The organism is bacterium, assembly GCA_037147175.1.
GTDB lineage: Bacteria > Cyanobacteriota > Vampirovibrionia > Gastranaerophilales > UBA9971 > UBA9971.
This window is the reverse complement of the sequence record JBAWVS010000008.1, coordinates 1-57,671: the sequence shown is the minus strand read 5'-3', so window position 1 is coordinate 57,671 and position 57,671 is coordinate 1. Positions and strand designations below refer to the sequence as shown.

General features: G+C 33.1%; 56 protein-coding genes (1 of these 56 running past the window's edge). 25 read left to right on the top strand and 31 right to left on the bottom strand.

Annotation, left to right across the window (positions count from 1 at the left end; genetic code table 11):
• The 3 genes from sdaAA to aroF all read right to left on the bottom strand — a co-directional run.
• Nucleotides 1–6, bottom strand: partial view of an L-serine ammonia-lyase, iron-sulfur-dependent, subunit alpha gene (gene sdaAA / locus WCG23_03475; GenBank protein ID MEI8388928.1) — the beginning only. The gene continues 885 nt to the left of window position 1, outside the view; the window shows 6 of its 891 coding nt (coding positions 1–6); it begins with the start codon at nt 4–6; its stop codon lies off the left edge, out of view.
• A 75-nt stretch (nt 7–81) separates the two neighbouring features.
• The gene (gene sdaAB / locus WCG23_03470; protein ID MEI8388927.1) at nt 82–750 is read right to left on the bottom strand and encodes an L-serine ammonia-lyase, iron-sulfur-dependent subunit beta; all 669 of its coding nucleotides are present in this window, start codon (nt 748–750) and stop codon (nt 82–84) included.
• 4 nt (nt 751–754) lie between these two features.
• Nucleotides 755–1,789, bottom strand: coding sequence for a 3-deoxy-7-phosphoheptulonate synthase (aroF, locus tag WCG23_03465; GenBank protein ID MEI8388926.1), 1,035 nt, complete (start codon nt 1,787–1,789; stop codon nt 755–757).
• A gap of 148 nt (nt 1,790–1,937) precedes the next feature.
• On the opposite strand from aroF, the gene WCG23_03460 reads away from it, so the two are divergent.
• The 3 genes from WCG23_03460 (at nt 1,938) to WCG23_03450 (ending at nt 6,258) form a co-directional block, all read left to right on the top strand.
• The gene (locus tag WCG23_03460; protein MEI8388925.1) at nt 1,938–2,618 is read left to right on the top strand and encodes a hypothetical protein; all 681 of its coding nucleotides are present in this window, start codon (nt 1,938–1,940) and stop codon (nt 2,616–2,618) included.
• Between the two features lie 59 nt (nt 2,619–2,677).
• On the top strand, nt 2,678–4,363 hold the full coding sequence (locus WCG23_03455; GenBank protein MEI8388924.1) for a diphosphate--fructose-6-phosphate 1-phosphotransferase: 1,686 nt from the start codon (nt 2,678–2,680) through the stop codon (nt 4,361–4,363).
• A gap of 344 nt (nt 4,364–4,707) precedes the next feature.
• The gene (locus WCG23_03450) at nt 4,708–6,258 is read left to right on the top strand and encodes an aminotransferase class I/II-fold pyridoxal phosphate-dependent enzyme (GenBank protein ID MEI8388923.1); all 1,551 of its coding nucleotides are present in this window, start codon (nt 4,708–4,710) and stop codon (nt 6,256–6,258) included.
• A gap of 85 nt (nt 6,259–6,343) precedes the next feature.
• Here the strand turns inward: WCG23_03450 and WCG23_03445 are convergent, their stop codons facing one another.
• Together WCG23_03445 and WCG23_03440 are read right to left on the bottom strand one after the other, a co-directional pair.
• A complete protein-coding gene (locus WCG23_03445) occupies nt 6,344–7,579 on the bottom strand; it encodes an NAD(P)/FAD-dependent oxidoreductase (GenBank protein MEI8388922.1) in 1,236 nt (411 codons plus the stop codon).
• A gap of 5 nt (nt 7,580–7,584) precedes the next feature.
• Nucleotides 7,585–9,789, bottom strand: coding sequence for a penicillin-binding protein 1A (locus WCG23_03440; protein ID MEI8388921.1), 2,205 nt, complete (start codon nt 9,787–9,789; stop codon nt 7,585–7,587).
• 270 nt (nt 9,790–10,059) lie between these two features.
• On the opposite strand from WCG23_03440, the gene WCG23_03435 reads away from it, so the two are divergent.
• Entirely contained in the window at nt 10,060–10,926 is an 867-nt protein-coding gene (locus tag WCG23_03435) for a DNA methyltransferase (GenBank protein ID MEI8388920.1), read from the top strand.
• A gap of 70 nt (nt 10,927–10,996) precedes the next feature.
• Here WCG23_03435 and WCG23_03430 read toward each other — a convergent pair whose 3' ends face one another.
• A complete protein-coding gene (locus WCG23_03430; GenBank protein ID MEI8388919.1) occupies nt 10,997–11,563 on the bottom strand; it encodes a hypothetical protein in 567 nt (188 codons plus the stop codon).
• 333 nt (nt 11,564–11,896) lie between these two features.
• Here WCG23_03430 and WCG23_03425 point away from each other — a divergent pair, with 333 nt between their 5' ends.
• Both WCG23_03425 and WCG23_03420 read left to right on the top strand, forming a co-directional pair.
• Nucleotides 11,897–12,595, top strand: a complete 699-nt coding sequence (locus WCG23_03425; protein MEI8388918.1) for a L,D-transpeptidase — start codon at nt 11,897–11,899, stop codon at nt 12,593–12,595.
• 165 nt (nt 12,596–12,760) lie between these two features.
• Nucleotides 12,761–13,174: a DUF2267 domain-containing protein gene (locus WCG23_03420; protein MEI8388917.1), complete on the top strand. Its 414-nt coding sequence runs from the start codon at nt 12,761–12,763 to the stop codon at nt 13,172–13,174.
• A 74-nt stretch (nt 13,175–13,248) separates the two neighbouring features.
• On the opposite strand, the gene WCG23_03415 is transcribed toward WCG23_03420, so the two are convergent.
• Nucleotides 13,249–14,124, bottom strand: a complete 876-nt coding sequence (locus WCG23_03415) for a hypothetical protein (protein ID MEI8388916.1) — start codon at nt 14,122–14,124, stop codon at nt 13,249–13,251.
• A gap of 459 nt (nt 14,125–14,583) precedes the next feature.
• Between WCG23_03415 and WCG23_03410 the strand changes: the two genes are divergently transcribed.
• Together WCG23_03410 and WCG23_03405 are read left to right on the top strand one after the other, a co-directional pair.
• The gene (locus WCG23_03410) at nt 14,584–15,933 is read left to right on the top strand and encodes a pitrilysin family protein (protein ID MEI8388915.1); all 1,350 of its coding nucleotides are present in this window, start codon (nt 14,584–14,586) and stop codon (nt 15,931–15,933) included.
• Between the two features lie 2 nt (nt 15,934–15,935).
• Entirely contained in the window at nt 15,936–17,192 is a 1,257-nt protein-coding gene (locus tag WCG23_03405; GenBank protein MEI8388914.1) for a pitrilysin family protein, read from the top strand.
• A gap of 99 nt (nt 17,193–17,291) precedes the next feature.
• Here the strand turns inward: WCG23_03405 and WCG23_03400 are convergent, their stop codons facing one another.
• The 7 genes from WCG23_03400 to tilS all read right to left on the bottom strand — a co-directional run bounded on the left by WCG23_03400 (nt 17,292) and on the right by tilS (nt 27,180).
• Nucleotides 17,292–19,217 carry a methyl-accepting chemotaxis protein gene (locus WCG23_03400; protein ID MEI8388913.1) on the bottom strand — a complete coding sequence of 642 codons (1,926 nt, stop codon included), beginning with the start codon at nt 19,215–19,217 and terminating at the stop codon, nt 17,292–17,294.
• Nucleotides 19,218–19,726: 509 nt separating this feature from the next.
• Nucleotides 19,727–21,265: a 2,3-bisphosphoglycerate-independent phosphoglycerate mutase gene (gene gpmI, locus WCG23_03395; GenBank protein MEI8388912.1), complete on the bottom strand. Its 1,539-nt coding sequence runs from the start codon at nt 21,263–21,265 to the stop codon at nt 19,727–19,729.
• Nucleotides 21,266–21,387: 122 nt separating this feature from the next.
• Complete coding sequence (priA, locus tag WCG23_03390) at nt 21,388–23,862, bottom strand: primosomal protein N' (protein MEI8388911.1); 2,475 nt, start codon at nt 23,860–23,862, stop codon at nt 21,388–21,390.
• Nucleotide 23,863: 1 nt separating this feature from the next.
• The gene (locus WCG23_03385) at nt 23,864–24,088 is read right to left on the bottom strand and encodes a transcriptional coactivator p15/PC4 family protein (GenBank protein ID MEI8388910.1); all 225 of its coding nucleotides are present in this window, start codon (nt 24,086–24,088) and stop codon (nt 23,864–23,866) included.
• 78 nt (nt 24,089–24,166) lie between these two features.
• Nucleotides 24,167–25,198: a DUF3326 domain-containing protein gene (locus WCG23_03380; GenBank protein ID MEI8388909.1), complete on the bottom strand. Its 1,032-nt coding sequence runs from the start codon at nt 25,196–25,198 to the stop codon at nt 24,167–24,169.
• A 6-nt stretch (nt 25,199–25,204) separates the two neighbouring features.
• On the bottom strand, nt 25,205–25,753 hold the full coding sequence (gene hpt, locus WCG23_03375; GenBank protein ID MEI8388908.1) for a hypoxanthine phosphoribosyltransferase: 549 nt from the start codon (nt 25,751–25,753) through the stop codon (nt 25,205–25,207).
• 47 nt (nt 25,754–25,800) lie between these two features.
• Nucleotides 25,801–27,180, bottom strand: a complete 1,380-nt coding sequence (tilS, locus tag WCG23_03370) for a tRNA lysidine(34) synthetase TilS (protein MEI8388907.1) — start codon at nt 27,178–27,180, stop codon at nt 25,801–25,803.
• Between the two features lie 301 nt (nt 27,181–27,481).
• Between tilS and WCG23_03365 the strand changes: the two genes are divergently transcribed.
• Nucleotides 27,482–27,802 carry a hypothetical protein gene (locus WCG23_03365; protein MEI8388906.1) on the top strand — a complete coding sequence of 107 codons (321 nt, stop codon included), beginning with the start codon at nt 27,482–27,484 and terminating at the stop codon, nt 27,800–27,802.
• A gap of 482 nt (nt 27,803–28,284) precedes the next feature.
• Nucleotides 28,285–28,455, top strand: a complete 171-nt coding sequence (locus WCG23_03360; GenBank protein ID MEI8388905.1) for a hypothetical protein — start codon at nt 28,285–28,287, stop codon at nt 28,453–28,455.
• A gap of 56 nt (nt 28,456–28,511) precedes the next feature.
• On the opposite strand, the gene trpD is transcribed toward WCG23_03360, so the two are convergent.
• Genes trpD through coaE form a run of 3 tightly spaced genes read right to left on the bottom strand, consistent with a single transcriptional unit; the run spans nt 28,512 to nt 30,739 of the window.
• Nucleotides 28,512–29,531, bottom strand: a complete 1,020-nt coding sequence (trpD, locus tag WCG23_03355) for an anthranilate phosphoribosyltransferase (GenBank protein ID MEI8388904.1) — start codon at nt 29,529–29,531, stop codon at nt 28,512–28,514.
• 4 nt (nt 29,532–29,535) lie between these two features.
• Nucleotides 29,536–30,114 (bottom strand): aminodeoxychorismate/anthranilate synthase component II, encoded by a 579-nt coding sequence (locus WCG23_03350; GenBank protein MEI8388903.1) that lies wholly within the window; start codon nt 30,112–30,114, stop codon nt 29,536–29,538.
• Between the two features lie 31 nt (nt 30,115–30,145).
• Nucleotides 30,146–30,739: a dephospho-CoA kinase gene (gene coaE / locus WCG23_03345; GenBank protein ID MEI8388902.1), complete on the bottom strand. Its 594-nt coding sequence runs from the start codon at nt 30,737–30,739 to the stop codon at nt 30,146–30,148.
• A gap of 64 nt (nt 30,740–30,803) precedes the next feature.
• Here coaE and ribD point away from each other — a divergent pair, with 64 nt between their 5' ends.
• From ribD to WCG23_03330, 3 genes are read left to right on the top strand one after another with little or no spacing between them, the layout of a single operon-like run.
• Nucleotides 30,804–31,904 (top strand): bifunctional diaminohydroxyphosphoribosylaminopyrimidine deaminase/5-amino-6-(5-phosphoribosylamino)uracil reductase RibD, encoded by a 1,101-nt coding sequence (ribD, locus tag WCG23_03340; protein MEI8388901.1) that lies wholly within the window; start codon nt 30,804–30,806, stop codon nt 31,902–31,904.
• Entirely contained in the window at nt 31,901–32,530 is a 630-nt protein-coding gene (locus WCG23_03335; protein MEI8388900.1) for a hypothetical protein, read from the top strand. Before ribD ends, WCG23_03335 begins: the two co-directional genes overlap by 4 nt.
• Nucleotides 32,531–32,554: 24 nt before the next feature.
• Nucleotides 32,555–33,838 carry an adenylate/guanylate cyclase domain-containing protein gene (locus WCG23_03330; GenBank protein ID MEI8388899.1) on the top strand — a complete coding sequence of 428 codons (1,284 nt, stop codon included), beginning with the start codon at nt 32,555–32,557 and terminating at the stop codon, nt 33,836–33,838.
• Nucleotides 33,839–33,869: 31 nt separating this feature from the next.
• Here WCG23_03330 and WCG23_03325 read toward each other — a convergent pair whose 3' ends face one another.
• A complete protein-coding gene (locus WCG23_03325) occupies nt 33,870–34,556 on the bottom strand; it encodes a trypsin-like peptidase domain-containing protein (GenBank protein MEI8388898.1) in 687 nt (228 codons plus the stop codon).
• 222 nt (nt 34,557–34,778) lie between these two features.
• On the opposite strand from WCG23_03325, the gene WCG23_03320 reads away from it, so the two are divergent.
• The 4 genes from WCG23_03320 to WCG23_03305 are packed head-to-tail and all read left to right on the top strand — an operon-like array spanning nt 34,779 to nt 38,430.
• Entirely contained in the window at nt 34,779–35,474 is a 696-nt protein-coding gene (locus WCG23_03320; GenBank protein ID MEI8388897.1) for a PilZ domain-containing protein, read from the top strand.
• Nucleotides 35,475–35,533: 59 nt separating this feature from the next.
• Entirely contained in the window at nt 35,534–35,722 is a 189-nt protein-coding gene (locus tag WCG23_03315; protein MEI8388896.1) for a hypothetical protein, read from the top strand.
• 47 nt (nt 35,723–35,769) lie between these two features.
• Entirely contained in the window at nt 35,770–37,422 is a 1,653-nt protein-coding gene (locus WCG23_03310; GenBank protein ID MEI8388895.1) for an ATP-binding protein, read from the top strand.
• Nucleotides 37,423–37,425: 3 nt separating this feature from the next.
• Entirely contained in the window at nt 37,426–38,430 is a 1,005-nt protein-coding gene (locus WCG23_03305) for an HD domain-containing phosphohydrolase (GenBank protein MEI8388894.1), read from the top strand.
• Nucleotides 38,431–38,440: 10 nt separating this feature from the next.
• Here the strand turns inward: WCG23_03305 and WCG23_03300 are convergent, their stop codons facing one another.
• Nucleotides 38,441–40,102 (bottom strand): tetratricopeptide repeat protein, encoded by a 1,662-nt coding sequence (locus WCG23_03300; GenBank protein MEI8388893.1) that lies wholly within the window; start codon nt 40,100–40,102, stop codon nt 38,441–38,443.
• 383 nt (nt 40,103–40,485) lie between these two features.
• Here WCG23_03300 and WCG23_03295 point away from each other — a divergent pair, with 383 nt between their 5' ends.
• On the top strand, nt 40,486–41,469 hold the full coding sequence (locus WCG23_03295; GenBank protein ID MEI8388892.1) for a KpsF/GutQ family sugar-phosphate isomerase: 984 nt from the start codon (nt 40,486–40,488) through the stop codon (nt 41,467–41,469).
• 2 nt (nt 41,470–41,471) lie between these two features.
• Entirely contained in the window at nt 41,472–41,996 is a 525-nt protein-coding gene (locus tag WCG23_03290; GenBank protein MEI8388891.1) for an HAD-IIIA family hydrolase, read from the top strand.
• A 7-nt stretch (nt 41,997–42,003) separates the two neighbouring features.
• On the opposite strand, the gene WCG23_03285 is transcribed toward WCG23_03290, so the two are convergent.
• The 8 genes from WCG23_03285 to WCG23_03250 all read right to left on the bottom strand — a co-directional run bounded on the left by WCG23_03285 (nt 42,004) and on the right by WCG23_03250 (nt 48,812).
• On the bottom strand, nt 42,004–42,924 hold the full coding sequence (locus WCG23_03285; GenBank protein ID MEI8388890.1) for a glycosyltransferase family 2 protein: 921 nt from the start codon (nt 42,922–42,924) through the stop codon (nt 42,004–42,006).
• A 66-nt stretch (nt 42,925–42,990) separates the two neighbouring features.
• Complete coding sequence (locus WCG23_03280; GenBank protein MEI8388889.1) at nt 42,991–43,587, bottom strand: FkbM family methyltransferase; 597 nt, start codon at nt 43,585–43,587, stop codon at nt 42,991–42,993.
• An 18-nt stretch (nt 43,588–43,605) separates the two neighbouring features.
• Nucleotides 43,606–44,160 carry a hypothetical protein gene (locus WCG23_03275; GenBank protein ID MEI8388888.1) on the bottom strand — a complete coding sequence of 185 codons (555 nt, stop codon included), beginning with the start codon at nt 44,158–44,160 and terminating at the stop codon, nt 43,606–43,608.
• 74 nt (nt 44,161–44,234) lie between these two features.
• On the bottom strand, nt 44,235–45,386 hold the full coding sequence (locus tag WCG23_03270; GenBank protein ID MEI8388887.1) for a class I SAM-dependent methyltransferase: 1,152 nt from the start codon (nt 45,384–45,386) through the stop codon (nt 44,235–44,237).
• 128 nt (nt 45,387–45,514) lie between these two features.
• Entirely contained in the window at nt 45,515–46,642 is a 1,128-nt protein-coding gene (locus WCG23_03265) for a DegT/DnrJ/EryC1/StrS aminotransferase family protein (protein MEI8388886.1), read from the bottom strand.
• Nucleotides 46,639–47,190, bottom strand: coding sequence for a dTDP-4-dehydrorhamnose 3,5-epimerase (gene rfbC, locus WCG23_03260; protein MEI8388885.1), 552 nt, complete (start codon nt 47,188–47,190; stop codon nt 46,639–46,641). The genes WCG23_03265 and rfbC overlap by 4 nt, the downstream gene beginning before the upstream one ends.
• A gap of 11 nt (nt 47,191–47,201) precedes the next feature.
• Complete coding sequence (rfbF, locus tag WCG23_03255; protein MEI8388884.1) at nt 47,202–47,978, bottom strand: glucose-1-phosphate cytidylyltransferase; 777 nt, start codon at nt 47,976–47,978, stop codon at nt 47,202–47,204.
• 39 nt (nt 47,979–48,017) lie between these two features.
• On the bottom strand, nt 48,018–48,812 hold the full coding sequence (locus tag WCG23_03250) for a glycosyltransferase family A protein (protein ID MEI8388883.1): 795 nt from the start codon (nt 48,810–48,812) through the stop codon (nt 48,018–48,020).
• Nucleotides 48,813–48,947: 135 nt separating this feature from the next.
• Here WCG23_03250 and recQ point away from each other — a divergent pair, with 135 nt between their 5' ends.
• Entirely contained in the window at nt 48,948–50,762 is a 1,815-nt protein-coding gene (gene recQ, locus WCG23_03245) for a DNA helicase RecQ (GenBank protein ID MEI8388882.1), read from the top strand.
• Nucleotides 50,763–50,846: 84 nt separating this feature from the next.
• On the opposite strand, the gene WCG23_03240 is transcribed toward recQ, so the two are convergent.
• On the bottom strand, nt 50,847–51,179 hold the full coding sequence (locus WCG23_03240) for a CxxC-x17-CxxC domain-containing protein (GenBank protein ID MEI8388881.1): 333 nt from the start codon (nt 51,177–51,179) through the stop codon (nt 50,847–50,849).
• 336 nt (nt 51,180–51,515) lie between these two features.
• On the opposite strand from WCG23_03240, the gene WCG23_03235 reads away from it, so the two are divergent.
• On the top strand, nt 51,516–51,971 hold the full coding sequence (locus WCG23_03235; GenBank protein MEI8388880.1) for a YaiI/YqxD family protein: 456 nt from the start codon (nt 51,516–51,518) through the stop codon (nt 51,969–51,971).
• Nucleotides 51,972–52,050: 79 nt separating this feature from the next.
• On the opposite strand, the gene WCG23_03230 is transcribed toward WCG23_03235, so the two are convergent.
• Both WCG23_03230 and WCG23_03225 read right to left on the bottom strand, forming a co-directional pair.
• Nucleotides 52,051–52,401, bottom strand: coding sequence for a NifB/NifX family molybdenum-iron cluster-binding protein (locus WCG23_03230; GenBank protein ID MEI8388879.1), 351 nt, complete (start codon nt 52,399–52,401; stop codon nt 52,051–52,053).
• Nucleotides 52,402–52,422: 21 nt separating this feature from the next.
• Nucleotides 52,423–52,659 (bottom strand): hypothetical protein, encoded by a 237-nt coding sequence (locus WCG23_03225; GenBank protein MEI8388878.1) that lies wholly within the window; start codon nt 52,657–52,659, stop codon nt 52,423–52,425.
• A gap of 144 nt (nt 52,660–52,803) precedes the next feature.
• Between WCG23_03225 and WCG23_03220 the strand changes: the two genes are divergently transcribed.
• Nucleotides 52,804–53,193, top strand: coding sequence for a MerR family transcriptional regulator (locus tag WCG23_03220; GenBank protein ID MEI8388877.1), 390 nt, complete (start codon nt 52,804–52,806; stop codon nt 53,191–53,193).
• Nucleotides 53,194–53,704: 511 nt separating this feature from the next.
• Nucleotides 53,705–55,024: an outer membrane protein transport protein gene (locus WCG23_03215; GenBank protein MEI8388876.1), complete on the top strand. Its 1,320-nt coding sequence runs from the start codon at nt 53,705–53,707 to the stop codon at nt 55,022–55,024.
• Nucleotides 55,025–55,252: 228 nt separating this feature from the next.
• Here the strand turns inward: WCG23_03215 and WCG23_03210 are convergent, their stop codons facing one another.
• On the bottom strand, nt 55,253–55,432 hold the full coding sequence (locus WCG23_03210) for a hypothetical protein (protein ID MEI8388875.1): 180 nt from the start codon (nt 55,430–55,432) through the stop codon (nt 55,253–55,255).
• A gap of 943 nt (nt 55,433–56,375) precedes the next feature.
• Here WCG23_03210 and WCG23_03205 point away from each other — a divergent pair.
• Together WCG23_03205 and WCG23_03200 are read left to right on the top strand one after the other, a co-directional pair.
• Nucleotides 56,376–57,215 carry a Bro-N domain-containing protein gene (locus tag WCG23_03205; protein ID MEI8388874.1) on the top strand — a complete coding sequence of 280 codons (840 nt, stop codon included), beginning with the start codon at nt 56,376–56,378 and terminating at the stop codon, nt 57,213–57,215.
• 211 nt (nt 57,216–57,426) lie between these two features.
• Nucleotides 57,427–57,671, top strand: a 245-nt coding sequence (locus WCG23_03200) for a hypothetical protein (protein MEI8388873.1), incomplete at its 3' end; no start/stop codon positions are given.

Here is a 57,671-nt window from a genome sequence, read left to right as displayed (position 1 = left end):
TTTCATTATTTTCCTTATTTTTCAAAATCTTGTTATTCTTTCACCTGCCTTGCAGATTCAGAATTATGGGCTGACCTGTTACTATTTTTCGATTACATTTATGCTTCTGACTATGTAAACACCTTCTATGTTTTCGATTTCTTTTATTGTTTCCTTTAAAGGCATTGAATCAAGACATATAGTCATTGCTGCTTCTTTTCCTTTTTCATTTCTTTCGCAGTGAAGCGTGGCAATATTAACATTTGCTTCTTGCAAAAACTCTGTGACTTTTGACAACATACCCGGTTTATCTTTATGGATTATAAATAAAGTCGGTAAATCTCCTCTAATATTTGCCTTAAATCCTTTTATATTATCAATTTCAACCTCCCCTGCACCGAGAGACTTGCCTGAAACGAACATATTGGTTTCGTTATAAAAAGTAAAATCCACAGAATTAGGGTGTCTGTCAGGATCATTTTTTGTTTCAAATTCAATGAGAATTGATTCTTCTTTGGCAAATTCATAGGAATTCTTTATTTTAGGATCATCCACTTTGAACCCCAAAATTCCTGCAATTAAGGCTTTGTCAGTTCCATGACCTTTTCCTGTTTTTGCAAAAGAATTATACAAAGTAAATTTAACCCATCCGGGCTTTTTACCGTAAATATTTCTGGCAAGAAGCGCCAACCTAATCGCTCCTGCGGTGTGAGAACTCGAAGGACCAATCATTGTGGGACCGATTATGTCTAAAATAGATATATATTTCATAATTTTATTTTATACTCTGCGTTTTATAAATGACGTTTTCAAGTTCTTTAAGTTCCTGCATCATACCGGCAAACTGCTCTAGCGTTAAGCTCTGCGCTCCGTCCGAGTAAGCATTATCAGGATCATGATGGACTTCTATCATCAAACCGTTTGTGCCTATAACAAGAGCGGCTTTTGAAGCGGGGGAAATCAAATATCTTCTGCCTGTTCCATGACTCGGATCAATTATTACTGGGAGATGCGAATATTTTTTGATAACCGGAACTGCTAAAAGATCAAGAGTATTTCTTGTAAAATGCGTATCCACACCCATTATACCTCTTTCACAAAGAATGACGTCAGGGTTTCCGTGGTACATTATATGCTCAGCTGCGAGTAAAAACTCTCTTACTGTTGCAGAAGAGCCTCTTTTAAGAATTACCGGCTTTGTTATCTTTCCTACAGCTTTTAAAAGCTTAAAGTTTTGCATATTTCTTGCGCCAATTTGAACAATATCGGCATAATCTGCAACTAATTCCACATCCTGACTGTCCATAACTTCTGTTGCGACAAGTAAACCTGTTTTTTCTCTGGCTTCTGCAAGGTATTTAAGACCCAATTCTTCCAGACCCTGAAAATCATAAGGACTTGTTCTGGGTTTAAAAGCTCCGCCTCTTAACACTTTTGCTCCGGCTGCTTTTACAGAATGAGCTGTTTTCAGAAGCCCTTCTTTGTTGTCTTCCACGCTGCACGGACCAGCCATAATAACAGGGGGATTATTTCCGCCTATTCTTACCCCAAACCCTAAATCGATTACAGTATCTGCCCTCTGGCTTTCTCTGCTGGCAAGTTTAAACGGCTCTTGAATAAGTTTAACTTCTCTTACTGATTCCATAGATGCTATAGTAGCAGGATCTATAAGCCTTTTATCTCCTATAGCGGCAACAACTGTCATTACTTCGCCTCTATTCAAGATTATTTTAAAATCAAGGCTTTCCATTTTCTTTACTACGCGCTGTATATCTTCTTCTGTAGCTATCGGCTCCATTACGATTATCATCTTTATATTCCTTCATAAATTTATTTATGTGCTAAATTTTAGCATAAAATCTCAAAGTTTATTAATATTATCATACGGAAAAACAAGTTAAGCATGACAATACAGGCGTAAAATCGTACAATATTTTAAGTTAAAAGAAGAAAAAACCATGCGTTATTTAAAATATATTTACGGAATTCAACTACTTATCGGCTCAATCTGGTGTTTTTATTATTCAATTTATTGGGCAGGTTTTTTGCTGTTAATTTTGGTTTTAATCCTGCTTATTCCGTTAATCTACAAACTTCTTAAAAACAAACTCGGCGGATTTAAATCGGGTTGTCTTATTTTTACAACGCTTTCTGTAGGAATAAGCTGGTTTTGTATTTCATATTTATGCTTGTTATTAGCCCCTGTAGATAATACTATTAACCCTAAAAAAGAAGATAATATTTCTTTTTATGTTATTGAACAAAGTTTGATTGAAAAAACCAGGCCCTGTTTTGATGCTTATGACAAGGCTTTTTCTAAGACAATCAAGTATAAAGAAGATCAATGCAAACTTATTTATGATGCTCAACAGGCTTGCAATTCTGCCCAGAAAGATATTGACAATATTAAAATTACAAATACAAACAATACTGAAATAATTGACCTGCTTATAGATGCAAAGTCAGATGCAACAAACAGTCTTCAGGGATGGAAAAGTTTTTTCGGCGCTTATTCTTCTCAATGTACTTCCGGCAGTACCTCTATGAATCCTACAGAGATTAAACTTCAACTAATTTCCGCAATAAAAAACATGTATCTGATGAATATGAAAATTAAAAAAGCAAAATCAATGAGTTGAGTATAAAAAAGCCTCATGGTATAAATATGCTAAGTAAAAAGCTATGAGGTAAATCAAAAATGAAAAAATACATTTCTGCTCTTGAAAAAGTAAGAAGCGAGTATAAACCGAAACTTCCTGCATCTTTAAAACAGGGAATTAACAGCCTGAGTCGTCAAAATGGTGCTCTAACTACAGCGGAAGCTGATATGGAAGACATTAAGGAGATTTTTCCCAACCTTTACGGCAATCCTGTCGTAACTTTTAAAGCAGGTCAGAGTAACTTAGAGAATAAAACAATTAATGCGGGAGTAATTTTATCGGGAGGTCAGGCACCTGGCGGTCATAATGTTATCGCAGGGCTTTTTGATGCGCTTAAAGAATCTGATTCAAGCAATAAACTTTACGGATTTTTAGGCGGTCCTTCAGGAATTATGGAAGGGAAATACATAGAATTCACTTTTGATTATATTGATGAATACAGAAATACCGGTGGTTTTGATATTATCGGCTCAGGAAGAACCAAGTTGGAAAGCGAAGAACATTTCATGAAGACATGGGAAACCTGCAAAAAACTGGGCATTTCGGCTGTTGTAGTAATAGGAGGCGATGACTCAAATACAAACGCAGCAATGCTTGGCGAATTTTTCAAAAAGCAAAATGCAGGCATTCAAGTAATCGGTGTCCCTAAAACCATTGACGGCGACCTTAAAAACGAAGCTATCGAAACATCTTTCGGTTTTGATACAGCAACAAAAGTTTATTCCGAATTAATTGGAAACATCCAACGAGATGCTAATTCCGCTAAAAAATACTGGCATTTTATTAAATTAATGGGCAGAAGCGCTTCTCATATAGCTCTTGAATGCGCTCTCAAAACCCAGCCGAACATTACTATAATTTCTGAAGAAATTGAACAAAATAAAACTTCTTTAAGCGAAATTGTTGATGATATCTGTGATATTGTTGCAAAAAGAGCAGAAAACGGCATGAACTTTGGCGTTACGCTTATCCCTGAAGGCTTAATTGAATTTGTACCCGAAATGAAATCATTAATTTCCAACCTCAATGATGCCCTTGCTCATATTGAAAAAGATGAAGTTTATACAACGCTTAACGGGTGGGATCAAAAAATAGCATTTGTAAAAGGAAGGCTGGAAGAAGAAAACAGCGAAGTTTTCTCTACTCTTCCGACAGATATACAGATTCAGCTTTTACTTGACAGAGATCCTCACGGTAACGTTCAGGTTTCAAGAATTGAGACTGAAAAACTTTTAATAGAAATGGTTGAAATAAAACTGGCTAAAATGAAAAAAGCCGGAACTTATAAAGGAAAATTCTCAACACAGGCTCATTTCTTCGGTTATGAAGGAAGATGCGCAGCCCCTTCCAATTTTGATGCTGATTATTGTTATTCACTCGGATACAACGCTTTTGCTCTTGTTAAATTTGATTTAAGCGGATATATCTCGTCAGTGAAAAATCTTACGGCTCCTGCCGAACAATGGATTGCAGGCGGTATCCCTTTAACTTCCATGATGAATATGGAAAAACGTCATGGCAAATTCAAGCCGGTAATTAAAAAAGCGCTTGTTGAATTAAACGGAATACCGTTTAAAAAACTTCAGACAAACAGGCAAGCATGGGCGATTGAAGATTGTTATTTATACCCGGGACCTGTCCAATACTTTGGACCTAGCGAGGTTGCCGATATTACAACAGAAACTATTCAGCTTGAACAATCAAAAATCAAAAGCAACGTCTAAAATATCATAAGAAAAACTTAGTTAATATCGTTGGATTATTAAAAAATAATCCAACGATATTTTTATGTCTTTTAAATCTCATTTATTTTCAGGGTGTTTATTATTTTTGCAGCTAATTTTAAGTTTCATTAATAAAGAGTTTTGTCCAAGTCTGACTTATATTGGCAACTTTCTAAATAACATAAAAAATAATAGAAAAAATATATTGCAATATAATAGTTAATAAAGTATAAATAATAACTAAGATTCTATGTAGTATAATGTCTATGTAGCTAATTTAATGTTAATAACATGTAGGTCCCAACAAGATAAAGGTTTTTTATGCGATTAAAAGGAGCAAATAGTTGGCAAAAAAGAGTTCCGATGAGATTAAGCTCTCATCTCAAGTTCATAAAGGACACTTAGCGTCTCAAATTAACACTGAATTTAAACAGCAGGACGCTGAATTTATAAATAGCATTACTTTGGCTGAAAAAGCCAGAGCTCGAGATTTGAAAAGCATTGAAACTCCTATTTTGGATGCATTAGAAAACGTAATCAAAAATCCGACTATTCCTTTGCATATTCCTGGACACGCCAGAGGTGAAGGCGTTTTCCCGAAATTTAAAGATCTTTTGGGTCAAAAAATAATAGATTTGGATACAACCGATGAATTTAACGGTTTAGGCAAATTACATCCTGCTGAAGGCCCTATTGCAAAAGCTCAAATACTTACAGCAGAAGCTTTTGGATCAGAAAGAGCATTTTTTCTTATAAACGGTTCCACTATTGGAAATATTGCACTTGCTCTTACGGTAGCTAAAGAAAATAAAAAGATTATTATAGGCAGAAACTGTCATAGATCAGTTATAAGCGGTTTAACTCTGGCAGGTGCAGATCCGGTTTGGGCAATCCCTGATAAACTCGAAAATTGGGGTATCTGGGGAGCAGTAACTGCTGAAAACATTGACTCTTTGCTTGACAAAAACCCTGACGCAGGTGTTGTATGGATTAATAATCCGACTTACGAAGGCATTGTAAGCGATGTTGAGTCTATTTCTAAAGTTTGTAAACAAAGAAACGTAATGCTTCTTGTCGATGAAGCTCACGGTTGTCTTTGGAAATTCAACGATAAATTCCCGAAACCTGCTCTTGAATGCGGAGCTGATGCTGTTGTCCATTCTTTGCATAAAACAGGCGGAAGTTTTTCCCAAAGTTCAATCCTTCATATTGGCAAAAACAGCAAAATAAATATTGAAGAAATTGAAGCAAATCTTAGCATGCTTCAATCCACAAGTCCTTCTTATATGCTTTTAGCAAGTCTTGATGCTGCAAGAGCTTTTTTGTCTTCTAAATACGGACAGGAAAAAATCGATAAAGCCGTTAAAAATGCTGAAGAAGCAAGAAAAATACTTACTTGCATACCGGGAGTAAAATGTCTTTCGTCAGAAGATGCTTACCAAGTAGATCCGACAAAAATTTACATCAAGATTGACGGATTAAGCGGAAAAAGGCTGGAAAGTCTTCTTGAAATGGACTACAACATAACTATAGAAGCTGCCACAGATGAAGGAATTCTGGCTCTTTCAAACATCGGAAACACGTCAGAAGAGCTGTATTCATTCTGTGACGCCATTAAAAAGATTGTAAAAATAAATTATTCGGATATAACTTATCTTGAGCATATAAAATATATGCCGCTTAATGTCCCTGAAATTGTCTGCACTCCAAGAAAAGCTTATATCAGCCCGAAAGAAAAGATTTTGCCGGAAGAAAGCATTGGCAGAGTTTCTGCGGAAGTTATAGCTATTTGTCCTCCCGGAATACCTGTTCTTGTCCCCGGAGAAAGAATTACCGAAGAGCATCTGCCATTTCTTGCAAAAACTCGTTCAATTCAGGTAATGAAAGAAGTTTAACATCCCACTATGCTAACATGGTTAATAAAGCTGAAAGTATTGATTTGTTGTGTTTTCGGCAATATTAGGATTTCAAAAAACACTTTTAAAATTCAATAACGCTAATTCCTGCGATAAAGCCTGTAGTCCAACACCCCTGAAGATTAAATCCTCCCGTAAGCCCGTCTATGTCCATAACTTCTCCGCAGAAATAAAGACCTTTAATAAATTTTGATTCCATAGTCTTAGGATTAATTTCTTTAAGACAAACTCCTCCAGCTGTAACTATTTCGCCCTCAGGCTCGGTAGATATTACGGTTAATTCTGTTTCTGTGAGAATTTTAAGGATTTTTTTCCTGTCTTCTTTTGTAATTTGACTGCCTTTTTTATTTTTATCAAGGTTTGATTCTTCCAAAAGCGCATCTATCAATGACTTCGGAAGATATTTTTTTAACAGGTTATCTAAACTTTTATGGGGATTTGAGTTGAGTTCCGATAAAAGCTCTTTTTCAAGATTGTCTTTGACCAAATCAGGTAAAAAGTTTATTTTTATCAATAACGGATTAATTTTTGAATAATCAAAATAGGCACAATACGCCGAAGTTTTAAAAATCAACGGACCGGAAATGCCTTTATGCGTAAAGACAAAATCACCTTTAAATTTTGTAACCTGTTTATTATTGAAAAAAGAGGAAATTTCAGCATTTTTGACAGAAACTCCTGCCAGTTTCTGCACAAAATTTTCTTTTGTTCGCAAGGCTGTAAGCGATGGTCTTAGCTCAGTTATACTGTGTCCAAGGCTTTTAGCCAAATTATAACCGCTGTTTTGGAAGTCTTTAGAACTTCCACCTGTTGCGATTATTACACTGTCATATTCTTTAGTAAAATTTTCCATCTGAACAATAAATTTATTTTCTTTTTTTATTATTTTTTTTGTCGATGTTTGGGAAAAGATATTTATTGAAAGATTTTCGGCTTTTTCTATAAACATATCTCTTACAGTAGAAGCCTTATCACTCCTCGGGAAAATTCTTTTGTCTTCCTGAACATAAGTTTCCACACCATGCCTGTTAAGCCAGTCAAGCGTGTCTTTTACTCCGAACCTACTAAAGGCTGAATATAAAAATTTTTCTCCTCTCGGATAATTTGAAGCAAGTTCTTTATAGTCATAGATTTCATTAGAAAGATTGCATCTTCCGTTTCCTGTACAGAGAATTGTTTTTAAGGGAATAATTTTTTCAAAAACATCAATATGCAGATCATTCGAAGAATTTTCAAATGCTGTTAGCGCAGCCATAAAACCGGCCGGACCACCGCCAATTATTGCAACATTCTTAGTCATAAGATTTAATAGCCTGTATTTCCAACAGATTTTTGTGCAGGTAAAGGGGTCTCATCTGATTTTTTTATTCTGACCTGAGTAATCGGAACAGGCGCAGGGGTAAAATTCTTTATAGAATTATTATTTCTTGGAACCGGTGCGGATTCTTCCTGATCTGAATTGTCAGGAGACTCATTATTCAGATTTGTCTTTTTAACCTTTGTATCTTCAAAATCCAAATTATCAACGTTTACGTTTGATTTCTCAAATTTTACTTTACTGTCTGAAGGGGCATTTTGAAGGTCCTGCGTTCCCTCTGTATTATCAGTAGTCTCTTTTACAACTTCACCTGTGGTATTGTCCTTAATTTTATCAACAAGTATCTCAGGATACATGAAATCTATAACAGGTTTATCTTTTGTCGCTGCTTTCATATAATTACGCCAAATAATCGCAGGAACTGTACCACCTGTAAGATTGCGGTTTGTTGTGTTGTTATCGTTACCAACCCATACCCCCGTAACTATATCAGGAGTAAATCCCATAAACCATGCATCCCTGTAGCTATCAGTAGTTCCTGTTTTTCCTGCTGACGGCCTGCCTATTGCAGAAGCCTTCCCTGTTCCTTGTTTAACAACTTGTTTAAGCATTTCAACCATATAAGCAACTGTTTTTACATCAATAATTCTTCTGTAATTATTATTTGACTGGTATATGATGTTTCCTGTGTTTGTTTCAACCCTTTCAACAGCATAAGGGTCAACCTTTACACCGCCATTGGCAAATACCCCATAAGCGGTAGCCATATCTATAAGTTTAACAGCACTTGAACCTAGTGCAATAGTTGGATCATGAGCTATTGGAGTCGTTATACCAAGTCTGTTTGCCATTCTTATAACATCTTCTACACCAACATCCTGAATTAATCTGACGGCAACCGCATTTGAAGAATAAGCAAGCGCTTTGTACAAAGGTATTTCTCCTCTGTATTTTTTGCCGTAGTTTTGAGGAGACCAATTCCCTATGGTTATAGGTTTATCAGGGTACTTCACAAATGGAGTTAATCCTTTTTCCATTGCTGTTGCATAAACAAACGGTTTAAAAGATGATCCGGGTTGTCTTATTGCTTGAGAAACCCTGTCAAATTGACTCTCTGAATAATCCTTTCCGCCTACATACGCTAAAATTTGTCCTGAGCTTGTATCATAAGAAATTAAAGCTGCCTGATTGTAAGGTTTGTTTAATCCCCATTCTTTCATGCCGTTAACCAGACTTTTTTCAGCTTCTTTTTGCATGTCATAGTTTAAGGTTGTATAAATTTTATAACCGCCCTGAATTACTTCATCTTCTGTTAACCCTGCTTTTTCTTTTAATTCTCTCATTACAAAATCATTAAAATAAGGCGCTTTTTTGAGAGCTGTCCGACGAACTTCTTCACTAAGAATTATTTGTACGTTATTAGCTTCTCCTGCTTGTTCTGCCGTTATAAAACCTTCTTCTGTCATTCTTTTTAACACTTTTGCTCTTCTTTTCAAAGCAAGTCTCATGCTCTGATAAGGAGAGTATACTGACGGTGCCTGAGGAAGCCCTGCGATTAAAGCACATTCTGCGAGATTAAGATCTTCAACTTTTTTATTAAAATAAACTTCTGCTGCTGCCTCAACGCCATAAGCACCTTCACCGAGATAAACATTGTTTAAATACATTTCAAGTATCTGGTTTTTCGGAATACTTTTTTCTAACCTGTAAGCAATAATTAATTCTTTAAATTTTCTGTCAAAAGTTTTTTCCTGATTAAGAAAAAGTATTCTTGCAAGCTGCTGAGTTATTGTACTTGCGCCTGAAACCACATGCCCTGCCACAATATTTGACACTGTTGATCTTACAAGCGCTAAAGGATCAAAACCTTTGTGGTAATAAAAGTTTTTGTCCTCAACAGCCACTATTGCTTTTTTTAAATTATCAGGCATTTGATTTATTGAAACTTTTTCGGATTTGAAAGAGCCAAAAGTTTTAAGTACAACATTATCAGCGGAAACTACCTGAGAAGTTAAAGTTGGTTCATATTCCGAAAGTTGGGCAATAGAGGGCAAACTGTTAAAATAAAGCATGAGTGCCATACCTGCAGCCAGCACCGAAGCAAAAAATATTACGAAAAAATATTTAAAACCTTCTGACTGCTTTTGTTTTTTATATTTTTTTCTTTTATATGAAAAATATGGATCTGACATTATAAATACTTTCTTTTTTTATTAAAACTCAGATGTATAAAAAATACTTATTCTTTAATATCACCTTATTTTAATTATATTACCTAAAAAGAAAAAGAAGCAAAAATTTAACATAAAAGTACGACTACTTTATATAGAAATCATTAATACAAAATACTCCATTATAATGATTCAATTTACCCTACAATCAACTATAGTAATTCTATATTTTTATTAAAGAAAAACTGTATCTAGGGGCAATAAACAGCATATTAGTGGGGAGAGAGAACTTTGGCAGTACAAAGAAATAAAAAGTCCGCTGTGGATTTAACGGTTATTAGCGGAAATACGGTAAAAAAAACAAAGTCCTACAACGACATTGATTTGAACAATTGGAGGGCTTATGACCATGTGGACACAGGTACGCTGTGGATGTTCCCTTCAAGAGCAAAGGGAAACGGTCATAAATTCAACTACCATGGAAATTATATTCCTCAAATTGCCGAACAGCTTTACAGCAGATATACAAAGCCTGATGACGTAGTTTTAGACTTATTTTTGGGTTCAGGCACTTCCGCAATAGAAGCTATAAACATGGGAAGAAAATGTATCGGCGTAGAACTAAAACCTGAGCTTGCCACACAGGTTGAAGAAGTCATTAAAAGTCTTGGCGGTAAAAACCTCGTAGATGTTATAAGTGCTGATAGTACTTCTTTAGAAGCCAGACAAGGAATTGATAAATCTCTTCAATCTTTCGGAAAGGAAAAAGCGCAATTTTTAGTGCTTCATCCTCCGTACGCAGATATTATCAAGTTTAGCGATAAAACAGAAGACCTTTCAAATTGTGAAACCACGGAAGAATTTCTGGAAATGTTCAAAGGTGTTGCAAAAAATGGTTTTGATTGCCTTGAAAGCGGAAGATACGCAGCTTTAATCATAGGTGATAAGTACTCAAAAGGTGAATTAATTCCGTTAGGTTTCCTTTGTATGCAAAAAATGAACGAACTCGGCTTTAAAACAAAGTCAGTTATAGTCAAAAATATAGAAGGAAACGAAATAGGAAAAGGACGCACAGGTAATCTATGGCGTTATAGAGCACTTGCAGGCGGTTTTAACATCTTTAAACATGAATATATTATGATTTTTCAGAAAAAATAAAGTATTTTTTTACATAAAAAAGAGAACCGGAAAATTTTCCGGTTCTCTTTTTTTTATGAATTAATATTATTTATTTAGAATTGGCGTAATCTGTAAAGCCTTGAGCAAAGCCTTTAAGCCCGTCAGCACATACTTTGAAAAACTCACCGAAGTTGCCTAACGCTGCTCCTGTGCCACCAGCTCCTGCTTTAACAGCTTTTGTTGTCCCTTCCACTGCTGCATCTTTAACAGCTACAACTTCTCTTGCTGCTGAATTATAAGTATCGCTGGCATCTTTTGCTAATTGCTCTCTTTGTTTTTCTCCTCTTTCGACTGCTTCTTTTCTAAGCTGACTCTCTTTATTTGTTAAAGATTTTAGCATTCCTGCAGGTGTTTGAGCTTCTAATTCTTTAATTTGCTGTCTCATTGCTTTAAGTTCAGCTGCAACGTCTGATGAACCTTTCTGATCTGAACCTTTCTGATCTGAAACTTTTGAGGCTGTGAAACTATTTCCTTTTCTTTGTTTATACAATTCAACCAGCCCTTTTGATCCCCATAACGGAATATCGGCATTAACTCCAAATTCTTTTGAAAGCTCTTGTTTGTGAGACAAAACGTAATGTCCTAAGGTTGGGCAGTTTTTTACATCGTTAACCATAATCCTTTTTCTCCTCTTTCTTTCTCTTTCTACTTACCTAAAACGAATAATCTTTCCGTATTAATATAAAAACAATTACATTAAAATAATTGCCAAAAAAATTGTAAACTTTTGTTAATTATAATTACTAAATCGCCAAAATCGTCATTGCAAGCATAACGAAGCAATCTAAAAAAATAAAATGTATTGCCTCATCGAGTCTAAAGCCTCTCCTCTCAATGACGCATAAATTTCATAACAATATAGCAATTTTATTTATTAAGTTGTTTTTATATTAATAAAGGAATACTTATTAAGGATTAAACGGAAATACAGGGGCAAAGAGGTAATTGTATGGGATTAGGATTAATTTCTTTTACAAATAGCGATTCAAGTGCAGTTATTAGAAAATCTCCGCCAGAAGCATTTGATAAACTCGATACAGCTTCAATTTACGACATTAATAACCTGAAAAATGACACGGCTAAAATTAAAACTTTTAATCAACAGCATCCAAACGGTAATTATATTATTCTTGACAAGAAAACCAGTACTGCAACTATTTTCACTCCGCAAGGGCAAAAAGTGCAAAGCTTTGAAGTCGGAACAGGTGAAGAAAAAGGAGACAATTTATCTGACGGGTTTGGAATGTCAGGAAAAGTTCACAAAACCACTCCTCCCGGAGAATATACCTTTTTAAAAGAAAATAATGCCGATGATGAACCGGAATATAATAATAATATATTTTATCTCGGTACTAACGGCAATCTTTCAAATAAACAAGATTCTCAATTAGCAATTCACCAGATACCTACAGATTTAATAAAAGAAAGAGTTCATAAATTCAACGATGGTAATCTTGCTAACAACAGAATGTCTTTGGGTTGCATAAACTTGCTTCAAAAATCTTTTGAAAAACTTGTAACTCTTGTAAAAGGTCAAGGAACAAAACTTTATATTCTTCCTGAAGAAAAAGATAATTCTTTGAACTTAACTCAAGACAGCAATGGTGAATTCAGTTTTGAACAGACAAAATATCACCAAATAGATTAGGTGCGAAAAATTTTTATTTGTTTTTTTTATTATAAATTTATCTACCAGACCTCTCAAATATTTTAAAAACTGAAAGTTGAAATTATTCAACTTTCAGTTAATGTTTTTGGGCTTAAACAGTGATTAAATATAAACTAAAAATAGTATTATTTGAGGTAAGAGAAGATGAATAAAGAAAACTTTATAAAAAAAGTTATGCAGTTTGCAAATATTGAAAATAAAGAAATAGCAGAAAGAGGAGTGCAGATAGTTTTAAGTCTCCTCAGTTATCGACTTACGGAAAACGAACAAGAAGATGTGGCAGCACAACTTCCGACTGATCTGAAAAGGATGTGGAATAATCGTGTATGGGCAGTAAATTATTTCAGGCTTTCAGGGAAACGTCTTAAATACAGGCACAAAATAGAACTTATGAGTCTTGTTGATAACGAAATTAAAAGAGAAAAACTTCCTTTGCACGCAGAAATGATTACAAAAGCCGTTTTTCATGCGCTTAAAGAAAATATAAGCTCGGGTGAGAGCGAAGAGATTGCTCATATGCTCCCTAAAGACGTTCGAGATTTTTATAAAGCAGCGTAAAAAATAATTTTAAAAAATATCAGAAAAAAACGGTTGACCTTGAAATCAACCGTTTTTTTGTAATATTGAATTATTTAAGCTAGCGGAGGTAAACCCTGAAGCGGATTATTTATATCAAATGAAGCCATTCCGTTAGGATTTGTTACTGAACCAAATTGTCTTGGAGCTTGTTGCGCAGCATACGCAGGAGCGGGAGAATGAGCAGCTGCTGCCGGTTGTTCATTTCTGTTACTTCCGAACAGGCCACCGCCTATTTTATCGCCAATCCAGTTTCCTGCAATGCCACCAACTGCGCCAAGTGCTAAAGCTGTTAAACTTACTGGATTTGCCGCTAATGCAGCAAGAGCAATTGCTCCTACAGTTGTGCCTGCCACTGCTACGCCTGACTTCATAATTTGGGCAGCACCCCTGCCTTCTTTAAAGCCATCAAAAATTGCAGGAATTTCGCACAATGTGCTGATTACGACACCTACTAAAGGAAACCCTTTAGCAACAGAACCTATTTTACCCAGAAACTTTGTAGCGCCGCTTGCAAAACTTGCTCTGGCACTTCCTTCTGCTGCACCTTCAGCTACTTTGGCAATTCCTTTTTCTGCAGCTCCGGCAAACTTTGTATAAATACCGGTATCGCTGATAGGAGTTTTGCCCCAGTTTATAAAGTTGGTTGCAGGAGTTTTCACAGATTCAGGCAGTTTGTTAAAAAGGCTTGAACATCCGGATTTAAATCCTGTTGAAATTTTTGAGAACCAAGAAGCCTCTGCGGCTGCCGGAGCTGAATATGATAAATACGCTGTAGGCGCTTTAGAACCAATGACTCCCGGATGACTGTCTGCATAACCTTGTGCGTAGGTTTCAGCAAAATTTTGTCTTGTTTTAATAGATGCTGCAGGTAATAATCTGTTTGCATCTCTTATTGGTCTCGGTAAAAGCGCTGGTAATATTATTGTCATCTGACTTTCCTCCCGTTTCTTTAAAAAAATCCCAAATCGACATTTAATTTAATTTCCCTAAAAGATTAAATGATTTTTTATTGCCACCACAAACCAAACTGAAGAATTTCATAATTTTACGAAATCTTTTAACAGTTCAGGCTTGAAATGCCCGTAATAACAAGCTAATTAAAATAATCAGGCTCGTAATTACTCAATTTTAAAACTTAATTCTCCTTTCGAACTTTTCCCTATAAAATCCTTCCCAATGAATTAAAATGTTCCTTATTAATATAAACAAAATTGCAAAGCAGAAATTGCGCCATTTCTTGAATTTTATATAAAATTGCAACACTTTGTTACAATAAAAAATTTATAATTTATTATTAGTAAAGTAATAAAGTTAATTATTATAAAGCTCTTATTTCTGGTAAAATAAACAAATATAATAAATATACATAGAGAGAAAGAGAATAATTTATGGGATTATCAAAGGTTGTTAACAAAGAAACAGTCAAATTTCCTTTTATAGACAAACCTGTAGAAATTTTTAAGCTTGAAAACGGGCACACAATAGTAATTGCAAATAAGCAGGGTGACCTTGCTAATATAAGTACCTGGGTTAAAACAGGTTCACTAAACGAAGATGACAGTATTACAGGAATCTCTCATTTTCTTGAACATCTGATGTTCAAAGGCACACCTTCTCATCCGGCAGGAGATTTTGACAGAATCCTTGAAGCAAAAGGCGCGATAGTAAACGCAGCTACTTGGAAAGATTATACATTTTACTATGTAACTCTTCCAAAAGGTGAAGATAGCGTTTATTTAAAAGAAGCCATTGAACTTCATGCTGATATGCTTATTAATTCCATAATTCCTGAAGAAGAAATTGGTCCTGCCTTTGACCCTAAGTCTTCAGATGTGAAAGAAAAGCGTGAAAGATATGTCGTCATTGAAGAAATTCGAATGAGGGACGATAATCACTGGACAACTACTTATGATGCAATGAATGAACTTATGTATCAGGTGCATCCATACAAAAGAGATGTAATTGGGACGGCAGAAGTCATCGCTTCTGTGCCGCGCGATACTATCATGAATTATTACAAAAAATGGTACACTCCTGATAATATGATAACCATTGCTGTTGGAGATTTGGATCCAGAAGAAATACTTGATTTGATAAGAAAAAACTTCGCCTTTGGAGAAATAAAATCAGCAGAAAAACCTGAATATGCGCAGGAAATTGAGCAAACAAAATCAAAACTTATAGAAAATCAAAAAAAAGATATAAATACAGGGTTTCTTTTAATGGGTTTCCACGGACCAAAACCGGTTAATCTGGCTGAAAATATTTCCGCAGATATATTAAGTATTGTTCTCGGTGAAGGAAAAAGCTCAAGACTATACCAAAACCTCATTGAAAAACAAAAAGATCAGATTTTTAATGTCGTAAGTGCAACGCAATATGAATTTAAAGAAGGAAATGTTTTTCTTCTTCAGGCAAATTTTATGCCGGATAAAAAAGATAAAGCGCTCGAACTTTTAAAAGCCGAATTGAGAAAAATTATTGATCAGCCGATTTCCGAAAAAGAATTTGAGAAGGCGAAAAAGAAACTTAAAGTGGGTTTTGCAGAAGAAGCAGAAACAGTTTCAGAAATTGGAGAAGCTATAGGGCACTGTTTAACGGTATGCCAAGATATTTCATGCCATGTTGATTACTTAAAAACTCTTGATACATTGAATACGGAGTTTGTTCAAAAAACAGCGAAAAAATATCTGAGTCCAAATAAATCCACGATTTCCATACTAGTACCGGGAGAATAATAATGACCGCTTTTAATATAGACAAATTATCAAACGAAATAAAAGTAATAACCAGAAAAAATTCTAATACTCCGCGAATTTCACTTAATTTATTTATGACTTCCGGTACAAAATATGAAGATTTTGCGGGAACAGCAAATCTTACCAGTAGACTTCTTCTTCAGGGAACAGATACAAAAAGTGCCGAAGATCTAGCCAATGAGCTTGACTCAAATGCTATAGAAATTAGTATAGAGGCGAAACAGGATTATTTAAGGGCAAAAGCTCTTTTCTTGAACGAAGATTTTGATGAAGTGCTTGATATTTTTGAAGATATTCTCAAATATTCAACATTTGCAAATCTTGATAAAGAGGCCCAAAAGCTTGAAGGAGAAATAAAGCTTGATCTTGATTCTCCAAAAACACAGGCAATTGATAATCTCATTAAAAATATTTATCCTGAACATCCTTATGGATACAGCCATACAAAAATTCTTGAGGATCTAAATAAGATAAATATCGATTCAATAAAAGAATTTTATATTAAAAATTCTTTTAATCCTTCTCAAATAGTTATTTCTGTTGTTGGAGACGTAGAACATGAAGGGATAATTAAAGCTTTAGGCAATAAATTTGGAAATATTAAAAATAATCCTGCTTTGAACAGCGAGCAGTCAGCTAATAATAAGAATATAAGCGAAATAAAAGAAAATAAAACGGTAACGATAATAAAAGAAGATGCTGCACAGGCTCAAATCATTCAAGGGTGGCTTGCTCCGAGTATAACAGAAGAAGATTATCCTGTAATGGTTCTTTTGAATACAATTTTAGGTGCAAGTGGATTAAGTTCAAGGCTTTTTGTTGAACTTAGAGACAAAAAAGGGCTTGCTTATACAGTAAGAAGCAGTTATGAACCTATGAAGGAATCAGGACTTTTTACAATTTACATTGGAACTGCCCCTAAAAATATAAAAGTCTGCCTTGAAGGATTTGAAATAGAAGTAAAAAAACTTAAAGATGAACTTGTTTCAGAAAAAGAACTTGCTGATGCAAAAAATAATTACCTCGGAAAACGTGCGTTTTTCCATGAAACAAATTCACAGCAATCTTATTATCTTGGATTTTATGAAGCAATGGGACTTGGCTCTGAGTTTGATGATGCAATAGCAGAAAAAGTTAAAAAAATAACATCACAGCAAATTCAGGAAGCAGCTAATAAGTATTTTTCAAAAAATTCGGTGATTTCTATTCTGGCACCGCAAAAATATCTGAATTATTAAGAATTTGTCTTGTTAAAAATAAAACCTACTTGTTAAACAAGTAGGTTTTATTTTTAATCGCAATACTAATATCAGTCTTTATAACAAGACCCGATTAATTTATTTTGTGTATTTATCCATATTTTCTCTAAGGATTTCTGTATCAGAGGATAATTCGTTGCATTTTGCAGTAATTTCTTCGATAGTTGCGGCCATTTGTTCAATATTTGAGCTTGAAGATGTCATTTTTGCCTCAAGTTCATCTGCAACTCGAGTTATTTTTTCAATATTTTTTACAATATCAGCTTCACTGCTTTTTGTTGAAGTTGCAACTGTTTTGGATTTGTCAGCAAGCTTTCTGACTTCTTCAGCAACAATAGCAAAACCTTTTCCATGTTCACCGGCTCTGGCAGCTTCTATAGCCGCATTAAGCGAAAGTAAATTGGTTTTTTCCGCCACATCAACAATTTCTTTGGAAGCATGTGAGAATTCTCCAATCTTTTCATCAACGCCACTTATGCTTATTCTTAGCGATTCAGCAACTTTAAGTATTGTATTTACTTCTGTATTAATGCTTTCTACCAGTTTTGCATTTTCTTCACTGCCTGCTGTAATTTCCAGAATGGATTCAGTGATATTACCGATTCTTTGTCTTAGAAAGGACATTGTTTCTAATTTGTCTTTTTCTGTTTCTTGAACTTTATTTTGAACCTGCAAAATTTCTTCCATACTTTCATCTTGTTTTCTTAGCAATTCAAGATTGAATTCATGGTTATAATACATGCAATTTTCTTTGTGATTAGATGCATTATGTACTGATTTTGCCATATTATTGCAGCTACCGTAACCGCAGGCAGAACAATTTACATTTCTGGAATCTTTTGTTTTTTTAAGCAGCTGATTAAATATAATATCCAAATCTTTTTCTGTAGGCTCTTTGATTTTTGTCATCCCTGACTTATCAGTATATTTTCTGACAAAATCGCCAAGTTTAAGATTTTTATCAAAATAATCAAAAAGTTTATAGGATTTTTTAAACATATTTTTTGAAATATTTTTATCAAGATGTTCTTGTTTTAGAGGATTCATTTTGAAGTCAATATCGTCAATATGAACATCTTTGCCTGTGCCTGTTCCAAGGTTGCAACCGTAAGTGCAGTTCAAAATATCTATAAGCAAAGGTAAATTTTCTTTCTTTTTCACTCTCTGGTCATAACTTTCCAGATAAGAATAAGCGTGTTCGCCTTCTACTTGTCTTACCCAGGCTCCGGGAACATGATATTCAACGTTTTCTCTTAAACCGCCGGGTCTTGAAAAAGTTAAACCGAGTCCGCAGCCGATGTCATCAAAATCAATTTCTTCGTAAGAATTTAAATTAATTCTGTTTGCTTTAATATATTCTTTAATTTTTTTGTAAGTAATGTTATATGATACGTAGTCATTGGTATTAGGATCGACAAATTCATCAATTTTTCCTAAACATGGTGAAAGGAAAGCAATTTTGTCGGAAATATTATCATATTTTTTAATATATACAGCAGTACATAGCGTAGGACTGTGGATCGGAGCAAGTTTCGCCAGAAGTGAAGGTTTGTATTTTTCAATATAATTAACTATAGCAGGACATGGTTGGGCTATTACAGAATCAATATTGTTTTCCCTTACTGCTTTTAAGTATGCCCATGTTGTTATATCAGCACCAAAAGAAACATCATAGATAAGATTAACGCCTGCTGACTTAAAGAAGCCGAATAATTTTCTGTAATTATCAAAATTAAATCTGTTAGCAGGTGCAGCTACTATGGATAATTTCGCACCTTTTTTGAGATCATTGAAAAATCGCTCTGTGTCATCGTTGTAATCACGCGCATCATGATCACAAACTTCTAAGCAATGTCCGCAATGAATACAAAGATTATTATCAACTTTTATTTTGTTTTGACCATCTTTCAAATAGGCCTGATTGGCGTATATTGCAGGACAAACAGATATGCACTTGTTACAGCCGACACAATTCTCTTCTTTTGTAAAAACAATTTCTTTCATTTTAAATCCTTATTAATTAAATTAATTTGAAAATATTATCAATAATTTATTTTTTTTCAACAAAAAGCATTATAATATACTATAAAGTATATCATTTTATATAAAAATATTGAATCTCTTTAATGATTTATACATTTGTTTAACATTAAATCATTCTTTTTTAAGCTCTAATCTTTCTTTTTAATAAAAATCTTTTAACTGTACTTAAAACCCTTTGATTTGTACAGGGTTTTGCAATAAAATCTTTAGCACTCGCTTTTAAAGCTTTTATAACTTCTATTGCCACTACTTTTTCTAAGAAAATCTTCTATCTTAATAAAACTATCAAGAGATAAAGTCATATTCAGCCTTTCAAATTAAAGAATAATCTTAAAAATTTTATTTGAATTTCTTATTAACGTGCAAATTGATACATTTACTATATACATAGGCATAATATATTAACATATTTTAATTCATTAAATATTGTTTACAAATAAAAAAACAAAAATATTGAGTTTACTCAAGAATCAACTCTTTTTGATTAAAGATTCTCCGGTCATTTCAGGCGATTTATCTATTCCGAGAATATCAAGAATAGTCGGAGCTACATCAGCAAGGGTTCCGCTTTCTTTAAGTTCTATTTTGTCAGGATCATTAATTATTATAAAAGGAACAGGATTATTTGTATGAGCGGTAAAAGGCTTATGAGTTTTCTCATCTTCCATGCATTCTGCATTTCCATGATCGGCGGTAACAACCATAACAACACCTGTCTCTTTAACCGTATCAACTATTTTTTTCAAGCAGCCGTCAATAGCTTCTATAGCTTTTATTGCTGCATCAAGTATGCCTGTATGACCTACCATATCGGGATTTGCGAAATTTACCATAATGAACCGGTATTCTCCTGAATTAAGAGCTTTTACAACTTCATCTGCAACTTTTGAAGCGCTCATTTCAGGCTGCAAGTCATAAGTTGCAACTTTAGGAGAAGGAACAAGAACTCTTGTTTCAGTAGCATAAGCTTTTTCTTTTCCACCGTTAAAGAAAAAAGTTACGTGGGCATATTTTTCTGTTTCAGCAGTTCTAAACTGTTTAATTCCGTGTTCTTCCAGAACATCTGCCAGAAGTCCCTTCATACTTTGAGGAGGAAAGGCTACCGGAAGTCCAAAAGTTTCATCATATTGAGCCATGCAGACATAATAAATATTTTTAATAACTTTTTTTCTGTCAAATCCCGAAAAATCGTTCTCAGGCATGTTTATGGCTCTTGTGATTTCTCTTGCTCTATCGGGTCTGTAGTTAAAGAAAATTATCGAATCGTTGTCTTTAAGTCTGGAATCTTCACTACCTGTAATGGTAGGCAATACAAATTCATCGGAAAGATCGTTGTCGTAAGAAGCCTGAATTGCTTCAGCAGAATTTGCCGCACTATTTCCTTCACCTAAAATCAGGCAATTATAAGCTTTTTCTACTCTTTCCCATCTTTGATCCCTGTCCATTGCATAATATCTTCCGCTAATAGTAGCAATGCGCGGAAGATTTTCCTGCCCGAGTTTTTCTTCTACCCGTGCAAGATAAGTGTAAGCGCTTTTTGGAGGTGTGTCGCGTCCGTCTAGAAAAGCATGAACGTAAACTTTTTCAAGGTTATGTTTTTTTGCAAGTTCAATCAGAGCAAAAAGATGTCCCATAGAGCTGTGAACGCCACCGTCACTGACAAGTCCCATAAGATGAAGGGCGGAATTATTTTTTTTAACATGTTCTATAGCGTTTAAAAATTCGGGTTTTTCGAAAAAATCACCGTCTTTTACGGATTTATTTATTCTGGTTAAATCCTGATAAACAATTCTTCCTGCACCGAGATTCAAGTGTCCTACTTCTGAATTTCCCATTTGTCCTTCAGGAAGTCCGACATATTCGCCATGGGCAAAAAGTTTTGTATGCGGATATTGTGCTACTAAAGCCTGATAATTTTTATCATTAGCTGCAGCAATTGCGTTTGTAGGGCATTGCGATCCTATTCCCCACCCGTCTAATATTGTTAATAAAACTGTTCTTTTATTCATGTACCTGTCCTCATTTGTTTTTTTATTATTTTAGCATGAGCATTATTGAATTTTATATTTTAATAAATTCCGAAAGATAAAACTATTGAATTCAGCGTCTAATCTTATTTTAAACATAGTCCCTAAATCATATCCGATGGGTCGACATCGATTAAAAACTTCACTTCGGAAGGAATATTAAGGGTTTTTAAATAATTTGTTATCATAAAATGCCCATTATCACCCATTGTGTTTTTAATAATTATATGAAATCTGTATTCATCCTTGATTTTGGAAATAATACAGGCAGAAGGCCCTAGGACTTCCAGTCTCTCATCTATCCCCCTTGATTCTGTCAGAACCTTAAGCTTATATGCAACTTCTTCGGAGATTTTTCGTGCTTTTATTTCGTTTGCGGAACTAATAATAAGCCTGATTAAATAACTGAAAGGCGGATAGGAAAGTTCATTTCTTCCCTGCATCTCATAGTTGTAAAAACTCACAAAATCCTGCTCTTTAGCGTGCTGTATCGCAAAATATTCCGGCGAATAAGTCTGGAAATAAACTTTCCCTTTGAAATCCCCCCTGCCTGCTCTTCCCGCAACTTGAGTAAGAAGTTGAAATCCTCTTTCTCCTGCCCTAAAATCCGGCATGTTGAATAAAGAATCAGCAGATAAAACCCCTACAAGAGTTACGTTTGCTATGTCAAGTCCTTTTGCAATCATCTGAGTGCCTATAAGCACATCGATTTCTCCATGAGTAAAAGCTTCAAGGATTTCGATATGAGCGTTTTTCTTAGACATAATGTCGCTGTCTATTCTGGCAGCTCTTGCTTGAGGGAATTCTTTGTTGAATAATTCCTCTACCCGTTGTGTTCCAAGTCCGGAATATTTTATCGCACCGCTTCCGCATTCGGGACAAGTATTCAAAACATTTTTTTCAAAGTTGCAATAATGGCATCTGAGCTTATTTGTAGTTTTATGAAGTATCAAAGGTATTGAACAGCTTTCGCATTCCGCTACAAATCCACAGTTAGCGCACTGTCCATAAGTAGAAAACCCGCGTCTATTTATGAGAAGTATTGATTGTTTGCCTTTTTCAAGGTTTCTTTTTAGGTTATGCTTCAATACTCTTGAAAAAATGCTTTTATTTCCTGTGTTGTACTCTTCCCTCATATCAATAACAGAAACACATGCCAGCTCTCCTCTGCCGAATCTTTCCGGCAAATGCATTATTCTTTCTGTATTTTTGGCTCTATAATAGGTTACAACATCAGGAGTTGCACTGCCCAATACCAATGCAGAACCTGTTCTTCTCGCTCTTTCAAAGGCAAGGGCTTTCGCATTGTATCTAGGTGTTGGAGAGGTCTGCTTATAACTTGATTCATGTTCCTCATCAATCACTATAAGTCCGAGATTTTTGACTGGTGCAAAGATTGCTGACCTTGCGCCGACTACAATTTTTACTTCTCCGCTTCTTATTTTTTCCCACACATCAAATCTTTCGCCTTCCGAAATATTGCTATGCCAGAGTGCTACTTTTTCTACACCAAACCTTGCAGAAATTCTCTTTGCAAGCTGGGAAGCGAGGAGAATTTCAGGTGCGAGAATTATAACATTTTTGCCTTTTTCAAGAGCAGCTTTTGCAGCATGCAAGTATACTTCTGTTTTTCCTGATCCTGTGATTCCGTAAAGCAGTAGTGGTTCAGCATTATTGGATTCCATAGACTCGGTAATTTTGTATAAAGCTTCTTTCTGAGAGTCGTTTAACGTCAAAAATTCATCTTTATCCTGATTTTCAAATATTTTTAGAGGGTTTCGATAGATTTCTTTATGAAAAATTTCGATTTTTCCGGTCTCGGATATTTTTTTTACTGTTGGAGACGTAGTTTTAGCTTCTTTCAAAAACTCGCTCAGCTTGCTTTCTCCGCCTAAAATTTCAAGTTTTTGCAGAATATTTAATTGTTTTGGTGTTAAATTTTCGGTTTTGTTCTCAAAATATTTCTTTGATAACCTTACAAATTTTTCCAGCTTTGGTTTTGATGATTTTGCCTCAATCAGAGTATTAATTTCTATAATATTAGCCGTTCTTAGTTTTCTTAAACTCTCATAAAAGGCTGCAGAAGAGATTTTTGTCTTTCTTTGCAGGCTAAAGACACTTATTACTGATTTTTCTTGTCTTTCCTTAAGAACGGAAATAATTTTTTCCTGATTGGCGTTGATTTTAATTCCCGAAAATTCGTCTGAATAGTTTATCAAGGAGACAATTCTTTTTGATTTTGAAAGAAAGTTTGATGGAATTGCTGTTTCTAAAACATTTTGCAAGTTGCAGCAGTAATAATTAGCCACCCATTCTGCAAATTGCAGATAATCAAGATCAAAAAACGGCTCGGTATCTAGTATTTCGTAAATATATTTTGCTTTTATTTCGGCAGGTAAATAATTGCTAAAGCCGACAACAAAAGCGTTAACCACTCCCTGATTCCCGAAAGGCACAAGTACAGGCAGACCGATTTTTATTATATCCTGTAATTCTTCCGGTATAAGATAGCTAAAAGTCTTCGTATCAAGGCTTTGGATGTCAACTATTACCTGAGCATATTTATTAGGCTGATTCAAGTTATTCAAATTCTTTCTGTGCCAATTCAATAGCTTCTTTTAGTAATTCAATGTTCTCAGGATAAATAGCAACACCTTTTTTGGTAGGAAGCCATGTCGCTCCTCCGTCTGTAGTGTAGAAAATTCTCAAGTCAAGGTATTTTTTGCCTTTGTATTCGCTTAATTGAACCTGAATTTCTTCGGTTGCACTGCGAGGAATAGTAGCTAAAATTTTCTTATCTGACATTTTTCCCGAACTCCTAAATTTAATGACTTTTTTATTTTATCAAAACATAACTACATTAGGAAAAGTCTTTTTTGCATGTTAAAAGTAGATCCCGTTTTTCATTGCAAGCAAAAACCCTGCTGCTTCTTGATAATTTTTAACTTTTATGACTTTTTCTTCGATGCCAAGTGATTTAGGCGTTATATTTAATATTGTTTTATTCTCCTCTACGGCAATTATAGGAATATTTTTCTCTATAGCCTTTAAGACAGGAACTCCTCCCAGGCAATCATAAGGCATTACGAGTGCTTTTAGACTTTCTAAAATTATAAACGAACTATTAAATTGCAATGTCTGGTCTTTAAATGGCGAAATTTCAAGGATTTTAGGTGCATTGTAAAGTCCTAACAGTACGCAGGGAAGAAAAGTAGGCGTAATATATTCCGCAGATGCTTTTTTATTAACGATATCTGAGCTTATAACAAGAGAATTTTCGTCAAAAGCAGGGGCATGAGCGACAGGAACTTTAAATTCCCTCGTTAAAATATGAGAAATTATTGCTTCTATTCCGCCTACAGGGTCTATTCCATTGCCTTTAGCATAATCAGAATCTTCCGGTGTATTAAAATAGCAGACGACAGCAAGAGCTTCTGCACCTTTGTTTATTAATTTGCGGGCAGAATTTATCAATGTGTCAGGATTTTTCAAGTTCCCTGTAGAAATTCCCGACTCTGAAACATTGAAAGCTACGCCTGTATTTTCTTCAGTTATTTCGTAACATAAAATATTAATACCATAAGTCGATTTTACTGCATTGAGGGTATTTATATGGACATTTAAAACCTTTTTAGGGATAGCCTTGTCAAAAATGACCCCGATTTTATTGAATTTGGAGGGTATAAGTGCAATTTCTTCCTTGAAAAACATATCAATCGCATATCCTTCCGTATAAAGGATATTATCGTTTATACCTGAAAAAACAGCTGCATTTACCGAATTAGGGTTGGTTATTATCGGACAAACCTTTGACAGGAGATTTATATAAGGTGAAGCATCTCCGGCATAACCGCCAATAGAAGCGCCTATGCCTGTTGGAATTATGCAGGCTGCTATAAAATCATTGTTTTTCATAAAAACCTATTGGGGAAAATATCCAATGTAAGGCAGATTTCTTAAATAACCAAGGTAATCAAGCCCATAGCCAACTACAAATTTATTATCTACTTCAAATCCGCTATAACTAATGTCGACATGTTTTTGTCTTGCGCAAACTTTGTCCAACAGCGTTGCAAATTTAATAGTTGCAGGCTTATGCTGTAATTTTATATAATCTATCATGAAATTTGCTGTGTGCCCGGTATCTACAATATCTTCAACTATTAAAACATTTTTCCCTTCAAGGCTTGGAAGAGTTAAATCCACAGGTTTTACCCTTCCGGATGACTTTTGGTCATTTCCGTAACTGGAAAGTCTTACAAATTCGAACTGAATTGGCATATGAAGACGTTTTATCAAGTCAGATGCAAACAAAATAGATCCTGCTAAAACCGCAATTACCACTAACTCTTCGTTCTTAGGAAAAGTATTGTTGATTTCTTTTGCCAGTTCTCTTATGCGATTTTGAATGGCATCTTCTGAAAACAATTCTACGAGTTCTGATTCGTTTTTATCTAAAATTACCTGCATTTTTCTTTCCTTTTTCAACTATATTTAATTAAATTATACTAAAATTTTTAAATTATATTTATTTCATGGGTGGGAATTTTATTAACTCTTAATAATTCACTAATTCCTACGTTTGGAACCCAGAGAATTTCATCTTCATTCGCAAGCAGCAAAAGCTTATCCCTTTCAAATTCTGGAATCCCTTTGTTTATCAAATATTTTTTGAGTTTTGTTTTCTCTTTCATGCCGAAAGGCTGAATTTTGTCGCCTTCTCTTCTTGTTCTCAAAACCAAGGGGAGTTTTATACTGTTCAAATCCACATAAGCTTTTTTATCTGTTTTTTTCGGGAATTCTTTCGGTGGTTCACCTTCCCATGTCTTGATTTTAAGTGTCAGGTTCAATGAGGAAAAAAACGTATCCCCGTTAATATTTACAGCTGTAATTTCAGGAATTTTATCGGATGTGATATGGTCAATTATTCTTATTTCTGATGAAGAAACAAACAGCCACCTGTTTTTTTGCAGAGAAATTGTATTTCCTGATTTCAAATTTGAACTTTCTTTAACAAAATTCAGGTTTTCTGCAATTTTTTCATAATTATATTCAATATTATTTTTTATAAAAAAGTCAAATAAAATCCTTTTTTGTAAAGAATGAGATAGGTTTAAGAACTTCGGAGTAGAAATAACGTTTTTTTCTAAAGATATGTCAGTATTTATCAAGCTTAAATATTCTTCTATTAACTCTTCTGACTCTTTTGAAATCGTAGAAAGCCTCAGAATGGCGTTTTCTATGCCGGAATTATATGTTTTTAGTTCAGGTATAAGATTTAACCTGATTTTATTTCTTAAATACTTTTCCTGAAGATTACTTGAGTCGAGGCTTGGAGTAATATTATTTTCTTTGCAGTATTCAATGTTTTCTTCTCGTAATATTTCCAACAAGGGTCTGTATATAGCAGGAAATTCATCCTGATATCTGACTTCGGGTATGCCTTTGAGTCCTGAAATCCCTGTACCTTTAATTATTCTGTAAAGAACAGTTTCTATTTGATCCGAAAGAGTATGACCTGTTATTATTGCAGTTGCTTTTGTCGATGCAGAAATTTTGTTAAAAAATTTATAACGCTGGTTTCGTGCTTCTTCTTCTGTGTGAGGCAGATTTTCAGGCAGTGTTTCACTGAAAAATTCAAGATTTCTTTCTAAACAAAATTGTTTTGCGCTTAATTCCTCTTTTTGCGATTCTTTTCCTCTCCAATTATGATTCAAATGCCCTGCTATAAGCTTGAATCCGTATTCTTGAGATAACCCGAACAAAACATCGAGAAGGCAGGCGGAATCAATCCCTCCGGAAAAGCCCAGAAGAAGTATCTGGTTTTTATCCGTCAGATTATACTTCTTCAGGTAATTTAGTACCTTTTCTTTAATTTTTAAACTATTTGATGACATATAAAAATATTGCCATAAAAATTTTTTTAGTGGAGTATAAACTAAAATGAGTTTGTATTTTCGAAAACTCATCGTTTCCGAAAATAACGCTCCCACTAGAGAATAGCGCTTTTCTGAAGGTTGTTAAAATTCTGAATTTGTTTTTGAAGCGGTATAAACAATATAAAAGTAATATTAAGTTTTTTTACGACAATAAAGTTTTTATTGTAGTTTTTTTAAAAACATGCCGACATGTAGCATGTAAAAATAAGTAATCCCAGTTAATTCAATATATACAACAGTTGAAAGAGTATTATTTAAAATGACAAGTGTATTAGCGCAGGATGATAAGATATTGAGATTAGTAGGACTTGAACTTATGTTCAGCAATCCTCAAAACAGAACTTTTGCCGAAGGAATTACTGCTCTTGAACTTGCCAGAAAAATTAATTTAAAGATTGATATAGTTAAGAAAAAGTTAAACATATTAAAAGAAAAAGGTATAGTACGTTCATCAGGTGTAAGCCCTAAATACTGGCTTTTTGATGATTACGGGTTTCAAAAAATAGAAGAAGATGACCCTGTTTATATATTGCTGTGCAATTTTGATGATGTAGATTTTTGCCGATTTTTTGAATATTAATTTGATTTTAATTTAAACCTGAATAGATTGCCATATTAGCCCTTTGTGCTTCTTCGCAATGTCCGGCCGATTAATTTATTCGGCAATTCGAGTGTATTAGAATTTGTCCGGTTAAAAATTTTGTAAATAAAAATTTCCAATAAAAAAGCTATGATCTTTTTCAAGAAAGCATAGCTAGATAGGGATATGTGTATCGTCGTCTTCTAAGGAGTACATGTAAATATTAACAGTCCATCTTTCGTATAACATCGTCTATTTTTATGAAAGCTGGTGTTATAATGTTATTTTATGTATTTATAGCCAAAATGCTTTAATTTTAGGCTTTCCAAGCTTAATGCATGCCTTTTTACCAAAAAAATCACTAAAATTTAATCATAAACTTAATTGATGAAAGTTTAAAAACCTCCTACTTTTGTTTGAGAAAATTAATTGATAAAATATAATTAAGTAATAAAAATAAAATTTTTTTGGGATATTACAAAATGCAAAAAAAATTTATCAGCGTTCTTTTTAGGTGCTGTAATGTATATAACAGAATTTATATAAACAAAGATGGAACCGCTTATGCAGGTTGGTGCCCGAAATGCCTAAAACCCGTAAAGTTTAAAATAGGTGAAGGCGGCACTGATACAAGGATTTTTGAAGTTTATTAGTCTGCAAAATTAAAGTTAAGCCTAAAAATCCGTATTTGCCTCTTTGTAAAGTTGATTTATTCCTGATTTTTTACTTTCAAATCTTTAAGTTTTTGTGCGGCTTTGCCGCTTTGGATAATTTCCGCCGCAAGTTTAATTCCTTCTTCAAGAGAATTTACGGCATTTCCCACCCACAAAAGCGCTGCGGAGTTGAGCAAAACTATCTCTAATTTTGCTCCTGAAATTTTTCCGTTAAAAATATCTTCAATGATTTTTGCGTTAACTTCAGGAGAATCACCCTGTATAGCTTCTATCTCAGCTTGTTTTATCCCAAAATCTTCAGGATGAATTTCAAAATTATCAATTTTTCCGTTATTAAGTCTGGAAATAAAAGTTTTTCCGCAAGTACTTATTTCGTCCATCACGGGATTTAAGCCGTTTACGACAAGCGCTTTCTTGCAGCCAAGATTTTTTAAGGCTTCCGCAATTTTAGGGCATAATTCTTTGTTCGGAACCCCTATAACCTGACCGGGAGGAAAAGCTGGATTTGTCAAAGGACCGAGAATATTAAATATTGTCCTTATACCAAGTTCTTTTCTGACAGCATTTACATGAAAAGTGCATTTGTGAAAGTAGGGCGCATGTATAAAAGCTATATTATGTTTTGACAGATTTTTTTCAACCTCTTGAGGTGTTGTTAAAAGCTCTATTCCAAGAGATTGAATTACATTGCTGCTTCCGCATTTGCTCGTAAATCCAAAATTAGAATGCTTTGCAACCGTTACCCCTGCCGCAGAAGTTAAAATTGCCGATGCAGTTGAGATATTAAAAGTATTTGTTTTATCTCCGCCTGTCCCGCAAGAATCTACAATATTATCAACTTCTTGTGTGTTAATTTTTAAAGCTTTTTCTCTCATTTTTTGCGCAAAACCAAATATTTCTTCGGAAGTTATTTCTTTTGTGTTGAAAGAAACAAGCAAATCAGCAATTTGAGACGGCAAAACTTCTCCGGTAGACATTAATTCTATCAATTCTCCGGCTTCTTTAGATGTAAGGTTCTGCCCTGTTTTTATTTTTGAGAGATATTTTTTTAGCATTATTTTATTTTTTAAATTTTAAAAAATTTGAGAGCAGTTTTTTGCCTGATTTTGTCAAAATTGACTCAGGATGAAACTGAATCCCCACAAGATTTTTAAAATCCTTGTGCCTCACTGCCATAATAATATTATCAGAAGTCCAGGCAATTATTTTTAAAGGAGTTTCTTTGGCGGAATTCCTGTCAATTATCAAAGAATGGTACCTTGTAGCAGAAAAAGGGTTATCAATATCAGCAAACAAAGGCTCATCAGTATCGTGAATTATTTCAGAAATCTTGCCATGCATTAAATAAGGAGCTCTTACAACTTTTGCTCCAAAAACCTGCCCAATCGTTTGATGCCCGAGACAAACCCCGAGAATTGGAACAGATCCTGCCAGATTTTTAATCACATCTATTGAAATACCTGATTCATCAGGAGTTCCCGGGCCGGGAGAAATTATAATATGCGAGGGATTAAGTTTTTTTATTTCATCAACAGAAATCGCATCATTCCTGAAAACCTGACACTCTGCGCCAAGCTCGCCCAGATACTGGACAAGATTGTAGGTAAAGGAATCATAATTATCAATTACAAGTATCATATTTTAAAGCCTGCTTTTTATAATGAATTTATTATATCATTTTTGTTAATCTTACCAAAACCTTTTTTAGCTGAAGTCTTGTATTTTCTATATCTTCAGAATTATTTATAACAAAATCAGCTTTCCTGATTTTTTCTTCCTGCGGTATTTGTGCCGCCAATCTCTTTTGAGCAGCGTCCTCTGAAAGATTGTTTCTTAGCAAAAGCCTTTCTTTTCTGATTTTATAATCTGCAATAACAAGTAAAACGCAATCAAAATAAACTTCCCACCCTGTTTCATAAAGTTGAGGAACGGACACAGCAAGGATTTTTTCTTTTTCATTTTCCTGAAAGAATTTATCTACAACTTTTTTAACTTCAGGATGGAGAATTTTTTCAAGTTTTTCGAGTTTGGTTTTATCGTTAAAAACTATATCACCAACTTTTTTACGATTAATTTTGCCTTCTTTGTCTTTAACCTCGTTATCAAAGAGATTGTTAACTTTATCAATAATTTCTTTATCTGAAGAAAGAAGCTCATGCACAATTTCATCTGTGTCAATTGTTATGACTCCTAGCTCATGAAGCAAGGATTCTATTAAAGTTTTTCCTGCTGCTATATTTCCGGTAATTGCAAGTTTTATCATTTTATATTCACTAATTGTTGTATAATTTCCTTAATAATTACATAAAAATCCCATGAAAATAAATATGCATAATAAAAATATTCACGAAAAATACATGAAAGAATGTCTTGAGCTGGCAAAGACGGCAGAGGGATGTGTTTCCCCTAATCCCCTTGTGGGTTCAATAGTTCTTGATAAAAACGGCAACGTGGTCGGCAGAGGGTGCCATGAAAGATACGGAGAGCTTCATGCCGAGATAAATGCGCTTAATCAGGCAGGAAATAAGGCAGCAGGCGGAACTATTTACGTAAGTCTGGAACCGTGTTCCCATTACGGAAAGACTCCTCCTTGCATTGACAGGATTATCGCAGAAAAAATCAAGACTTTGGTGGTCGGAATGACGGATCCCAACCCTCTGGTTTCAGGAGAAGGAATCCAAAAAGCAAAAAATGCAGGAATAGAAGTCATAGAAGCTGTTTTAACCAAAGAATGTGAAAAAATAAATGAAATTTTTATAAAAAATATAACTCAAGACAAACCCTTTATTGTCGTGAAAACTGCATCAACTATTGACGGAAAAATTGCAACTTCAGCGGGAAGCAGTAAATGGATAACTTCTGAAGTCGCAAGAGAAGAAGTTCAAAGGTTAAGAAATAAATATGATGCTGTTATTACAGGCTCTAACACAGTAATTGTTGATAATCCAAGCTTAACATGCCGCAAAGAAGGCTTTCGAAATCCTGTAAGAGTTATTATAGACTCGCAATTAAAAACATCGCCTGATTCAAAAGTTTACAATGCCAATAATACAAAAGTAATTATTGCTGTATCAAAAAATGTTGACAAAAATAAATTAAAAATTTATCCTGAATATGTAGAAATAATTAAATGTCCGCTTAATCAGGATAATAAAATTGATTTGGAGTATTTAGTCCAAAAACTCTATCACAAAAAGATTTTTAGTATTCTGGTTGAAGCAGGTGGAAATTTAAACAGTGCTTTTTTAAAATATAATCTTATTAATAAAGTCTATTTCTTCATTGCGCCAAAAATTACCGGCGATAATTCTTCTAAAAGCTCTTTTGAAGGGCTTCAGATTAAAAACATCTCTGAAAGCAAAACATTTAGTTTTGGTGAAATTAAAACTTTTTCTCCCGATATAATGATAGAAGGATATTTGAATTGAGAGAGATAAAAAAAAGCAAAAATAGTGAGAAAAGACACATAGAAAACCCTTTTTTGCTGGCTATTCTTGTTTTTTCATTGGCATATCTTATAAATTATTTGCTGGACTTAGACGGTACAAAAATTTTCTTTAACTGGTGCGGCTATTATTTTAATTTAAGCTTATACTGGTTAAATTCTGTCCTTCAACCTGCTTTTAAAAATCATCCTTACATAAGGATACCTGTGCTTGTAAATCCTATGACTCCTGAATTTATGGCAATTATTAACCCGTGGATGTGGCTAAGAGGCTTTACTTTAGGCTCATTTGTCGTAGGTCAGACGGGAACTCTTTTGCATGTAAAAATAATAAAGTCAAAAAATATTGCTTTTGCTGCAATTATAATAGGTGTTCTTCAATTATGTTTGTACGCTTGCCCTTATTTAACCGAATTTTCACAGCAGGTTTTAAATTTTGTAATACAAAAATTTTATATTAATATTTTTGTGCTGGTCTTTGTTTGCATTATAGGACTTGTCCTCGGTGTAGTATATGCAGATTACTTGTTGAGAAGTGAAAAAATCGGGATATACAGCAACAATAAAGGCACTCCAAAGATAAAATATACGGATAAATTTGACTGGTAAGCAATGTAGGATAGTATTTGATATATGTATGGTTATGTAATATTTACTGATATAGAAAAATACAGTGCATTAAAAGATGCTGATTTAAAAATTTTTTTTAATAAAATTATTCCTGTAATTTTTGAAGAATTAAAAACTTATAAAGAATCGGCAATTATTTGGAATACATGGGGCGATGCAATATTTGCCATCTATGACAAAGCCGAAACGGCAATTAATATGGCTCTTGCATACAGAGAGGCGTTTAATAAAATTGATTTTGAGTCTTTTGGTATTAAAAAATTAAATCCCAGAATTGCAGGCAATTTTGGAGAGTTCGAATTAGCTTTTGATCCTGTTTCCGGAAAGTCAAATGTTCATGGCACGCTGGTAAATATTACTGCAAGAATTGAGCCCGTTACAACCCCCGGTGAAATTTTTGTCACAAAAGAATTCAGGGATATGTCTATATCAAGTTATGACAAGGTTGATAATGTAAGATTTGAAGATATGGGAGAAATAAAACTCCCTAAAAATGCAGGCGCGCTAAATCTTTACAGATTGTGCAAAAGAGCAGAAACTTTAATGAAACCTGCAGGATTTCTTATCCCTAATATAGATTACAATATTCAGGCTCCCATTAAAAATCCCGAATTTAAATCCTCTGAAAAATCAATAGAGCAGCGACTTAACGAGAATTTAAATAAAAAAGTTTCGTCTGACGAAAAGCTAAATAGAATAGCAAACTCTTTAAAAGAAGAAAAGCCTTTAAAGATAGAAAAAACAAATTTTATAGCAAATTTAATTCAAAATTTTAAAACTGATAAAAATTCTCAAATTAATAAAAATTTTAAAACTAATAAAAATTCTAAAAATTCTAAAAATTTTCAGGGAGAAAATCCTTTTTTTATCGCTTTGCTTATTTTTATCTTTGCAATGGTTACAAATTTTATTTTGGAGACTGATTTTTCGAAAAATTTGTTTAATTATATCGGTTATTATTTCAATTTGACTTTGTATAATATAAATATGTCTGCGTTAAACCCTTTTGCCAAACCTGAATTTATCGCAAGTCTTAATCCATGGATGTGGCTGAGAAGCTTTGTAATAAGCTCATTTATAGTGGGACGTTCTATCTCGTTTTTTCAAAAAAAAGTTTTAAAGTTTAAAAATATTGTTATTGTTCCGTTTATAGTAGTGCTTTTGTATTTATGTTTATACGTTTTGCCAAATAACTATGCGCCTTCAACTTTGTTTTTTATGCAGAATTTTTATATGAGCATATTTTTATTATGGCTTGCTTGCACTGCAGGGGTTTCGATGTTATAGAATATTGCATCAATTTATTTAAGCAGGTTTTTTATTTTTTAGATTCATTTATAAAGTTTTTTGCAAGATTTACGGGGATGGCAAAGCCAATTCCTATATTTGATTTATTATTGTCGGGATTATAAATAGACTGGTTGATTCCTATAACTTCTCCGTCAGTGTTTAATAAAGGTCCGCCTGAGCAGCCGGGATTTATGGCTGCGTCTGTTTGGATTTTGTTTTTGGTTTTATCAACCCTGCTGACTATGCCTTCAGTAAGGGTTCTGCTAAAACCAAAAGGATTTCCGATTGCGAGGACTTTTTGACCCACTTTGATTCTTGAAGAGTCACCAAGTTTAATTACGGAAAGATTTTTTTTGGGTTTTATTTTAATAAGTGCAAAATCTCCGGTTTCTGTGTCGCTTATAATTTGTCCGTCGTATTTTTCTCCGTTAGACAGTGTTATTTTTATTTTTTTATGTCCTTCTATAACATGACCGCTAGTTAAAATTGTTCCTGCCTGATCCACGATAAATCCTGTTCCGCTTGATATTCCGTCATTTATATCAACATCAACTGAAACGATGGAAGGGGAAACATTTTCGTATACATTAATGGTATTTAGTTCATCATTGGTGTAATTTTCAGCAAAAGTTGGCTGTCCGTTAAGAATAGAAATTAACATAATGGCAGCAACTAAACTTTTTGCGCTTTTATAAAAATATTTCAATTTTGACATGTCCTAAAACTCCAACTCCGAATCTTAAAGTTTAAAAATATTAAAATTCCGTATAGGCTACGGTTTTTTCTTGATAGTATTATTTATTTGTTTCTAATAAAAAGCTATAATCCTGATGTTGATAAAAATACTGATAATTTAATACTGCTTTATAAGTAAGTATTTTGTCTAATGCTTTTATAAATATTCACTTTTAGGGTAATTTATTGTATATTTTATGACATGAATCCTATAAAAGAAAATCAAAAAATTAAAATAATTCCCGGTAATATAGAAAATTTTTCAATGGGACTAATAACTTCTGTGCAAGAAGATTACTTTGTCGCGGAAATTAATAATACCTTAATGATGACACCGGGATTAGAGTTGGAAATATTAATTTCCGCAGAAGATTATATGATTTTGTTTATTTCAAAAATAAACAAAATAGAGAGCAATAATATATTTTTTGCCTATCCGCCAAAGTTTAAATATATCCAGAAGAGAGAATATCCCCGTATAAAAACAAATATACCTGTATTGCTAAAAAAGGCTGATGAAAATAATGAAGAAAAAGCAGTAATAATTAATATCGGAGGAGGCGGAATGCAATTTATCTCCCATGTTGACTGGTTATCTGCGACAGTCAGCATTCCGTGCAGCCAAAGTTTGCCTTTTGTTCTCGATAAACAAACCGCTAATATAAACTGTGTATTAAATGCACGGTTTACTTTGCCAAATAAAAAAGAAATAAATACTTTATTTGATGTTTTAAGGGTAGAGAAAGAAAATAAAAAATTTACTTTCTCCGGCAAATTTAAAACAATTTCGAATTTTGATAAAACAACTATTATACAATTTTGTTTTAAGCGCGAAATAGAGTCAAAATATAAAAAGCAAAATGGAGGCAATAAATCATCAAATTATCAGCCCAAATAGCAGGAATTTTTTCTTGCTGCACTATATTAGGAATAGGATCTATAGTATTATTAAAAGAAATGTCTCTTGACTATAATACAGTAATATATGCGTGCTTATACAGTGTTTTGGGAGCTATAATCGCGGGTCTTTTCGGGTTTTTTATAGGAAAAATTTTAGAAACGGCAAACAATTCAAATAAAAAAAACAATTATAGACATTCGAAAAAATTTGCCGGAAAAGAATCTGATGACAATGAAGACACTTAACTTTAAATAAAATTTATAATAATTATATTGAAGGTCAGTATGAATTTATGAAAAAAGTAAAAGGAACAAAAGTAGCATTAGTAAGTAAATTTACGCTTATTATTGGCGTTTCTGTTTTTATTACAGTCCTTTTTATTTCTGCATATAATCTTTCTGCCGCAGCACCGATTCTTAGGCAGTTTAAAATTGATAAAAATCAACAATTTTCCTCAATTTCAAATATTTTGTACAGTTCTGCAAATATTGATCTTAATACAGGAAGTGATTTCAGTAATTCTTATAAATTGGCAAAAAATCTTGTTGAAAACAATATGGTTCTATATGCAGCATTAATAGATAAAAATACTAAAAAATATGTATGGACCACTGTTGATAATATTGTCGGAACAAAGGCAAATATGAATAATCTATGGCTGGACGGAGGATTTTCCAAAAAGTTTACTAATCTTAATTTTGAAGATATTCAACAAAATAGTTATAATCTTGGCAATAAAATGCTTGTAATTTCATTTTATAATAACAGCTCTATAGTAAATCTTATAGACCTTTTGATAAGAGGCAATTTAACACTTTCATTGGTATTTATAATTTTTGGTTTTTGTGCGGCCTTTATACTTGCAAAAAATGTTACCGGTCCGATAATAAAGCTCGTAGAGGGAGCTGAAGAATTTTCACAGGGTAATTTAAAATACAGAACAGATGTAAAATCTGATGATGAAATAGGTTTGCTTTCAAAAGCTTTTAATGATATGGCAGATAAACTCAGTGATCTTTATAATTCACTTGAGCAAAAAGTTCTGGATAGAACACATGATTTGAGCAAAATAAATATTCAGCTTAAAAGAGCCAATAAAGAGATAAAAGATACCCAGTCAATGATTGTTCATAATGAAAAAATGAGATCACTCGGACAACTGGTTGCAGGTGTAGCCCATGAACTAAATAATCCGATTAATTTTATCTACGGTAACCTTTTGCACTTAAAAAAATACTCAAATGATTTTATTGAAATAATTAACAAATACGAAGCTATTCAAAAACAATTCCCCGAAGATAAATTTAAAGAAGTAGAAAAATTAAAACAAGACCTTGAGTATGACTTTATCGTGGAGGATCTTGAATTGCTGCTCAAAAGCTGTTACGACGGTGCCGAACGTTCAAAACAAATTATAATTGACCTTAAAAATTTCTCAAGACTTGATGAAGCGCAGATTAAAGAAGTTGATATTCATGAAGGAATAGACAGTGCTTTAAATATTCTTGAAAGTAAATATAAGGGCAGAGTTACTATCAATAAACAATACGGAATGATTCCAAATGTTATGTGTTATGCAGGACAAATAAATCAAGTATTTATGAATATTCTTGATAATGCAACACAAGCCATAGAAGGTGACGGCAATATTTATATAAGGACAAAGATTGAAGATCAAAATGTAATAATAGAATTTGAAGACACAGGCGCAGGTATTGCCGAAGATGTAATTCCAAAAATATTTGATCCGTTTTTTACCACAAAACCGGTAGGAGAAGGGACAGGTTTAGGGTTATCAATTTGTTACAAAATAATTAGAAGTCATAATGGTAAAATGGAAGTAGAAAGCGAAAAAGGTAAAGGAACCAAATTTATAATAGAAATCCCGATTAATTGGACGGCTCAAAATGAAGAAAATAGTGGAAAGCAAACAGAAGTATTGTGATAAATGAAATATAATATACTGGTTACAGATGACGAAATAGATAATTTGCAGTTGTTCAAAAGAACTTTGCGAAGCAATTATAATGTGTTTCTTGCCAATTCAGGATTTGAGGCGCTTGAAATTCTCAAAAGCAATAAGATTGATATGATTATATCTGATCAAAAAATGCCCGGCATGGATGGCGTTGAGCTTCTCAAAAAAACTTTAAATTATGCTCCTGATGCGGTAAGAATTTTGATTACTGCTTATACTGATTCCTCCAGCTTAATCAGAGCTATTAATGAAGGCAAAATTCACAGATATTTGGGAAAACCGTGGAATGCCAATGATTTATTAAATGTAATTGAAGCAAGTTTTGAAGTTTATCAGTTAAATATTGATAATCAGAGTCTTGCACTCGATTTAAAAGAATTGTTTTCCGGAACTATTTCTGCAATTACTGAAGCACTTGATGCAAAAGACCATTATACCTTTGGTAGAAGCAAAAGAGTTACTTATTATTCGCTAAAAACAGGTGAAGCTCTTGGTTTGTCCGATACAGATCTTAGTGAGCTGGAGCTTGCAGGGCTTTTACATGATATAGGAATGATAGGAGTATCTGAAAATATTTTAAATAAACCGGATAATCTTAATGCGGAAGAGTTTGACGAAATAAAGAAACATGTTCTAACAGGCGTTAAAATACTTGAAGAAATTAAACAGTTGCGCTCTGTTATTAGGATTGTTAATTTTCACCATGAAAAGTATGATGGAAATGGTTATCCCTATGGAGTAACAGGGGAGGAAATTCCTATAGAAGCACAAATAATTGCAATTGCAGATGCCTATGACGGGATGACTTCCGACAGAGCATATCGTAAAGGAATTTCTCATGAAAAAGCAGTTGAAGAAATAAAAAAAGCAGCAGGAACTCAATTTTCTCCTAAAGTTGTAGAAGCTTTTCTTAAAATTGCATTAAATGCAAAAGAAGAAATAAAGAATATTGACTTATTCACAAGTAATCAATAGAAAGTGCTGTTTAAATAACCGAAAACAGGCTGTATAAACGATCCTGTATTTCGTTTTCGTCGATTTCTTCTGTAAGCTTATTTATATCTATTGCCATTTGATAATATTTAGCAGCACCTGATTTGTTTTTCATGGCTTGATAGCATCTTCCTTTGTTGTAATAAGCAAGAGCATAGTTTGGATTATGTTTTATTGCTTTTGTAAACATAATAACAGCTTCTTCAGGACTGTTTGTTCCATCAAGATAAACAACTCCAAGATTATTGAAAGCTATTTCATATTTCGGATTTAAACTTATAGCTTTATGATAAGCAATTATTGATTCTTCGATACAATCTTTTTCCCACAGTGCCAATCCTAAATTGCAATATAATTTTGGAATATCCGGATCAAGTTTTATCGCATTGCAATAACAGTCAATAGCGTTATCAAGATCGTTTCTGTCTTGATATACTTCTCCGAGGGCTATAAAAGCATCTATATTTTTCGGGTCAAGCACTATTGCTGTTTGGTATGCAACAATAGTTGCATCCATATTATCTTTAACCTGATGATAAATTGCACCGAGAGCCTGAGAAACTATAGAAGTCCATTCATTATCGGGGTTCAGTCTTATTGCTTTCTGGTATTCGGAAATTGCTCCGTCATAATCCTGAAGCTGAACAAGCGCATAAGCAAGACTATTATGATAAAAACCATTATCAGGTTCGAGTTCAATAGCCCTCTTAAAGGAATTAACCGCACTGAATTTATCTTCTTTTCTGAGATATAAATGTCCTAATTCGTAGAACAAACTCGAATTTATAGGTTCTAATCGAGCAATTTGTTTATAACAGTCGATTATTTCTTCCATATTATTTTTATCGAAATTCTGAAGAACTTCAGCAAGTTTTGCCCATAGGACAATATCATCCTGAGCTGTTAAAAGAGCTTCTCTATAAAAATCGGCTGCTTTCTGGGGATTTTGAAGTTCCACTAAAAGATCGCCAATTTTTGAGTAAAATAAATCTTTTTTGCCTGTACAAAATGCCGCTTTTTCGTAAATTTCAATAGTTTTTGCATAATTTCCGGTCTTTTTATAAAAGCCCGCATTAAATTTATGCCAGAAGATAGAAAAATCCTCAGCATTGCTCTTATAAAGCATTCTGATTATGTCATAATCGTAGGATGCAGTTATTACTCCCGATAAAAAATAATGAATCCCGTAGATAAAAGAAGGCAAACTGAATTCTGTTTGTTGCAATCTTTGTATTATTGTTAGACCCAGGGCAATTCTTGGCTTAGAAGACTTTAATCCTGCGAGTTTGATAGAAATTTTAAAAGCTTTTTCAGCTTCTTTGTAATTCCCCGCTGCTTTCAAAAAATATCCGAGGTAAAGTCTTGCATTAGAGGATTTTGGATCAAGCTCGATTGCTTTTTTGCATTTTTGTATAGCAGAATTTATATCAATATCACCTTTTTCCCACAATAAACTGGCAAGTTTATAATAAACATGGGGGATAGAAGGGTTGATTTCCATAGCTTCAAGATAGTACACGAGAGCTTTATCAAGATCATTTTGATTTGATCTTATAAGATAATTTTCATGTGATTTTTGGGCTAAATCCAAAATATGATTAATATCTGCGCCTGAATAAACAGGGATTTGGCTGTATAGGGTTTCTTTCAGCATCCAAATTTCCTCAATAAACATTCATATCATTTTGGGGTGTCAATATAAGAGCCGATCTTGCTAAAATATTAAAATTAATATATATAAGCTTTTAAGGCTCGTTTAGGGACTGCGGTTAAAATCATAAACGGCTTGTTTGACAAGGCGGTTCTGATTTTAACAAGACAGCTTCTAAAGCAAAAACAAAGTCTTTACCATTCCAAAATTGAGAAACGTATCTCATTATCTATATCGGACATTCTTAACAAAACTTTATAGTTTTTTTAAAAAAGTAATGATTTTAATTGAGATTTGAATTGTAATAGGTTTAATAGTAATAAATTGCAATTTATCCTTAAAGAGTAATAATGGTATAAGCCTTTAATAAATTTCGGAGGTTGGAAGTGTCAAATATTCTTGAAACAGAAAATATACTTAAGCTAGCTAAAGAAGTGTTTATAATTGAAGCAGAATCAATTACAAATCTTATAGAAAAACTTGGACAGCCCTTTGAAGAAGCTATAAACTTGCTTTATAACTGTAAAGGAAGAGTTATCGTTACAGGCATGGGTAAATCAGGACTTATCGGAAAAAAAATTGCAGCAACCTTTTCCAGTACAGGAACTCCGTCATATTTTCTTCATCCTGCAGAAAGTACTCACGGTGATTCCGGTGTTATAACAAGAGAAGATATAGTGCTTGCGATTTCAAACAGCGGGGAAACTTCTGAATTACTTCAGCTTTTGCCGTTAATCAAAAGATTTGGCGTGAAAATGATTTCAATGACAGGAAAATTAAATTCAACACTTGCTAAAAAAAGCGAGGTTACTCTTGATGTTTCAGTGGAAAAAGAAGCCTGTCCTCTTAATCTCGCCCCTACTGCAAGTACTACAGCTACTCTTGCTATGGGAGATGCTCTTGCAGTATGTCTTCTGGAAAAAAGAGGCTTCAGTGCCGAAGATTTTTTACTTTTTCATCCTTCAGGCTCTTTAGGAAAAGGTGTTTTTTGGAAAGTCGAAGACCTTATGATCAAAGAAGAAAAATTGCCTGTTGTTAGTATGGAAAACGATTTTCGTGAAGCTATTCGTGAAATCACCGACAAAAAACTCGGAGTAACTATAGTTGTTGATGAAAACGGAATTTTAAAAGGGCTGTTAACAGATGGTGACATAAGAAGAGCTTTGCAAAAATACACCGACATTTCCGGTTTAAAAGTTAAAGATGTAATGACTATGGGGGCAAAAATCATTGAAAAAGATGCTTTTGCTGCACAGGCTCTGCAAATTATGGAAAAATTTTCTATAACTTCTTTAATAATAACTAAACCAAATGGAATTCCGGAAGGAATCCTTCATATTCACAGTCTTTTAAAAGCAGGGGTGGCATGACAATGATTCAGAACCAAAAAATAGACAATCTTGAACAAAAACTTGCAAAAATAAAACTTGTGGCTTTTGATGTTGACGGTGTGTTGACTAACGGGGAAATAATTTATTCTGAAAGTGGCGAAGAATTAAAGATTTTCAACGCAAAAGATGGTCATGGCATTGTTATGTTGAATTATAAAGGATTTACAACCGCTATAATCACTGCAAGAAAAACTACAGTAGTTGACAGAAGAGCAAAAGACCTCGATATAACCCATGTTTATCAGGGAGCAAAAAATAAATTAAATGCTTTACAGGATTTAATGGAAAAATATAATCTTGATTTGTCAGAAATTGCTTATGTTGGCGATGATATGCCTGATGTTTGTATTCTTGATAAGGTCGGGCTTGCTTTTTGCCCCAATGATGCAGCAAAAGAAGTTAAGAAAATTTGTCATTTTATTTCTTCAAAAGACGGTGGCAGAGGTGCGGTAAGAGAGATTTCCGATTTTATCCTTTCAGGAATTAAAGATAAAACTCTTGTTTGATAGGTGATTAATGCAGGATTATAAGCTCTTTGATTTTGAAAACCCTTTTTAGAATAAGTGTAATAAACTTAACCAGTTTAACCTGATTTGGTCTATAATCTTTTTCGCGAAGTTGAAACCACATAGATACTACTTTTATCAATGTTTTGATTATAGACAATTTTTCATTTGCTTTTAATTTTTTTGACCACAAAATCAAGTTAATACATTCAGATAAAAAAGGGCGATATTCTAATAATCTGCCTTTTTGGGGTTTCAAGGGTTTACATTTGTATTCAGTTCCTTCAATACCGTCTGTAAAATATATTTTGTCAGGGATTATAATAAAATCGTTATTTATCAGTAGTTTTAAAATAAAATAATAACTAACTTTATCAAAATCCCATTTAGTTTTTAAAAAATATAAAATACTTTCTCTGTGGTGCAAACCATAAAACATAATGTCTGAATGTGCATTTAAAAAATTTATAATACGCCTGTGCAAAGATAATTTGTCGCTCAAGTCGGGCATTTTAAATATTTCTGTTTTCTGATTTTCTCTATATAAAGACTTAAAACCTGTAAAAACAGATTCTTTGTTTTTTACTTTTGACAGACAAATTTCAATAAACTCGGGATGCCATTCATCATCATCCGCCGCCCACATAAAATATTCACCGGAAGCTTTTTCAAGTACAAATTTGAAATTATAAACTACTCCAATATTTTTATTCTGTTTAAAATATTTAATCCTGTTATCTTTTTCAGCGTATTCTTTTGCGATTTTCTCAACTTGAGAATCAGGTGAACAATTATCAGAAATTATTATTTCAAGATTTTTATATGTTTGATTTGTTATGTACTCAAGAGTGTTTTTTAGCCCTTCAGGTCTGTTATAAGTAAATATACCAACACTAATAAGTCTTTGTTGCTCAGATTCATTTTGCATTATTCTAGTCCTTTATAATATCTGAACATTTATAATTTTAACCAAATATTCAGAGCTTAAATAGAGTTAATTTGAATTATATAGTTCATTAGGAATAGCATATAAAAGTGAAGTCCGAAATTCCTGACTGAATTTAAAAGTATAATTACTTAGTATACTGTTTAAATATAATGGAATTTCATAAAAATCTTCATTTTTGTGATATAAACATACTGCCAATTGTGGTCTGTCTTTTATAAGAGTGTTTTTAGCGCCTATTAACGCACCTAATTCAGCCCCTTCTACATCAAATTTAGCAAAATCAAGTTTATTTATGTTATTTTCACGCATAAATTCGTCTATCGAAATAGTTTGAACTGAGTGATATAGTTCTGTTTCAATATCTTTAAATTTATTTTTCGAATTATTTTCCCGGTTATTATCAAATATCAGGTGAGAACCAAATCCTTGATTTTTTAACTGTATTGTTTTTTTGCTATCCCAAAGAGCATATTCAAACATTTCAATTTTATCAGAATTAGAAATAGTTGTTGAAAATGGTTTTTTAGCAAACATTTTATATAGCGGTTCAAATGCATAAATTTTTTCTATTTTTGGAAAATGATTTAAAAATTTTACAGATGTATCTCCATCATTTGCGCCACAATCAAAAACAACTTTAATTGCCTCCTGATTAATAAATTAAAAATATTCAGTATTTGCCTTATCCAAAGTTTTAATAATATACTCAAAAAGTTTATCATAGCCTTCTTTATTGGATTTTGCATTTATTACAAGATCATAGAGTTTTCTATCTTCATCAGATTCAAGAATAGATTTTACTTTATTGAACTTTTCCGAATTATTAGTCATAAAATCTTCAGAAATCTTTATGACTGAAGGATGTTCAAAACATATAACATTATCAATAAAATTAACCAGCCAGTCAAAAGCTTTATGGTTAATATAGGTAAAATTTTGAATATTATAAGTTTGCAAAATATCATGTATCGAATGAAGATTGGCTGATGTAATTACAATCAAGTCATATTCAGATTCAATTGTTTTAATATCTGCTATGTTTATGATCTCAAGATTATCAATAATGCCTGATTTAAAAGAATCTAAGAAACACACAATTTTTACATCTTTTCTGGTTAATTCAAGAAGTCTCTTAAGGAAAATGCCTACTTTTAATGATCCATATATACATATTCTCGAATTCAAAGGTATATTATCAGTTAAGTTTACAAACATGTGTATCCTCTCAATTTTATATAAACTGCCAAAATAATTATAATTGTACAACTGGTACCGTATAATTACAGCTTTTATAACTCCATTTCTACTAGATTTAATTTTAAATTCAAATTTTTTATTATATTTTCAATTTCATTTTTGTAGTTCGAGTTCATGATTATAACTGTTTTTATATTATATTTGTGGATTTCTTCTGGGGCAATTATTATATGCCCTGTCCCTACAATATGTTTGCCTTGTTTATTAGGGTTTATATCGACTAAAAAATCAACAAGTTTACAGTCTTTGTCGACTAAATTTAAAAAAGTAACGCCTTTACCTGCTGCGCCCCATACAACAATATTTCCGTTTTGTTTTAAATTTTCAAGTTGTAATTTAAGTTTCGCTAAAATTTGTTTTTCTGTTTTTACATAATTTAATGCCAAATCTTTTAAAGAATTTTCTTTATCAACACTTGCTTTTATCCATAAATACTGTCCTTCAAAAATTTTTTTTATGTAGTCAACTTTAAAACCTGCGGCTTCAAAAGCATATTTAAGAGATTTTTCACTAAAATATCCAAAATATTCATAACAATAATCCCAAATGGCTTTGTTTTCCAATTTCCATTCGATATTAGGAGTTTCAAGATAAACTTTAGCATTGGTAGAATTGCTTAAATTTTTTCTTATAGTTTTTAAAACTTCAAACAATTCAGGAATAACTTCCAGAACATGTCTTAATATTACAACATCTGCATTTAAATTTGCATGTTTTTCTCCATAAAATTCTTTCCTGAAAATCAGTTTATTCTCTATTTCCTGAAAATCACCTTTAAAACTTGGATCAAAACCGATACCCGAATTATTTGATTCATCTTTTTCAACTAATTTATGAAGAAAAGCCCCATTGCCTGCGCCAATTTCTATTATTTTGCAATTTTGAACTTTTTCTTCATAAAGCAGATTATTAGTTAATTTTTCAATATAATCTTGATAATATTTGGAAAATGTCGAAGCATTATCATAATTGTCTCCATATTTAAGCTTAGACAAATCAAAGCTTGTATTAAAAATAAATTCACAATTATTACATATTGCTAATTTTATATCACCTCTATCTATATTTCGGGCAGTTTCACGTTCTTTCAAAACAAAGTTTTGAATAACAGGAACATTATCACGCTCCAAAAACATCTCGATTTTCTCTGATTTACAGATAGGACAACATTTAATTAAATCCATTATTTACTCCGATTTTAAAACTATATCATTACATGAAACAATTCTGTTAATACACTTACAACACTTTTTATTATAAACAGGGTCATCCCATCTTACACCGTCCGAATAATCGGTATTATAAACGTTTTCTATTTATAGCTTTTAATTGCATTTATAACATATTCAGTCTCTTCATTTTTCAGGTCAGGGAATAACGGAAGCGTTACAAACTCTTTCCAAATACGGTCAGCCACAGGTGTTTCGTTTTTGTACTTATAAAACAGCGGATGCATAGTTAAAGGCATATAATGAACTCCTGTCGCAATTTCTTTTTCAGTCATGTATTTAAGGAATTTGTCCCTTTCCTGAATCCGGAGCATAAATATATGGTAAGACGAGTTTTCGAGTTGATAAGGCAAACCTATTTTTGCAAAATTCAAATCCTTGACACCGTCTATATATTTTTGGAGAATATTTCTTCTTTTCTGATTCATATAATCAAGTTTTGAGAGCTGTGCAAGTGCAATAGAGGCGGCAAGATCATTCATGTTGTATTTATAGCCTATATCGGATATTTCATAATACCAGTGAAGAACGTTAGGAGTACTGTCCGTGTTTTCACTCAGTCTTTGCCAGGTGTCTTTATTTATACCTATCCATCTTGAATGTCTTAGAGGTTTAATTAATTCCTGATCGTCAGAACAAATCATTCCGCCGTCACCTGATGTCATACATTTTTTTTCTTCAAAACTGAAGCAGCCGATATCTCCCCAGGTTCCGAGTTTTTTACCTTTATATTCACCACCGGCTGTATGGGCACAGTCTTCAATTACTTTCAAGTTTTTCGATTTTGCCCAGTTCATTAATTTATCCATTTCGACGGGATGCCCGCCAAAATGAACAGGTATAACAGCTACACAGTCTTTATCATATTTTTTATCAAGATCTTCAAGCGAAATCCCTAAAGTTTCTTCATCTATATCTACAAAAACCGGTTCAAGGTTATTATATAAAGCCGCCATTGCAGTAGCAGCAAACGTCATAACAGGAACCAGTACCTTTTTCCCCGGAGAGAACTTGTATGCGGATAAAGCCAGATGAAGAGCTGCCGTGCAGGAGTTCACGCCTATTGCTTCTTTGCAGCCGATAAAATCCGCCCATTTATGTTCAAATTCTTTTACCTGTGGACCAAGTCCGAGCCATGCCCGAGAAAATGCAGCCTTAATATTTTCAAGCTCTTCTTCCCCTACACAGGGTTTAAAAAGTCTTATCGTCATTGATATTTCTCCTTGAATTCACTAAAAGTTTTATTTTTGGAGTCTTTTTCTGAAATAATTCTATTTTCGCATTCAGGCCATTTTATTCCTATCAAAGGATCATTCCAGCTGATAGCAGCTTCGTAGCCTTGAGCATAGAAATTTGTAACATTATAAGATACCAAAGTTTTATCAACTAACGTCTGATATCCATGAGCAAATTCTGTTGGAATGTACAACATCTTACGGTTTTCAGCAGATAATTCTACTCCAAACCATTGTAAATAGGTTTCTGAAGCTGGTCTGATATCTACAATTACGTCATAAATAGCTCCAACATGACAACTGATAATTTTTACTTCTTCGTAAGGCGGTTTTTGATAGTGCATACCTCTTAAAGTACCGGCTTTGTGGTTAAAAGATATGTTTGACTGAACAATATCAGAATTTAAGCCCAATTTTTCAAATTCTTTTTTACAAAAACAGCGTGAAAAAAAACCTCTCTCATCTTCAAGAGGTTCTATCTCTATAATATAAGCACCTTTTAATTTTGTTTCCGTAAACTTCATCTGTTTTCCTTTTAGTCCTTCCAGATTTTCCACGGAGCATTACCGCTTTCCCATAGCTCTTCGAGCCTTATTTTATCCCTCATTGTGTCCATGGGAAGCCAAAAATCATTATGTTTTCTAGCGGCAAGCTCATTTTTTTGTGCAAGAAGCTTTATTGGCTCTGATTCAAGAGAGGTTATATCTGAGTCAAGATAATCAAAAATTTTAGACCCGAATACAAAAAATCCCCCATTTATCCAGTTGCCGTCGCCTTTTGGCTTTTCTTGGAAATCTTTAACCATTCCGTCTTTAATTTCAAGCAAACCATAACGGCCCGGTGGCTGGACAGCCGTAACTGTTGCAGTAACTTTGCGTTCATAATGATAATCAATTAATTCTTTTATGTTTACATTGCTTACCCCGTCACCGTAGGTTAAGCAAAAAGTTTCATCTTTCTCTATATAGGGTTTAATCCGTTTTAATCTTCCGCCTGTATTTGTCTTGTCGCCTGTGTCTACAACAGTTATTTTCCAGGGGTCGGATTGGTGGTTATGTAGTTTCATATTATTACTGCAAGTATCAAAAGTAATATCTGATTGATGAAGAAAGTAGTTTGCGAAATATTCTTTAATAACATAGCCTTTATAACCCGTACATATAATAAAATCATTTATTCCGTAATGTGAATAAACTTTCATAATATGCCACAAGATAGGCTTTCCGCCTATTTCAATCATCGGCTTTGGTTTTAAATGGGATTCTTCGCTAATCCTTGTCCCAAGACCGCCGGCTAAAATAACAGCTTTCATAATTTTTTCCAAACAAAATGATAACTACAATTTATATTATCATTTTTTTGAGGAAATAAGCTTCAAATATTTAATGTATCTTATAATTAGTCTGTAATAATTGTGTTTTTGTGAAAAATAAAGTTTCAGTATTTTGAAAATGTTTTTAAAATAAAGCATAGGGTGATTTTTATAAATCTGTATAAAACAGTGTATTCTCTTTTCGTCCTTAACACCGGTTGTTCTTGAAATCTCAAGCCGCCTGTAATAAAAAAGAGTTTCTTCAATTCTGTAAAACTTCTTATTGTCAGCTACAAAATACAGCCAGAAATCAAAATCTTCCCAGCCATATATCATGTTTTTGTTGTAGCCTTTGTATTTTTCCCAGTCGGATTTTTTGTATAAAGCTGTTATAAAAACAACGTTCCCCAGTAAAAAATCAGGAAATTTATACGGTTTAAAAGAACAAAGCCTGTTTATTGCGCCAAAGTATTGACCTAACGAGTAAACAACGGATATTTCAGGCTGTTGTTCAAAAACCTTTAAAGCTTTTTCTAGATATTCGGGAGCCAGTTTGTCGTCAGCATCAAGAGGAAGTATGTATTCGCCTTTAGCATGGACGATTGCTGTGTTTCTTGCCACGGAAGGCCCTTGATTAACTGAATTTATAACTGTTGTTTTTGGTTTATTGTAGTCGGATAAAATTTTGTTTGTATAATCATCGCTGGAACCGTCATTGATAATAATTATCTCAAAGTCATCAAATGTCTGACACAAAACAGATTCGACGCATTCATCTATATAGATGCCCTGATTGTAACAAGGGATTATTACAGATACTTTTGGATTGCTCATTATTCTACACAAGCCTTAAACTACGTTATAAGTATAGCATTTTTTAATCAGGTAACAAAAAAGTTAAACCGTAATGTTGAAAGAGAGGTTCATGTTAATATTTATTTTAGTGAATCATAATTTGGACGTTTAAAATTGCTGTCTTTAAAAAATCCTCAAGAAATTTTATATAAGGTTTTTGGATATAAAACATTTCGTGGCAAACAACAGGAAATCATTGAACATATTTTAAATGGAAATGATGGTCTTGTTTTGATGCCTACAGGCGGAGGAAAATCTCTTTGTTTTCAAATACCCGCTCTTTGCTTTGAAGGAATTACAGTTGTTATTTCTCCTCTAATAGCACTTATGCAGGATCAGGTCAACGCTCTAAAACAAGCGGGTGTCAGAGCTTCTGTTTTGAATTCAACTTTAAACGCCGAAAAATCAAATTTGGTTGAGGAACAAATATTTAATAATGAGCTGGATCTGGTATATGTTTCACCTGAAAGATTGAATACAGAAGGCTTTTTAAATCTTTTGAAAAAATCTAAAATTTCACTTTTTGCAATTGATGAAGCTCATTGTGTATCGCAATGGGGACACGATTTTAGACCTGAATACACCAAATTTTCAGCACTAAAAGAAATATTCCCCAATGTTCCAAGAATTGCATTAACAGCTACTGCTGATGAACTAACGAGAATAGATATTATAAAAAATCTTAATCTTGAAAACGGAAAAGTTTTTGTATCCAGCTTTGACAGACCAAATATTGAATACACAATAAAAATTAAAGATAACGAAAAAAAACAGCTTTTAAATTTTATTAAAGAAGATCATCGGAATGATTCAGGTATTGTTTATTGTATTTCAAGAAAAAGGGTTGAAGAAGTCGCAGCGTATTTAAAAAAAGAAGGATTTAACGCTCTGCCTTATCATGCAGGTTTAGATAAAAAAATACGAGAGAAAAATCAGGAAAAATTTATTAAAGAAGAATCAATGATAATGGTTGCAACAATTGCTTTCGGTATGGGAATTGACAAACCTGATGTAAGATTTGTCGCACATCTTGACTTGCCTAAAAGCGTAGAATCTTATTATCAAGAAACAGGTCGTGCAGGTCGTGACGGTTTGCCGGCTGATGCATGGATGGTTTACGGGTTAAAAGATATTGTTCAGTTAAAACAATTTATAGAAAGCTCTACGTCATCTCCAGAGCAGAAAAGAATTGAACATCAAAAATTAAACACATTGATAGGCTATGTTGAAACAGTTAATTGCAGAAGAAGGATTTTATTGGATTATTTTGCAGAAGAATTAAAAAACGATTGTAAAAATTGTGATAACTGTTTAGAACCGCCTGTAACTTATGATGCAACGGTTGATGTCCAAAAAGTTTTGTCCTGTATTTATAGAACCCAAACAGACAGGTATGGCTTCGGGGGAGGGCATATAATAAATATTTTGTTGGGCAAAGATGACGAAAAAGTGAAAAAATTCAAGCATGACAAACTAAGCACTTTTGGTATCGGCAAAGATGTCTCAGAATCTCAATGGAAGTCTATTATCAGGCAAGTTGCCATATTAGGATTTGTCGAGATGGACATGCAATATTCAACGCTAAAAACCAATCTCGAGGCTAATGATGTTTTAAGGGGCAAGCAAAAGGTTGAATTAAGAAAATTTATTTTAGAAAGCAAAGTTAAACTTAAAAAACCAGCTCCTGCAAAAAAAGCCGTACTAACTGCTGACGCTGATGTTGAATTGTTCAATGAACTTAAAAAAATCAGATTATCTTTCGCTCGTGATGAAAATATGCCGCCATATATTATTTTTAATGACAAAACCCTAATAGAAATGGTAAATAACAAACCCGAAACCCTTGATGATATGTCAGAAATATCGGGAGTGGGGGAACACAAGCTGAAAAAATACGGCTTAGCTTTTTTAAATGCCATAAATGGATAAATTTGATAATAAAAAGAAAAATCTCTTTAAAGCGGTAGTAATTTACTTTAAGAGATTTTCTTTAAATATTATAGAGTTATATTTTTATCTGTTGTTTCTGAAACAATCAGAACAGTAAACAGGTCTATCGCCTTTAGGCTCAAAAGGAACAGTTGTTTCTATGCCGCAACCAGCGCAAACAGCACTGAACTGAGGTCTGCTGGATCCGCCACCGTATCCGCCTCTGCCGCCGCCGCCATATCCGCCGCCGCCACCGCGTGAGTCATTCGCTTTTCTGTTTGCTCTGCAAGATGCACATCTTTTTGGGGTAGAATATCTTTTTTGAGCGTAAAATTCTTGATCTTCAGCACTGAATGTGAAACCTTGCCCACAATCTGCGCATTGTAATTCTTGGTCTGTGAAATTTTGATTGAACATTTTGATTCTCTTTCTTTGAAATTAAAATATATTTTTACTACCAATTATATTATTAAACAAGTTTAAAAAAAGACAAGTATTAAGTAGGTAACAAAAATTTTAAACAGTTATGCCGAGTTAAATAAAACTCTCAATCTTCAACTATATTCGTATTTTTCGATTTTTACTCAGAATGACGAAAACGTTAAGATTTTTTATTTGTTACTTAGTGTATCATACTTAAAAAATTTAATGACCAAATAAAAGTTCGGGGATATATTTAATGTAAAATAATATTGAGATTAAGGGTTCTATAATGAGTATTTGAAAAGTCTGAAAATAGATAGTGGAAGTTAAATGAATATATGGGTTGATGCGGATGCCTGTCCGTCCGAAATTAAAGATATCATTATAAAAGCTGCACTCAAGCGGTGTATTCAAACAGTATTTGTTTCGAATAAAATTATTTCAATTCCTCAATCGCCTTTTATTTCTACAGTAAAAGTTTCTCAAGGTCCGGATGTGGCGGATGAATATATAGCTGAGAACGCTAATAATGCGGATTTGGTTATAACTCAGGATATACCTCTTGCCGCCATGCTTGTTCCAAAAGGAATTGTCGTAATAAGTGTTCATGGCGTTCTTTTTACGCACGCTAATATTGGAGAAAGGCTTTCTGTAAGAAATTTTATGAGTGAATTAAGGGATACTGGTATTCAGACAAGCGGACCAAGACCTTTTAGCACTAAAGATAAACAGAAATTCGCAAATACATTTGATCAGCAGCTGGTAAAACGTTTAAAATACAAATAAATCTAAAATAAAAACGGATACAGTTTTATTGACTGTATCCGTTAAGATAAAGATATTTTTTGTTTTTTAAAAATTCTCTCTAGTGGTTGCAGCCGCAACTGCAAGAATTTGAAATTGTTTTCAAAACACCGTTCAAGTAATTTGAAACAAGAAGCTCAGGCGCTTCGGTTGGTGCTCCAATAATAACTGTAATTCCTTGCTCTTTAAGCATTTTTTGGGCAGGTACACCCATTCCTCCTGCAATAATAATATTAGCGCCATTTTCTTTTACCCATGGAACCATATATTCATGGCACTGTCCTGAAGGAGCTATAGTTTCTTTTGAAATAATCTCTTTTGAATTATCATCAACTTCAATGAAAGTAAATATCTTACAGCTTCCAAAATGTATACATAATTTATCATTTTCGGTAGGTATTGCAAATTTCATTTTTATCTCCTCTTTCTTTTTTTATTCTAGTTCTAAAATTCTTTCATTAAGGGCTTTGAGTCTTGATTCAATAGTCTGTTTTTCTACTTTTATTAAATTTAACTCATCAGTCGCTGATTTGATTTTAGAATTGCCGCAGCTGATTATAACGGTTTCTTTGTTAAATTTGATTCTACTATTATCGTTCATCATTCGGCCTTTTCTGCATCTTCTTCTCTGTCCTGTTCTTGAAGGACCATTCCCGTCAAAATTTGGCATAGTAGTCTCCTTTATTTTTTCTAACAACTCATAATAACAATTACGATTATAATAACACTTGACAATTATAATTGTCAAGTTAGTTTAATATTTATAAATTTTCTGATATAATAAAATCAATAGTAATAGGTATTGTGATAAGAAATGGAAGTTAACGAAAATTTACCTGTATATTCAATGGGAATTGCCGCACAAATTCTTAATGTTCATCCAAGAACCTTGAGAATTTACGAGGCTGAAGGTTTAATAAAGCCACAAAGACATGGCGGGAAACGAATGTTTTCAAAAAATGATTTAACAAGAATTGAATGTTTGAGAAAGCTTATTCATGAAGAAAATTTGAGTATACCTGGCATTAAAAGACTTCTTGATTTCACTCCTTGTTGGAAATTAAAAAAATGTTCACAAGAAAAGCGTTCAAAATGTTGTGAACTTAGCGGACAAAAGAAAAAGTGTTGGGAATTTTCACAAAAAACCTGTAAAAAAACCTGTGAAAAATGTGAAATATATTTAAAAGAGAATACATATGTATGAAGACTTAGATGATAATTTTTTTGATAAAGTTTAATTTTTCTGTCTATATCAAGTAACTTATTAAATTAGTTAAATAATTTCCAAATAGCGTCAAAATTTCTCCTCTATTTGGACGATATTTAAAATAATATTATTAATGAAACACTTCTCTTGTCTGTAAAAGAAATTTTAAAAGTTTTAGCGAAAAGCAGCTTTTGTTAGTTTGTTTTAGAATCATTAACGCAGATAAAACCAATGTTTTATTAATTAAACAGCTTTTACACGCAGCTTGAATCTTTATAAAATATAATTATATAAAAAATGATTTTGAATTTTTTCATAACATCTTTATATTTGCTGACTGATAGGCTACACATCTAATTATTAATGTTTTTATATTTGGCTCTAAAGAGTTTTTTTGAATATAAATAAAAAGTTTACTCTTTTTACAATATACTTTATACTGTGTTAAAAAGAACATGATTTATTAACAATAGTTTGTATTAAGAGTTGGATAAGAAGGTGGAATTTGATGTTGAGAAAGGTTTTTACATTACTATTTTTGTTTGTTAGTTTAATCGTTGCAGCTAATTCTGCAAATGCCACGGCCGGACATGTTGTTACAGGAGTGGGAGCTATAAACCAGAGTGTGGCAGGAACATCCACAGCTATGCCTCTTGATGCTTCAGGAGCTTTATACTGGAATCCTGCTACAATTACCGGACTTGATTCTTCACAAGCTCAAATAAATGGAGAAGTTATGTTTGTAAATCTCCATTTGAAATCCTCTGTAGAGCCTAATGCGTTTGGAGCAGGAGTTCCCTCAACGCATTTGGAAGACAGTACCCGAAGTAAATTAGACATTATGCCTCTACCAAGTTTTGCCTATGTATATAAGGACAAAAATAATAAATGGGCGACCGGTGTTTCTGCCAATGTAGTCAGTGGTTTTGGAGTATATTTCCCAAAAACATCAACTAATCCGATTTTAACATCACAGCCTCCTAACGGTTACGGTTTTGGAGAAATAAAAACAAAATATGTGCTTGTTCAGGTTTCTCCTGCATTTGCTTACAAAGTAACAAAAAGTTTGTCTGTTGGTATTGCGCCTGTACTTGATATTGCTTCTTTAAATTCGAGTCCTTTTGCCGGTGCAGTTCCTGATGATGCAAACGCTGACGGATACAAAACTTACCCGAATTCTAATACTTCATGGACTGCAGGAGCCGGAGTTCAAGGCGGAATCTATTATGAGAACAACGGAATTCACGCAGGGGCTTCTTTAAAAAGTCCTCAATGGATGGGAAATTTTCACTTTAAAGGTCTTGATGAGCTTGGCAACAATCGTAATTATAATTTCAGGCTTAACTTTCCCATGATTGCCAGTGTAGGTCTTGGTTATTCCAGAATACCAAAATTAAAATTAATGACCGATGCAAGATATATTAACTATTCAAATACCCAGGGTTTCAAGGATGCCGGATTTGACCCGAATACCAGTGCTGTACAAGGATACGGGTATAAAAGTATATATGTCTTTAGTACAGGCGGAGAATATGAAGTTAATAAAAACCTTAGTTTAAGGCTGGGGTATTCGTATAATAATAACCCTATAAGAGATCATGATACATTCTTTGTATTGGGTTCACCTGCTATTATACAAAATCACATCACAGCCGGTGCAACATACAAAATAACAGACAAAATTGATGTTTCATTAGCTTATGTTTTAGGGATAAAAAACACAAGTCAAGGAAAGTTCCAAAGTGTTTCAGGTCCTGTGAATAATACAGAGGTAAAAACTACTATGGGCGAACAAAGTGCTGTTTGTAGCCTTAGGTATAAATTTTAATCTCTTATAGGTTGACCGAAAAAATCAAACAAAAATATATTTAGTTGTTCGAAGTTTTTGATATAGAAAAAAGGCTTTAGGTTCTGCCTAAAGCTTTTTTCTATAAACTAATCTGACTTTGGACTATCTTCGGAAAAATGTTATTGATGAATTCTTTATTTTGTCTATAAAAGACAGCTTCTTAAAAATTGCATACTTTTGCCTTTGAAAATTCAGATATTAATAGATTTATAACAAACCTTTTTCCTCAAGATAATTTAAAATCCATTTTTCCATTTTTGGGGTTGGTTTTGTATTATCTTGTTCGCAAGCGGTTTTAAATAATTTCCATAATTCAGGATTAAACATTAATGTTGTTCTTTTGGTCTTATTTCTTGTAAGTTCTAGTATTTTATCGGTTTTTGACATTATTATCACACCAAGTGTACTTAATATACGCATAGAATAGTATGTATTTTTATGCTTGTATAGTTGATGTGATTATGCATAATAATTAGTATGTATAAATACTACACATAACCGTTTTTCAAAAATAAGAGCGAATCTGATGAATTTTTCCAATTTTATAAATATTTCCATTGAACCAGAGCTTTTAAAAGCCTTATTATTTGGGTTATTTAAAAATACAAAATTGAAAAGAGAATGAGAATGCCTGATATAGAGTTACAACAGAACACAAAGCCCTGTATTATAGGAAATTTAAGATTTTTTAGAGGCTGTATATTTGCTATTTTATTTTCAGGCATGCTGTTTTAAATACATTTGTTGTTCTTACACTATTGTATATTATTGGAGTTTTTATATTTATTGGTTATTTTTTAAAACAGGAGGCAAGAAATAACTTTTAATTTAATTATTGCTAAAATTATATTAAGAGTGCCAACTGTTTGTAATATACAGATTCATTAATTCAAAATTATTTTTGACATCATCAACTGTATTACAAGAAATTCCTTGAATCGTTGCATAATTTGACATAGCTTGAACAATTTGATTTATATCACTATACAGCCAATTATTTGGCAAATTTTGTATAGAATCATATTGATGTAAATTGTTATAATGCCACCAATTTATATGCTTATCCCAAAAGCGTCGAGGGCGTCGAAATAGCGTCGAGCATAAAAAAAGAGCTTCAACGGAAATCGCCGAAACTCTTTTTTAAAAACTCTCCCCATCGGGGGCGAAAATAGAATTTATAGCTCAAAATATTTTGGATTTTGTTTCAAGTAAAAAATCCTATAATATGTTGTTTTTATTGGAAAAAATAAGAAAACCATTATAATCTATTTCTATTAAAACATTTTTGCATGATAAAATTTTTTTAATTATTTAAATAAAAGGGTAAGAAATGACAGAAAATAAATTGATTATTTTCGAGGGAAAAAAAATCAGAAGAACTCTTCATAATGATGAATGGTATTTTTCAATTGTTGATGTTGTAGAAGTATTAACAGACAGCATAAATCCGACAGATTATATAAAAAAAATTAAAAAAAGAGATCCCGAACTTTCCGAAGGGTGGGGACAAATTGTCACCCCCCTTCCAATTGAAACAGAAGGCGGAAAACAAAAACTTAATTGTTCAAATACAGAAGGTGTTTTCCGTATAATTCAATCTATTCCAAGTAAAAAAGCTGAACCATTCAAGAGATGGCTTGCAAAAGTTGGTTATGAAAGAGTACAGGAAATTGAAAACCCTGAACTTGCACAGCAAAGAATGAAAGAAATATACAAAGCCAAAGGTTATCCTGACAGTTGGATTGAAAAAAGAGTCAGAGGAATTGCCCTAAGGGAAGAATTAACTGACGAATGGCAAAAAAGAGGAGTAATCGAAGGTAAAGAATATTCGATATTAACTGCCGAAATTGCAAAAGCTACTTTTGGAATGACACCTTCCGAATATAAAGATTATAAAGGATTAAAAAGAGAAAATTTAAGAGATCACATGACCGACCTTGAGCTTATCTTTTCAATGCTTGGTGAAGCTTCAACAACAGAAATTGCAAAAAATACAAATGCGCAGGGATTTAAGGAAAATCATGAAGTTGCAAAAAAAGGCGGTAAAATTGCAGGAGATGCAAGAAAACAGCTTGAAAAAGAAAGTGGTAAAAAAATTGTGTCCAAAAATAATTTTTTAGCTTCAAACAAAAATTTGCAAATATCAAATGACCAGTTAACCAGCGATTAAAATTCAGACCGCATTTAAAACCAAATTAATATGCTTTTATTCCGGCATGATAAAAATATAAATCCCACAGAGAAAAGTATAAAAAGTAACAGAAAATAACAGTTGCATAAATTTTTGATAAACTTGTTTTATTTGTATATTATATTTGAAGTATTATTATAAAGAGAAAATTAATCTTTAATATACTTATTATAGATAAGGAATAATTATAATGAAAGAAAAGCTTGTCTTTGGATTTGATTTAGGTAAAGCCAGCATAGGAATTTGCGTTAGGGTCGGACATGAGATAAAACAATTAAAATCTATGCTTATAAACCCAGAATATGCGGATGTTTCAGAAAACAGAAAAAGAAGAAGAGCTAAATTAACAAGAGATGCACATAAATCAAGAGAAAAATATTTAAAAACAATATGGGAAAAAGCTAATTTATCACCTTTGGAAAATAATGATACTAG

Excerpts from the sequence above, each read along its gene's own strand:
- sdaAB (MEI8388927.1), bottom strand. The coding sequence starts at position 750 with ATGAAATATATATCTATTTTAGACATAATCGGTCCCACAATGATTGGT.
- aroF (MEI8388926.1), bottom strand. The coding sequence starts at position 1,789 with ATGATAATCGTAATGGAGCCGATAGCTACAGAAGAAGATATACAGCGC.
- WCG23_03460 (MEI8388925.1), top strand. The coding sequence starts at position 1,938 with ATGCGTTATTTAAAATATATTTACGGAATTCAACTACTTATCGGCTCA.
- WCG23_03455 (MEI8388924.1), top strand. The coding sequence starts at position 2,678 with ATGAAAAAATACATTTCTGCTCTTGAAAAAGTAAGAAGCGAGTATAAA.
- WCG23_03445 (MEI8388922.1), bottom strand. The coding sequence starts at position 7,579 with ATGACTAAGAATGTTGCAATAATTGGCGGTGGTCCGGCCGGTTTTATG.
- WCG23_03440 (MEI8388921.1), bottom strand. The coding sequence starts at position 9,789 with ATGTCAGATCCATATTTTTCATATAAAAGAAAAAAATATAAAAAACAA.
- WCG23_03430 (MEI8388919.1), bottom strand. The coding sequence starts at position 11,563 with ATGGTTAACGATGTAAAAAACTGCCCAACCTTAGGACATTACGTTTTG.
- WCG23_03425 (MEI8388918.1), top strand. The coding sequence starts at position 11,897 with ATGGGATTAGGATTAATTTCTTTTACAAATAGCGATTCAAGTGCAGTT.
- WCG23_03420 (MEI8388917.1), top strand. The coding sequence starts at position 12,761 with ATGAATAAAGAAAACTTTATAAAAAAAGTTATGCAGTTTGCAAATATT.
- WCG23_03415 (MEI8388916.1), bottom strand. The coding sequence starts at position 14,124 with ATGACAATAATATTACCAGCGCTTTTACCGAGACCAATAAGAGATGCA.
- WCG23_03410 (MEI8388915.1), top strand. The coding sequence starts at position 14,584 with ATGGGATTATCAAAGGTTGTTAACAAAGAAACAGTCAAATTTCCTTTT.
- WCG23_03405 (MEI8388914.1), top strand. The coding sequence starts at position 15,936 with ATGACCGCTTTTAATATAGACAAATTATCAAACGAAATAAAAGTAATA.
- WCG23_03400 (MEI8388913.1), bottom strand. The coding sequence starts at position 19,217 with ATGAAAGAAATTGTTTTTACAAAAGAAGAGAATTGTGTCGGCTGTAAC.
- gpmI (MEI8388912.1), bottom strand. The coding sequence starts at position 21,265 with ATGAATAAAAGAACAGTTTTATTAACAATATTAGACGGGTGGGGAATA.
- WCG23_03385 (MEI8388910.1), bottom strand. The coding sequence starts at position 24,088 with ATGTCAGATAAGAAAATTTTAGCTACTATTCCTCGCAGTGCAACCGAA.
- WCG23_03380 (MEI8388909.1), bottom strand. The coding sequence starts at position 25,198 with ATGAAAAACAATGATTTTATAGCAGCCTGCATAATTCCAACAGGCATA.
- hpt (MEI8388908.1), bottom strand. The coding sequence starts at position 25,753 with ATGCAGGTAATTTTAGATAAAAACGAATCAGAACTCGTAGAATTGTTT.
- tilS (MEI8388907.1), bottom strand. The coding sequence starts at position 27,180 with ATGTCATCAAATAGTTTAAAAATTAAAGAAAAGGTACTAAATTACCTG.
- WCG23_03365 (MEI8388906.1), top strand. The coding sequence starts at position 27,482 with ATGACAAGTGTATTAGCGCAGGATGATAAGATATTGAGATTAGTAGGA.
- WCG23_03360 (MEI8388905.1), top strand. The coding sequence starts at position 28,285 with ATGCAAAAAAAATTTATCAGCGTTCTTTTTAGGTGCTGTAATGTATAT.
- trpD (MEI8388904.1), bottom strand. The coding sequence starts at position 29,531 with ATGCTAAAAAAATATCTCTCAAAAATAAAAACAGGGCAGAACCTTACA.
- WCG23_03350 (MEI8388903.1), bottom strand. The coding sequence starts at position 30,114 with ATGATACTTGTAATTGATAATTATGATTCCTTTACCTACAATCTTGTC.
- coaE (MEI8388902.1), bottom strand. The coding sequence starts at position 30,739 with ATGATAAAACTTGCAATTACCGGAAATATAGCAGCAGGAAAAACTTTA.
- ribD (MEI8388901.1), top strand. The coding sequence starts at position 30,804 with ATGCATAATAAAAATATTCACGAAAAATACATGAAAGAATGTCTTGAG.
- WCG23_03330 (MEI8388899.1), top strand. The coding sequence starts at position 32,555 with ATGTATGGTTATGTAATATTTACTGATATAGAAAAATACAGTGCATTA.
- WCG23_03325 (MEI8388898.1), bottom strand. The coding sequence starts at position 34,556 with ATGTCAAAATTGAAATATTTTTATAAAAGCGCAAAAAGTTTAGTTGCT.
- WCG23_03320 (MEI8388897.1), top strand. The coding sequence starts at position 34,779 with ATGAATCCTATAAAAGAAAATCAAAAAATTAAAATAATTCCCGGTAAT.
- WCG23_03315 (MEI8388896.1), top strand. The coding sequence starts at position 35,534 with ATGTCTCTTGACTATAATACAGTAATATATGCGTGCTTATACAGTGTT.
- WCG23_03310 (MEI8388895.1), top strand. The coding sequence starts at position 35,770 with ATGAAAAAAGTAAAAGGAACAAAAGTAGCATTAGTAAGTAAATTTACG.
- WCG23_03305 (MEI8388894.1), top strand. The coding sequence starts at position 37,426 with ATGAAATATAATATACTGGTTACAGATGACGAAATAGATAATTTGCAG.
- WCG23_03300 (MEI8388893.1), bottom strand. The coding sequence starts at position 40,102 with ATGCTGAAAGAAACCCTATACAGCCAAATCCCTGTTTATTCAGGCGCA.
- WCG23_03290 (MEI8388891.1), top strand. The coding sequence starts at position 41,472 with ATGATTCAGAACCAAAAAATAGACAATCTTGAACAAAAACTTGCAAAA.
- WCG23_03285 (MEI8388890.1), bottom strand. The coding sequence starts at position 42,924 with ATGCAAAATGAATCTGAGCAACAAAGACTTATTAGTGTTGGTATATTT.
- WCG23_03275 (MEI8388888.1), bottom strand. The coding sequence starts at position 44,160 with ATGTTTGTAAACTTAACTGATAATATACCTTTGAATTCGAGAATATGT.
- WCG23_03270 (MEI8388887.1), bottom strand. The coding sequence starts at position 45,386 with ATGGATTTAATTAAATGTTGTCCTATCTGTAAATCAGAGAAAATCGAG.
- WCG23_03265 (MEI8388886.1), bottom strand. The coding sequence starts at position 46,642 with ATGACGATAAGACTTTTTAAACCCTGTGTAGGGGAAGAAGAGCTTGAA.
- rfbC (MEI8388885.1), bottom strand. The coding sequence starts at position 47,190 with ATGAAGTTTACGGAAACAAAATTAAAAGGTGCTTATATTATAGAGATA.
- rfbF (MEI8388884.1), bottom strand. The coding sequence starts at position 47,978 with ATGAAAGCTGTTATTTTAGCCGGCGGTCTTGGGACAAGGATTAGCGAA.
- WCG23_03250 (MEI8388883.1), bottom strand. The coding sequence starts at position 48,812 with ATGAGCAATCCAAAAGTATCTGTAATAATCCCTTGTTACAATCAGGGC.
- WCG23_03240 (MEI8388881.1), bottom strand. The coding sequence starts at position 51,179 with ATGTTCAATCAAAATTTCACAGACCAAGAATTACAATGCGCAGATTGT.
- WCG23_03235 (MEI8388880.1), top strand. The coding sequence starts at position 51,516 with ATGAATATATGGGTTGATGCGGATGCCTGTCCGTCCGAAATTAAAGAT.
- WCG23_03230 (MEI8388879.1), bottom strand. The coding sequence starts at position 52,401 with ATGAAATTTGCAATACCTACCGAAAATGATAAATTATGTATACATTTT.
- WCG23_03225 (MEI8388878.1), bottom strand. The coding sequence starts at position 52,659 with ATGCCAAATTTTGACGGGAATGGTCCTTCAAGAACAGGACAGAGAAGA.
- WCG23_03220 (MEI8388877.1), top strand. The coding sequence starts at position 52,804 with ATGGAAGTTAACGAAAATTTACCTGTATATTCAATGGGAATTGCCGCA.
- WCG23_03215 (MEI8388876.1), top strand. The coding sequence starts at position 53,705 with ATGTTGAGAAAGGTTTTTACATTACTATTTTTGTTTGTTAGTTTAATC.
- WCG23_03210 (MEI8388875.1), bottom strand. The coding sequence starts at position 55,432 with ATGTCAAAAACCGATAAAATACTAGAACTTACAAGAAATAAGACCAAA.
- WCG23_03205 (MEI8388874.1), top strand. The coding sequence starts at position 56,376 with ATGACAGAAAATAAATTGATTATTTTCGAGGGAAAAAAAATCAGAAGA.